This window comes from Hyphomonas pacifica (genome assembly GCF_000682675.1).
Classification (GTDB): Bacteria; Pseudomonadota; Alphaproteobacteria; order Caulobacterales; family Hyphomonadaceae; genus Hyphomonas; species Hyphomonas pacifica.
In genome coordinates this window covers 1-54,941 of the sequence record NZ_AWFA01000056.1, presented here as the reverse complement: position 1 = coordinate 54,941, position 54,941 = coordinate 1, and the positions used below count along the sequence as shown (strand labels likewise).

Here is a 54,941-nt window from a genome sequence, read left to right as displayed (position 1 = left end):
GATCTGCGCGACGAGTCTGACCGGAATGGTATCCGTGTCGTGGTCGAGCTGAAAAAGGATGCCAGCGCCGAAGTCGTGCTGAACCAGCTTTACCGTTTCAGTCAGATGCAGACGAGCTTTGGCGTGAACATGCTGGCCCTGAATGGCGGGCGCCCAGAGCTGATGAACCTCCGCAAGGTGCTGGAATGTTTCATTGCATTCCGCCAGGAAGTCGTTGTTCGCCGGACCAAGCACGAGCTGAACAAGGCGCGCGACCGGGCGCACGTCTTGGTCGGTCTCGCCATGGCCGTGGCGAACATTGACGAAGTGATCCGCATCATCCGCTACTCTCCGGACCCAAATTCCGCCCGTGAAGCCCTGCTTGAAAAGGCCTGGCCGATAATGGATATGGGACCGCTGCTGGACCTGATCGCCGACCGCCGGACCCGCAAGGGCGAAGGCGACACGATCTATCTGTCCGATGAGCAGGCCCGTGCCATCCTAGCACTGCAACTGTCCCGCCTCACCGGCCTTGGCCGTGACGAGATCGGCAATGAGGCCAAGGGCCTGTCTGAAAAGATTGCCGATTATCTGGATATCCTGCGGTCTCGTCCGCGCGTTCTGGACATCATCCGCGCCGAGCTGAATGAGGTGAAAGACAAATTCGCCGTACCGCGCCGCTCTGAATTCGCGTTTGGCGGTGTCGACATGGAAGACGAAGACCTCATCGAGGTCGAAGACATGATCGTGACCGTTACGCATGGCGGCTACGTCAAGCGCACACCGCTCTCGACCTATCGGACTCAGCATCGCGGCGGCAAAGGCCGCTCTGGCATGAGCATGAAGGACGAGGACTTCGTCGTGAACGTGTTCTCTGCCACGACGCACACTGAAGTGCTGTTCTTCTCCTCCGCCGGCATGGTCTACAAGGAGAAGGTCTGGCGTCTGCCGATGGGCGGGCCGAACTCGCGCGGCAAGGCGCTGGTCAACATTTTCCCGCTGGCTGCGGATGAGCGCATTGAGAGCGTCATGCCGCTGCCCGAGGATGACGAGTCCCGCAATGAACTGGACGTCATGTTCGCCACCAAGACGGGCACCGTGCGCCGCAACAAGCTGTCAGACTTCATCCGCGTGAACCGCAACGGCAAGATTGCGATGAAGCTGGATGATGGCGACGGCATCGTTTCGGTGAAGATCTGCACCGAAAATGACGACATCCTGCTCACGACGGCGCTCGGCCAGTGTATTCGTTTTGCGGTGACGGATGTGCGCGTGTTTGCAGGTCGGAACTCGACCGGTGTGCGGGGTATACGTCTCGGGGATGATGATGAAGTCATCTCCATGGGCATTTTGCGCCATATCGAAGTCACCTCCGAAGAGGCGCGTGCCTATCTCAAGCATGCCTCCGCCATGCGCCGAGCCGCAACCGGCGAAGAGGAGGAGGTGTCTGACGATGAGGGCGAAGAGGGCATCGAAGAGGCCGCGCTGAGCGCCGAGCGTATCGCCCAGCTTGGCGCCGCCGAGGAATTCATCCTGACGATTGCCGATGACGGCATGGGTAAACGCTCGTCCGCTTACGATTACCGCGTCACCGGACGGGGCGGTAAAGGCCTTGTGGCCCAAAATATCTGGGGCCGCGACAAGAAGAAGGGGCCGGTCAAGAAAGTGGCTCAATCCTTCACGGTTGGCGATGGCGATCAGGTCATGCTGGTCACGGATGCGGGACAGCTGATCCGCACGCCGGTGGAGCAGATCCGCATTGCTGGTCGCTCGACAGGCGGTGTCTGGGTGCTCCGGACCGCCGAAGGAGAGCGCGTCGTTTCGGTCGCGCGTCTTGTGGAAGACGCTGAAACAGCTATGGATGGTGCAGAAGACGGCGCGGGTGAATAAGCCCGCGCCTCCACACATACCATAAAGGTTGGGAGGACAGGCCATTGCATCGTGTCGGACTTTATCCAGGAACTTTCGATCCTCCGACGAATGGGCATGTCGACATTATCGGTCGGGCCCGTAAACTGGTTGATACGCTTATTATCGGCGTTGCTGTGAATGAGGCCAAGAAACCGCTCTTCTCGCTGGAAGAACGGGTGGAGATGGTTCAGTTCGAATGTGCGAAACTGAACGGGCCGGGGCTGGCTGAGATCAAGGTTATGCCGATGCATGGCCTCCTCATGAAGTTTGCTGAGGCCAGTGGCGCACAGATTATCGTGCGAGGGCTCAGGGCCGTTCAGGACTTCGAATACGAATTCCAGATGACCGCCATGAACGAACAACTGAATCCCGAGATTGAAACTGTGTTTCTGATGGCCGATGTTAGGCATCAGGCGGTTGCCTCACGGCTCGTTAAAGAAATCGCGAGCCTCGGCGGTGACATTACGCCTTTTGTAACGCCTGAAATCAAAAAGGCTCTCTTGGAGAAATACGGAAAATGAAACTGGTTGCCATCGCGCTTGCCGCCTCCGCTCTCGCCCTGACAGCTGCGGCAGAAACTACGGAAGATGCAAGCGCGACGAGCGAGGCGACCCCGCAATATACAGTGGCCGAAGCCAAGGCGGACCCTGCGCATTGGCGCGCGGTGGATCCTGAAAACCTCTTCATTTTCGACACGACCAAGGGGCGCGTCGTTATTGAGGCTTTTCCGGAAATTGCGCCCAAACACTACAAGCAATTTTCGACCATTATCCGTTCCGGCATGTATTCGGGCACGAAATTTCATCGCGTGATCGAAGGTTTCATGGCGCAGGGCGGCGATATTCGTGCGATCAATGGAGAAGGCTCCGGCCTGCCGAATATCGAGGCCGAATTCACCTTCCAGCGCAAGCCTGAAGAGATGCCACTGGAATACGCCATCGGCTATCCGGAAGATGCCGAGGGCGGCTTTATCAAGGGCTTCCCGATTGCCACGCGTCCGCTGTGGATTGCGCAGGATTTTGGCAATGAGACGGTTGAGAGTTGGATACCCCATTGCCAAGGGGTCGTTTCCACGGCCCGCTTGGGTGACAATGTGAATTCCGGTAATTCCCAATTCTTCCTGATGCGCGGCTATGCGGACCATCTGGACAAGGACTATACGGCATGGGGCCGGGTAATCTCTGGTCAGGATGTGGTCATGTCCCTGAAGAAGGGGCCGGATGCGCGCGATGGCCTGGTGACGGATCCGGATATCTTAAACTCCGCAAGCGTGGCGGCTGACATGCCGGCGGCCGAACGTCCGAAGGCCTGGGTGATGCGGACCGACACAGAGGAGTTCGTAGAGACGCTCGACCTCAAGGAAGGTGACCTTCCGCATGTGTGTGACCTGCCGGCAGTTCCGGCTGTCGTCGAGAACTAGGTTCCGGTATCTGCCCCAGGGCAAGGCAAATGGATATTTCAGCTTTCCAGTTTGATCTGCCCGAGGGGTTGATCGCGCTGCGGCCTGTCGAGCCGCAGGATTCCGCACGGCTTCTGGTCGTGCATGGGGATGGGCGTCTTGAAGATGCATGCGTGCGGGATCTGCCACATTACCTCTCCGCCGGGGATGTGCTGGTTTTCAATGACACGCGCGTGCTGCCTGCGGCGCTGAAAGGGGTTCGGCCTGCGAGAGACGAGACGGGGCAGGATGTCAGCTGCGATGTGAACCTGACAGAGCGCATGGATGAGCAAACCTGGCGCGCGCTGGCGCGACCGGGCAGGCGGCTAAAGGAAGGCGATGTCATTCAGTTTGCGGATGGGTTTTCCGCGGCCATCATCAGCCGCATGGAAGGAGGCGAAATCGAATTGCGGTTTTCCCTTTCTGGCGACGCCCTGACAGCTGCGCTCGACACGCATGGCGCGATGCCTTTACCGCCTTATATCGCGCGCCGCCGCGCTGCGGATGCCCGGGACCGGGAAACCTATCAAACGAAGTTTGCCGGCGAGGATGCGGCGTCTGTCGCGGCACCGACAGCTGGACTGCACTTCACGCCGGGTTTGCTGGAAGACATAGATGCCGCCGGGCTGTCGCGTCAGACGGTGCGCCTACATGTCGGTCTGGGTACGTTCAAGCCGCTTGAAGAAAAGCATCTTCAGGAAAACCGTCTGCATGAAGAGTGGCGGCGGCTGACCCCTGAAACGGCAAGCCTTCTGAATCAGTCGCGGCAGGAAGGGCATCGTGTTGTGCCAGTGGGTACGACAGCCATGCGAACGCTGGAGAGCTGTGTCGATGCAGAGGGCATTCTGCATGCGGCTACAGGGCCAACCGATATTTTTCTGAAACCGGGGGATGCCGTGCGGGCCACGGATGCGCTGATGACGAACTTCCATCTGCCGGGCTCCAGCCTGTTCATGCTGGTCTGCGCCCTGATGGGAACAGACATTATGCAGGCCGCCTATGCGTACGCCATAGAGAATGATTATCGCTTCTATTCCTATGGAGACGCCTGCCTGTTGTTGCCATAAGACAAGCTCCATGCGGGGGCTGAGGTCTTCTGTCAGACTTGTATCATGAGCTGCTTTGTCACTTGGCGGAGGCGTCCGGACGGAGCTCTTCCATTGAACGGATGGCCTTTGCTGCCGTGATGCGTGCCAGAAGCCGTCCGTCCTCATCCTTCCAGTCCGCCTCGACAAGGCCTGTCGTGCGTCCCCGGCTGACAAGGCGGCCTTCAATCGTGATCAGGCCATGGCCGACGGGCCTTAGAATGCGGGTTTGCAGTTCCATGGTGGTGAACCATTCCTGATCGTTCAGGGCACTGGCCATCGTGATGGAAACGATGTGATCTGAGAATCCAGCGATCCAGCCGCCAAAGGCGCGGTTGTCGCTGATGTCTCGGTCACCGGTATTGGGCCATTCATAGCGTGTGTAGCCATAGGAGAAATCTTTCAGCCAAAGATCCGGACGGATGCCGAGATTGCGCAGGCCGACGGGCGGCTGCCATGCACCATTCTGCAGATTGGTCAGAAACGCCTCGGCCTGTTTTGAGATTTTTTGCGATGTCATGCGAGGCGGGCTCCGTTTGGGACAGGCTGGTCGGGTGAAAAGAGAACGATGTCTTCGGAGGAGTCCGGAAACCCAAGTGTCAGAACTTCAGACATGAATTTGCCGATCTGGCGTGGCGGGAAGTTGACGACAGCCGCCACCTGTTTGCCGACCAGCGCGTCACACTCATAGTGTACCGTAATCTGCGCCGAGGATTTCTTGATGCCGACGCCCGCTCCAAAATCTATCTTTAGACGGATTGCTGGTTTGCGTGCGCCTTCCAGCGGGGCCGCCTCCAGAATTGTGCCGATACGAATGTCTATCTGCCGGAAGGTGTCAAAATTGATTTCTTCCACAGGGCTGTTTTCAGGTTTATCTGTCAGATGCATGATTTAAACAATCACCGTGCCGCCATCGACGACGATCATTTGACCGGCCATATAGGCACCAGCCTTTGAGGAAAGGAACACCGCCGCCCCCGCAATGTCTTCCGGGTCACCAATCCGTCTCATGGGGGTGCCTTTTTCAATACGGGTGACAAGATCAGGATTCTCCCAAAGAGCCCGGGCGAAATCTGTCTTGATCAGCCCCGGCGCAACACAGTTTACGCGAATATTGTGTGGGCCAAGCTCGAGGGCGTAATTTCGGGCCAGCTGGAAGTCTGCTGCCTTGGAGATGTTGTAAGCGCCAATCGTGTTGGAGCCTTTCAGACCACCCACGGATGAAATGATAACGATCGCGCCATCCTTGCGCTCTTTCATCTCCGGTGCGACGAGCTGGATCAGCCAATGATTGGAGATGATGTTATTGTTCAGGATCTTCTGGAAGGAGTCATCATCAATCTCTTCCAGCGGTCCGTAATAGGGATTCGATGCGGCGTTGCAGACAAGAATGTCGATCTGGCCAAAGGCTTTGCGGGTTTCTTCCACCAGATGAGTCAGGTCTTCCTTGGAGGAGATATTGGCAGGGATGGAAATCGCGGTGCCGTCGCCATGTTTTTCATTCAGGGCGGCGGCGACGTCTTTGCATGGGCCGGGCTTGCGGGAGGAGATGACGACTTTCGCGCCCTGCTCAGCCATCTGCTCTGCTATGGCCTTGCCAATACCGCGGGATGACCCGGTAATAATTGCGGTTTTTCCAGTCAGGTCAAACAGGCTCATGTGAAACTCCCTTTGTCGATTATCGCCCTAAGGCTAAGCGCCCGGCACACATTCGACTAGGGGGCTCCCTAGGGAAACCTTTTTACAGGTAGTGTTGAAGGCCCCATTCCTGCATCAGGATTTCGGCAAGTCTTTCCGTGCGCTTGCGCACGACTTCCGAAGTCCAGGCGTCCTGATCAATCAGATCACGCGTCAAGGCAAAGGCCTCGCCACCACCGCCATTGAAGTAGACTTCCTTCTTGGCGCGATAGTCCAGCCGGTCTGCCCTCTGGTTCACCTTATTGGTCAGCAACACGAAATTGCCCAGCGTGTCACATTGTTCCCGGCGCTTGGCAGGGTCAGGCCAGGTAATCATCCAGTGGCTGTCTTCATGTACATTGCGCGGCAGAACATGCTCTACGGTGGCATCCGATTCCGGCGGTATGGTGAAGCCGCCATCCAACGCAGCGTTGAGGCGCAAGGCCATTGCGCGGCGCTGGCCGAAAGTGGCAAAGCGGCCATGTAGGCGCTCAAATGCGCGGCGGGCTTCATCATTATTGATGATAAAGGGGCTGTTGCGCCCATTGAGGACACGCTTGTTGATGATGTTCTCGCTAACCTTGTTGAACCGTTTATTGCGCTGGTCTCTGTCAGGTAGGATTAGCATGATGACATAGGCCAAGCGTTCCAGTTTGTTGAAAAAGTCCAGCGCATCCGGATCATCCACGCCGCGCTCCACCAAAAACTTCAGGGCAGGGGCACGCCAGCTTGCCTGGTCCAGCGCGCGCATCTGGTTCAGTTTGTCACTGATGTGATCCGCATGCTCACCATTGGGAAGCTTGGCTGTCGTGACCAATTGGTAGGCCTCAACATAGCGTGGCAGGACATCGTCAAGGAATTTGCGCGGGCTTACCTTGGAGATGACATTTTTGAGGAAGGCCGAGATTAATTCGCCTTTGGAAGACTTGTCATAGATTGCCCGGATCTGGCGCAACAGGTCATCAAAAGCGGCGCCGCCGAGGATGGCCTCATGCTCAGACCAGCGTTCGGAGTAGAAGGCGGCATCCTTGACATCAAACTTGGCGCGCTGGAACAGTTCCGTCTTGATGATGTCGTGCGCGTCGGGCTCCTTGCCGCGTGTGTTCAGAACACGGAATACTGTGAAGCCTTGTTCCTTATCGGCGACTACGACTCTTACCAGTGCGCACCCATTCATGACGACCTCGGACAATTCATGCCGCTTGTCTTTCGATAAGGCGCGTAAGCGTTTCAGGAAGACTTTGGCATTCTGTACCATTCGCTGCTGGCTTTCGCTTTCGCCAGGTTCTGATTCAATCGTCAGTGTCGCACCGGGGGTCTGGATTGCATGCCGGAAGAAGGGGCCATCCATATGATTCAGCGTCAGTCGCCAACTGGCGGGTTCGCCAAGTAGCGGACGGGCCTCATTTGCAATTAGGGAGTGAATGTCTGCGCTGCGCGCCTTGTCTTCTTCCAAGTCTCGCAGAACCGCAAGAAGAATGGTCAACGTCGTCAGCCTCTGCTGGCCATCAACGATTTCGAGGATGCCTTCTTCAGCACTCTTGTTCAGCACAACCGCACCAACAAAGTGCGGCGTTTTGCTGTCTGCTGCATCAAGAAGATCATTCAGTAGTTCGCCTGCTTCGCGCTCTCCCCAGGAATAACTGCGCTGGTAGGGCGGCATGCACAGCTGGTCACTGGGGCCAAAAATATTTCTGAGCGAGCTCTCCTGAGCGCGTACGCCGAGATCCATTCTGGCTTCCCTTCTACAAGCTTTCTGACTAGCCCTTGCCAAGTGTCATCACAACGGCCCAAGAACGCTTTGCAATGGGTTTGAGGAAAAAGTGTGACAGGAGGGTAACGGTATGAGACTGGTCCGATATGAAGGGCTTGACGGCCCTAGGTATGGCTTGCTGGAGGGCGATGTCGTCCGTCCGACAACTGCGCGGACATTGCAACGTGCTTTGACTGCTACAGCGTCCGATGAAGCGGCTATTCCGCTGTCAGAGGTTCAGTTGCTGGCCCCGGTTGAGCGGCCGCGAAAGATTCTGGGCATTGGCGTGAATTATGCGGCTCACGCTGCCGAAAGTGTCAGTTTTATAGATACGAAGACGCCTCAGGTACAGAAATGGTTCAACAAGCAGGCCACAGCGGCCAACGCCCCGAACGGGCAGGTGCATCTACCTATGGTTTCGGATCAGCTGGATTATGAAGTCGAGCTGGTCGCCGTCATCGGCAAGCGTGGCCGGCATGTTCCCAGAGAGCGGGCCATGGAGATTGTTGCCGGCTTTTGTGTCGGCTGTGATTATTCGGTTCGCGATTGGCAAAAGGCCAGCCAGACCATGATCATGGGCAAAGGCTTTGATACACATGCGCCTTTCGGGCCAGCTATTGTCACACCGGATGAAATCAGCGACCTGGCCTCGGTAAAGCTTCGCTGCTTCGTGAATGATGAGCTACGCCAGACGGGGCAGGTCCGTGACATGATCCATGATATTCCGGCACAGATTGCGCATTTGACCGCAGCGTTCACGCTTGAGCCGGGCGACCTGATCTTCACCGGAACGCCCTCCGGTGTCGGGGCGGGACACACGCCGCCAAAATGGTTGAAGGCGGGCGACAGGGTGCGGTGCGAGATTGATGGCGTCGGCACAATTGAGAACGAAATCGTAAGGGAACTGGGCGAGACCGTCATCGGATAGCGGGGGGATTTTTTCATGCGGTGGAAAGAGCTTCTGCTGGTCGCAATGGCCAGTGTATGCGTGGCCTGTGGTGAGCCTGCCAGATCTGGTGATGAGCCTGCAGTGCAAGCTGTGACGAAGCCTCAGGTCAAATCCACCGATTTCGCGATTCTTCCCTGCAAGGGGCTTGAAGAGGCTGCGCCGTGTGCTTTGGTTATGGCCGGGGGCAAACGCGTTCTTTTTGGTGCGCCTGGTGGGATCGGTCGTACCCTGAGCCGCGATGATGTGCGTAACATGGATGCCGTCATGCTGTTCTCGCTGCGATCAGAAGGCAGCGAAGGCCTCGACGAAATTCGCAATGCGAGCTGGCGGGCAGGGCATGAAGGCAGCCTGCCTGTCAGCGGCCCTTCCGGCACCGGGGCCTTCATCGGTGCGCTGAATCTAGCTTATGAGGTTTCCGACGCGCTGACCTTTGTAGAAGACAGGCCTGCGGGCGGATTTGATGCGGCGCTGCTGGCCCTATTGCCCGGAGAAGATGACGAGCGCTCAATTGTCTTCAATACGGGCGATTTGCAGGTCACCAAAATCGAATCGCGGTCCAGCCGGGCCGGGTATTGGGTGGATTATGAAGGCCATCGTGTGGTGCTGGAGCCGTGTGGCGCAAATCAGGCGGAAGAGTTTGCTGGAGCTGCCGATCTGATTCTGAATTGCGAATCAGGATGGCCGTTGAAAACGCCAAAATTTGTGATTCAGGGATAAATTCTGCCAGAAAAACGACGAGGTTCTGCGTTTCCACAGAACCCCAGTCTCCCCCGGGATGCCCCCGCTCTGGCCAGTCATATGGCCACAGACCGGTGGTTCCAGGCTTTATCTATCCACTGGTATCGCTCAGCTTGCGGCTTGTCCATGTGCGCAGTGACTGCCATGCTGCGCGTCATATGGCGTGTGACAGGTTGGCAACGGTGATGTGACAGGATTGCCGCAATGGGCAAATTCCTTCATTTCCATGCAATTCGTTAACCAATTGGGCCTATCTGTTAACGTTGATGGATTGTATTGGGTGCTGACCATATGACTTTTGTCCTGTTCCTTCTGTACGCAGCCATTGGGGGCGCCGCGGGTTACGGCATCTTCACGCTGACGGATGTAGGCTTGCCGCTTTCCATTGTGGGCGGGGCAGTTGTCACCGCCTTGCTGGGGCAGGTTCATATTCTGGTGAAATCCTCCAACTCCACGAAGGAGCTGGACGAGCGTATGGATCGCGTCGAGAAGACTGTACGTGATAATTATGAGCGCATGGATGTAGTTGAAGCCCGTACCGAAGCTGTCGAAACCACGATCAAGCATGAGCTGACAGAGCGCCGTGACGCGCTCGTCTCTGAGATGAAACAGCTGGAAAGCCTGATTGACCGCCTATCCCGCAGTTTTGAGAACAAGCTGGCCGAAACCAGCACGAGTGCTGCTGTGGCGCCGGAAGAGGACGCTGTTTTACGCGATGTGCGCGACGCCCTGAAGGATGGCCGGGTAGACCTGCACCTTCAGCCGATTGTGTCATTGCCGCAGCGTCGCGTGTCTTTCTATGAAGGCTTTACGCGCCTGCGTCGCCCGAATGGCTCCCTGTTGCTGCCTGCAGAGTTCCTGGATGCGGCCCGCCGCGCAAAGCTGATGGGCATCATAGATAATTTCACCCTGTTCCGCTGCGTGCAGATTGTGCGCCGTCTGGCAGAGAGGGATCGCCGCGTGGGTGTGTTCTGCAACATTGCGGCATCTTCGCTGGAAGACGCGACCTTCTTCCCGATGTTCCTGGAATTCATGACCGAGAATCGCGATCTCTCGGGGGCTGTGATTTTCGAAATCCGTGCGGATCGCTTCGAAATGCGCTCGCGCACGATGCGGGACAATATGGACAAGCTGACAGCGCTCGGCTTCCGCTTCTCCATAGACCATGCTGATAATCTGGAGCTGGACCTGCCGCGTCTGCAATCGGCTGGTGTCCGTTTCATCAAGATGAATGGTGCCTCGCTGATCGAGCAGCTGCGCGATCCTTCCGGCCCGCGTCCTGTTTCGTCCATCAATCGTCGTCTTGATGGCGATGAGGTCAGTGCTGTTTTCTCACGCTATGGGATCACTATGGTGGCCGAGAAGATGGAAGACGAAGCCAGCGTGGTCGAAATTCTGGAATACGACATTCCTTACGGTCAGGGTCATGTCTTCGGCGCGCCGCGTCCAATCAAGACCTCGCTGATGGAAGAAACTGCACCGCCGCAGGAAATGGTGCAGCGCCTGTCGAATTTCGGCTGATCCGTCCGCTCCCTCAATTTGCCCGATTCCTGATGTCTTCTCCCTTCTGATGTGGAGGTGGACATGATGCGACTTATTCCGATTGCCTTGATCACGGGCCTTTGTGGCTTCGCCACGGCAGAGGCTCCAGGCGTGCAGGGGATTACAGCAGACCTGCCGGGACCGGTGGAGTTTGAGGCACCCGAAGCGCTTCAGAATATGGAAGAAGGCATTGTCCTGCTGGATCTCAGCATCGCTTCGGATATGGACCCTGGCATCAAGCTGGCCGATGGCACATGGCGCACGCTGGAAGGGTGTGAGTTCGGGGCTGTGGAAGCCGAGACCGTGATGGTCAAAACTGGTTCCAACCATATGCTGCTGGAAGTCCGCATAGGGGATCCGGATACGCACGCCGCGAATTTGCTGTCCTGCAATTACAGGCCGAATCTGATCTCTGATGACGGCTTTGGTCACCTCACGCGCCTGAAGGGCTGCTTCTACGCGCACAATATTGCGATCCCGACAGCGGTGCACTGGCGGCTGAACCCGTTGCCAGCGAAGGCCTGCGGCATCGGCGATTGACCCGTGCGGCGGCTGAGCCTACCTCGCTGATATGACTGATTTGAAGTTTCCGGGCGGACTGTCCGAGATCGCGAGCCATTATGACGGCATTCTGTGTGATGTGTGGGGCGTTATCCACAATGGACGCCAGGCCTTTGATGAGGCTTGCGATGCGCTGACCAATTTCCGCAAGGGCGGCGGCAAAGTCTGCCTGATCACCAATGCACCTGTTCCGAAGGCGCAAGTTGTGGACCTGTTCGAGCCCCTGGGGGTACCGGATACCGTCTATGATGATTGCGTGTCTTCCGGCGATGCAACACGTACCGTGCTGGCGCGCCATCGCGACAAGAGAATCTGGCGTATGGGAGCCGATTCCGGCTGGGAGCGTGACAAGTTCCTTTATGAGGGCCTGGACCTGAGTTTTGGCGAACCGGAAGAGGCCGACCTGCTGCTCTGCATCGGTCTGCGGGACCAGCTGCGCGATCACCCGTCTCAATATCGCGACGAGTTGCAACCGGGTGTCGACAGGGGAGTGCCAATGATCTGCGCCAATCCTGACAAGCAGGTGCGTGTGGGCGGCAAGCTGCTTTGGTGCGCAGGCGCGCTGGCGGAGATTTACGAAGATCTTGGCGGAGAGGTCATCTATCCCGGAAAGCCTCACGCGGCGATTTACCGGCTTTGTCTGGAGCGTCTGGGCGAGGCCGCAGCCGACAAGTCTCGCATTTTGTGTATTGGGGACAGCCCGGCAACAGACATGCGCGGCGCGCGTCAGCAGGGCCTCGACCGGCTGTATGTCGGTACCGGCCTGAAGGAGCATGGCGAAGACTTCAAAGCCGAAGTGACAGACCTGCTCGACGACTATGGAGAAACTGCGACTTACGCGATGACTGGCCTCAGATGGTGACGTGCTGCGTTGCAGCGTGTAACGAAATTTCCGGAAAACAATCAGGAGCCCGAGTCGGATGAGCGCATTCACCGGATATAAGTACGAAGATCTTGAGATCGGCATGGCCCATGAGACTGTGCACACTATCACCGAAAACGACATTCAGCGCTTTGCTGAAGTGTCCGGGGATTTCAACCCGCTTCATATGTCCGACGAGTTTGCGGCGAAAACTGTCTTTGGCAAGCGCATCGCCCATGGTGCGCTGACCGCCAGCTACATTTCCGGCATTCTGGGCAATAATCTGCCAGGCCCGGGCGCCATCTTCATCGGGCTGTCCATGCGCTTCAAACGCCCCGTTCACATTGGTGACGAAGTGACAGTGCGCGCCGAGGTGGCCGAAAAGAAAGACCGTGGGAATCGCGTCACCCTGAAAGTGGAATGCACAGTTGACGGCAAGCGGGTAATCACCGGCGAAGCTGAAGTCGTCGCCCCCAGCCGGGACGCATAATGACGATTTACGCAGACTATCGCGGATTGCCTGAAAAAGCGCGCGGAGCGTCCATTGCGCTGGGCAATTTTGATGGTCTGCATGTAGGTCATCGGACGGTCATTGCAGCGGCAGCGAAAGCTGGTGGCGGCAAATTCTCCGTGGCCACTTTTGAGCCGCCCCCTCGGGCGTATTTCCGGCCCGGTGATCCGCCCTTCCGAATTCTCCGGCCTGAGCGCCGCGATACCGCGATTCTTGCGCTGGGCGCGGATTCGGTTTTCGAGCTGCCGTTCAATGGCGAAATGGCAGCCAAGACGGACGAAGAATTCGTCCGCCAGGTTCTGGTCGAAGGGCTGGGCATCAGCCACGTGGCTGTCGGCTTTGATTTTCGCTTCGGTCGGGGCCGCATGGGGCATGCGCAGAGGCTTTCCAGCCTTGGCCGCGCGCTTGGATTTGGCGTTACAATTGTCGAGGAAGTGCAGGAGCATGATGCCAAGGCGTCTTCGACTGCGATCCGCGAAGCCCTGAGAGCGGGGGAGCCTGAAGTCGCGGCGGATATACTCGGTTATAACTGGATCGCTGATGGCCCGGTTGTTTCAGGTGAGCGCAATGGCCGGAAGTTCGGGTTTCCGACGGCAAACATCCAGATGGGCGAACTGGTTCACCCCAAGCATGGTGTGTATGCCGTGCGGGCGAGGGTCAACCGCTCTGGAGACTGGCTTGATGGCGTGGCCAATTTCGGCCGCACGCCCACCACGGGCCTTCGTGATCCACTGTTCGAAACGCACATCTTTGATTTTGATCGGGATATCTATGGGGCTTGGCTGGAGGTAGAGGTCGTGTCTTTCCTGCGGCCTGAGCTGAAATTCGACACGATCGACCTGATGATCGACCAGATGGGCCGGGATGTGATTGAGGCGAAATCCCGCCTTTAGGCCATATTTAGAAAGCCGTATCGTCAAACCACTGCCGCATTCTTTACCTAGATTCTGCTTGGAAATGAGGCAGAGGTTTGGGTGTGCTGAAACAGGTGATGTGTGCAGGGATTGTGCTGGCGATGTGTGTACCAGCGCACGCTGATGTCTCCGCTGAAACGGAGCGGTCTTCCTATTTCCTGGTTCATTCCGTAACATTGGATGATCTGCAGCTGCTGCTGAACGATCTGGGCGCCACCTTCATGGCCGCAGGCGAAAATGCCGAAGGGGAGCCTTTTATCTTCGGCCAGATGCCTAATGGTTTGACCTTTGGGGCCTATACGGTGTGCGCCGGAGCAGACGGCCGTGATTGCCGGGGCGTTGAGTTCATGGCCGTCTACTCAAGCCGCGCCAGTGTGGCGGAGGTCATGGATATTGACCGGGATTATGCAGCGATCTCGTTATACAAGGCGGATGACAATACGGTGCATGTCTCTCGCTATGTGATCCTGGACAATGGGGTCACCTGGGCGAATTTGATCGAGAATGCGAATGTGTTCCACCTCCTGTGCGGCAAGGTATCCGAGCGCTTGCAGGCCTTTCCGCAAGATGCGCCCCAATAGTGACTTCTTATGTCTGTGCTGCTAGGCAAGCAGCATGGCACGGATTTGCTGCATACGAATTAGCCGCCCGGCTGCGCGCTGACCCGTTCGATGGGGCCGCGAAGCCGGGAACTCATGCTCTGCAAACATGAAAAAAGCCGTGGCCATTGCCCGGCATTTCCGTAAAACACGCCAAAACTGCCATAGGCCCGAAATGACCGATTCCCTGACTGCCCGCGATTACCGCGATACGCTGTTCCTGCCTGCCACCGAGTTTCCGATGCGGGGCGGCCTGCCCAAGCGCGAACCCGACTGGATCAAGCGCTGGGATGACCTGAAACTGTACGAAAAGCTGCGCGCCGATGCGAAGGCACGCGGGGCTGAGCAGTGGATACTGCATGATGGCCCGCCCTATGCGAACGGGCACATTCACCTCGGCACGGCGATGAACAAGATCGTCAAGGACATCATCGTCCGCAGCCACCAGATGGCGGGCTATGATGCGGCCTATCTGCCGGGCTGGGACTGCCACGGCCTGCCCATCGAATGGAAAGTGGAAGAAGAGTTCCGCTCCAGGGGCAAGACAAAGGATGACGTGCCGCCGGGAGAGTTCCGCGCTGCCTGCCGTGCCTATGCCGAAAAATGGGTCGACATCCAGAAACAGGAATTCCGCAATCTCGGCATCGAGGGTGAATGGGACAATCCATACCTGACGATGAAGTTCGAGAGCGAAGCCTCCATCGTCGGCGAGTTCCTGCGCATGGCGATGACCGGGTCTCTCGTGCGCGGCGCGAAACCGATCATGTGGAGCCCCGTAGAGCGCACCGCGCTCGCCGAAGCGGAAGTGGAATACCAGGATCGCAAGGTGCCGGTGATCTGGGTAACCTTCGGCGTCCCGTCCCGCGGGGATGGTGCCAAGCTGGTGATCTGGACAACAACCCCCTGGACAATCCCGGCCAACCAGGCTGTCTCCTATAGCACTGACATCTCCTACGGTCTGTTCGAGGTCGAAGAGGTCATGACCGAGGAAGAGCTTGGCTTCCCGCCCTATGCGACAGCGGGCGACCGTTTGATCATGGCCGACAAGCTGGCGCAGGGCGTAATGGACGGCGCGAAGGTGAAATCCTTCAAACGTGTTGAGGATATTGACCCGGCAAGCCTCGGGTCGTTGACGCACCCGTTGGCTAACATGGACCCGTTCTTCCAGCACGATGTGGCTATGCTCGCCGGTGATCACGTTACGGACGATGCCGGTACGGGATTCGTGCACACGGCACCGGCGCATGGTGAGGATGACTTCAATGTCTGGGTGGCGTCTGGCCGCAAAGCATCTGAAATCCGCGACATCGTAAACCCGGATGGCGCCTATCAGCATCCGGAGCTTCCGGACGTGCTGCAGGGGCTCGACATCATCCGCACCAGTGGCAAGAAACGCGGGGAGCCCGGCAAGGCGAACTCTGAAGTGATCCGTCTGCTGGCCGAAAGCGGCAATCTGCTTGCGCGTGGCATCACGACGATCCGCGATGCGCACTCCTGGCGCTCCAAGGCGCCGGTCATCCGCCGCGCGACGCCGCAATGGTTCATCTCGATGGACAAGCCCGGCCCGAACGGCAAGACGCTGCGGGAGAACGCGCTCAAAGCTATCGAAGATACGGAATTCTTCCCTGCCGTGGGCCGTAACCGCCTGCAATCCATGGTCGAAGGACGCCCGGACTGGCTGATCTCCCGCCAGCGCAACTGGGGTGTGCCGATCACCATCTTCGTTAATAAGGAAGGCCAGCCGCACACGGCTGCCTTGCCGCAAGCGCAAGCCGACCAGTTGAACGAAGCGATCAAGTCTGCCATCGCTGCCGGCGGGGTTGAGGCGTGGTTCGATACGCCTGCGGAAGACTTCCTGTCTCCGCTCGGATTGTCTGCGGATGACTGGGACAAGGTAACGGACGTTCTGGACGTCTGGTTCGATAGCGGCACGACGCATGCCTTTGCGCTGCGCGAGCGCGGCCTCATTGATGCCGAGACCGGGCAGGCGAACCTATACATGGAAGGGTCTGACCAGCACCGGGGCTGGTTCCAGTCTTCCTTGCTGGAATGCTGCGCGACCCGCGGCATTGCGCCTTACAAGCAGGTTCTGACGCACGGCTTCATCGTCGACTCCCAGGGCAAGAAAATGTCGAAGTCGATCGGCAATACGATCGAGCCGGAAGAGATCCAGAAGCAGTATGGCATCGAGATCCTCCGTATCTGGACGGCCTCGGGTGATTATACTGAAGACCTTCGCATCTCTGACGAGATCATCAAGGGCTCGGTCGAGACCTATCGCAAGCTGCGCAACACGGTGCGCTATCTGCTCGGCGCGCTGGATGGCTGGACGGAAAACGAGGCCCTGCCGAAGGAAAACATGCCGAGCCTTGAGCGCTGGGTGCTTCATCGCCTGGCTGAGCTCGACCAGCAAATTCGCGCGGCCTACACGGTATATGACTTCAAGCGCATCATGGCGCTGCTGATCAATTTCTGCGGCGTGGACCTATCGGCGGTCTATTTCGACATCCGCAAGGACAGCCTCTATTGCGACCCACGCTTTGAGACCCTGTCAGCCTGGGATGACGAGACGGCCGGGTATGGCAATCGCCGCCGCGCGGCGCGCACCGTCATGGCCGCCGTTCTGGAGCGCCTGCTGACCTGGCTGGCGCCGGTCATGCCGTTCACGATGGAAGAGGCCTTTTTGGAAAGCCATCTGAAATCCCGCGCGGAATCTGTGCACCTGTTGCAATTTCCGGAAACGCCCGAAGGCTGGCTGAATTCAGACCTTGCCGCCCGCTGGGCGAAGATCTTCACCGTCCGCCGCGTCGTGACAGGCGCGCTGGAAATTGAGCGCCGGGAAAAGCGCATCGGCGCATCGCTGGAAGCCGCTCCGAAAGTCTACATCGCTGACGAGGCGCTGATCGACGCGTTCAAGGGCGAAGACCCGGCAGACCTGTTCATCACATCCGGTGCAGAGCTGATTCATTCAGCCAGCGGCGATGGCGGTGGGTTCACGCTGGACGATACAAGCGGCGTGATCGTGTATCCGGAGAAGGCAGACGGCATCAAATGCCGCCGCAGCTGGAAGTATTTTGACCCGGCAACCGCAGACCCGAATTTCCCCGATATCACGCCGCGTGATGCCCTGGCCGTAAAGGCTTGGGACAAGGTGGCAGGATGAGCCGTGGGCGAAGTGCTCAGAATCGCTTGATTGCATCGCCTGAAGCTGCAATCTGCCGGGCATGAAGTTGAAACCCGGCTATATCTGGGCGCTGGCGCTCATTCCGCTTGTCGTTGTTGTGGACCAGTGGTCGAAATGGCTCGTGCTGAATGAGCCACGCCTCAACGCGATTCCCTGTCTGGATGGCCTGACGCGCTGCGGTCATATTCCTGTGGCTGGGCCAATTGATGTGACCATGGTGTGGAACCGGGGCATGAGCTATGGCATGTTTCAGTCCGAAGGGATTGGGCGGTGGATCCTGGCGATCCTGATGCTGGTGATTGCCATTGGCTTTCTGTACTGGCTGGTACGCCATGCGCAGGGCTGGCTGCTCCGCCTCTCGTTGGCACTTGTTGTCGGCGGGGCCTTTGGAAACCTGATTGACCGGGTACGCTTTGGTGCGGTTGTAGACTTTATCAATGCCGGGGCGCTACATTTCCCGTGGGTCTTCAACGTGGCCGATGCTGCAATTAGTGTCGGTGCGGTCTTGCTGTTTGTTGACCAGTTCGTACTGTCAGGCCGTAAACAGGCCGGTAAACAGCCTGAGTAATAGTTAATGTGAAGGCGAGGACGCCCTGATATGAAGAAACAGATTTTCCTTCTTGCTGCAGGCGTAGCGGTTGCCGCGTCAACAGCCTGCACCTCTTCCGGCAGTGGCGCACGCACACCGGACGAGTTCCGCGTCGTCACAATGGCGCCACTGACTGTTCCGCCAAACTACAAGCTGCGTCCGCCATCGGCTGGGGGATCTTTGCCACCGGAACTGGATGGCTCGCGCAATGAGACGGCGACAGCCTTTGGCACAACGATTGGCCAGGATGCCAGTGCATCCGAGCGCGCTCTTGTCGCTGCCGCGAATGCCAATGCGGTTGATCCGATCATTCGCACTGAAGTGGACTATGAAGAGACCAAGACGCTTCGTAAGCCCAAGAGCATTGCGGATCGTATCCTCTTCTGGCGTAGCGATGACGAAGAGACGATTGCCGGACTGGAAAGCGATAGCGCGACCGGCGGCGAAGAAGTCACCATCGAGCGGACCAATGAAAAAGCCCGCATCAAGCTGCCAGGAACCTGAGACGCCTGACCAATATGCATAATCTCGACATCTGAGAGGAAGAAAGCCCATGAAACGGATACTCACCGGGGGGCTTTTTGCGCTCTCGGCTGTCCTGTCTACTGCCAGCGCGGATGATACGGACTGGGCCCCGACCATATTCAGCCTGGACAATGGCATGGAAGTGGTGGTCGTGCCTGATCACCGCGCGCCCGTTGTCACACATATGGTCTGGTACAAGGTCGGCGCTGTTGATGAGGCCCCCGGTAAGTCCGGCCTCGCGCACTTGTTTGAACATATTATGTTCAAGGAGACGGATGATCTCGGCCCCGGCGAGTTTGATGACATTGTCTCCCGCAATGGCGGCGTGAACAACGCGTTCACCAGTTGGGACTATACGGCCTATTTCGAGCGTGTGGCCAAGCAGCATCTCGGCACGATGATGGCGCTGGAAGCTGAGCGCATGACGGATCTGATCATCAATGACGACCCCGAAGGCCCGTTCATTTCTGAACGCGACGTCGTGAAGGAAGAACGCCGCCAGCGCATCGACAACAATCCCGGTGTCATTCTGCAGGAAATGGTGCTCTCCGAATTGTGGAAGGGGCACCCCTATGAGATCACTGTTATCGGCAAGATGGACGAAGTCGCCGCGCTGACACCGGAAGACGGCATGGCCTTCTACAAGGAATATTACAGCCCGGAGAATGCCATTCTGGTGGTTGCCGGGGATGTCACGCCGGAAGAAGTCCGCGTGCTGGCAGAAGAGCATTATGGACGCATCAAGCCGACCGGCACCGCCCATGGCAATCGCAAATGGGAATCCGTGCCGCTGCTGACGGAAACCAAGGAGCTGGAATATTCCGATCCGAAAGTGCGCCAGCCGAGCTGGAGCCGCTATTACAATGGCACATCCGAAAGCCGCGACAGGGAGTTTTCCTACGCTCTCGATGTCGGCCTAGAAGTTCTGGGCGGCGGCATGACCAGCCGTCTCTACCAGTCTTTGGTGGAAGAGCAGAATGTTGCAATCAATGTGAATACGTTCGCTTGGACGACGCTGCATGATGAGGGCCCGGCCGTTATCAGTGCCAGCCCTGCACCGGGCGTGTCGCTTGAGGACCTGGAAATGGCCGTCATGACGGACCTTGAAGCGGTACTGACCGAAGGCTTCACGGATGAGGAAGTCGAACGCGCGCGCAACAAGCTGGCCGCGAGCGCGATCTATGCCCGCGATAGCCAGAGCAATATGGCCAATGTGTTTGGCTCCACACTGGCGCTCGGTGGCACGGTCGATGATGTGCTGGACTATCCTGACAATATCCGCGCCGTCACCACGGAAGAAGCGCTGGCCGCTGTCCGCAAGGTGTTTGGGCCTGACCGCCACTATATCGAGGCGCATCTGCTGCCTGCTGAGGGAGATTCCTGAGATGAAACGCATTGACCTCCTGGCCGGGGCTGCCCTGGCCATCATGCTGGCGGCGTGCACCACGGCAGAGCCTGTTACTACGCCTGAATTGACAGAAGATGTCACCGCCGAGCTGATTGAAGAAGAGGCCGGGCTGGACGTGACGACCCATGAAGGGGATTTCGCACAGATCCAACAATTCACGACGCCGGGCGGCGTTTCTGTCTGGCTGGTCTCTGAGCCGTCCATTCCAATCCTGTCAGTGGAACTGGCCTGGGAAGGCGGCGAGGCGTCTGATCCCGAAGGCATGGAAGGCTTGGCAGATGCCGTGGTCTATCACATGAATGAAGGTGCCGGGGATCTCGACTCGCTTGGCTTCCATATGCGGATGGAAGAGCTAAATATGAGCTTTGGCTGCAGCGCGTCCAATCTCTGGACATCCTGTTCCGCGTCCATGCTGACAGACAATGCGAGCGACGCGATGGACCTGATCGCTGAGGCCTTTGAAGATCCGCGTTTCGATGATGGTCCGTTCCAGCGTTTCGTGCGTGAGCAGCAGGTTTCGCTCAACACACGCGAGACCAATGCGGGCTATCTTGCCTGGCGTGCGCAGGCTCAGGCGCTGTATCCGGATCACCCGTTTGCGCGGGAAACCTCTGCAGACAGCATCGCTACGCTGACGCCGGAACTTGCCAAGGCGCATATGCGCAAGCTGATGGTGAAGGACCGTCTTCTGGTAACCGCGGTTGGGGCCGTGACGCCGGAAGAGCTGGCGCCAATGATCGATGAGATCGCGGCGAACCTGCCTGAGACGAGCGACCTGCCGGACATTCCCGCAATTGACTACACTGCCGCAAACGCTTTCGGGACAGTCGTTGTCGACCTGCCGCAGCCGCAAAGCCTGGTACAGTTTGTTGCGCCCGGTGTTGAGCGCAAGGATCCGGAATTCTTCCCGGCCTATGTGCTGAACTACACGTTTGGCGGCGGTGGCTTCAAGAGTCGCCTGATGGATACGCTGCGTGTCCAAAAGGGGCTGACCTATGGTGTCTACACATCCCTCAGTTCTGGTGAGAAATTCCAGTCCTGGAATGGCGGCGGCCAGACCAAGAATGAAAGCGCTGGAGACTTCATTGACGGCCTCAAAGAAGAGATGAGCAAGATCTCTGAAGGTGGCGTCACCGAAGAAGAACTGGCTGACGCCAAGGCTTACCTGATTGGTTCCTATCCGTTGGCATTTGACTCCAATGCCAAGATTGCCGGACAGATGATGTCTGTCCGGCAAGACGAGTTGGGCGTGGACTATTTTGATCGTCGTAACGCGATGGTTGAAGCTGTCACACTCGACGATGTGAATGTGGTTGCAGCCGAGTATCTCGCGCCCGACCGGTTCAGCTACATTGTGGTGGGTGAGCCAGAAGGCCTGGAATAGGGCCTAGTCCGCAGTCTTGCGCGGGGCTGACAGTCCAGACGTAGCCAGGCCCGCACTCTTGTCCCGGCAGAATCGATAGAGTTCTGCCGGGCGTCCGCCCGTACCTGTTTCCATGGCGCCGGTTCCGGTGACAAAGCCGGTCTTGTCCAGCGCACGGCGGAAATTCTGGGTGTGCAACGGCATACCCAATATAGCTTCCACAGTGCGCTGCAAGGCGCTGAGCGTGAAGCGCTCAGGCATCAGTTCAAACACGACCGGGCGGTATTTCAGCTTGCCGCGAAGGCGGGAAATGGCGGTCGCCAGAATGCGGCGGTGATCTGAGGCCATGACTTCTCCAAGGCGTACATCCGGCTTGGGCAGACCTGCATCGCGCGCACACTCGGCCACAAGCCCCGCTTCATAAAGCAATTCATATCTGTCTAGCACGCGTTCCTCTATCCAGCGCTCGCCTTCCAGCGCAAAGGCGAGGCGCGCGCGTTCCAGACGTTGATCATTGCCAAGCGCCCAGGTCATGAGGCGCGGGGCAATCTGCTCGTCAATCAGGGATGGGCGGCCATTGCGGTGATCTTCCCACGGAAAATATCTGTACCAGGACTGCCATTTTGCCTCGAAAGAGGCACCGGCAGGCCGGGCGTCCGGCGTTAGCGCCAGATATCCGACGGAGATCACGCGGGCATTGGGCGGCGCGCCAGCCAGTGTCGCTTCCGGTGTTTCCCGGTCCTTGTCGCCGAATGTGTAGAGTTGCTCGACATAGCCGAGCTCAAAGCCGGTTTGTTCTCTAACCCATCCGCGCAGGGACAGGTCAAATGTGCGGTGGCGTTCAGGATTGAACACGCCAAAGGGCAGGGCGTCTTCGCCTGTCTCTCGTTGGGTGACCAGAACCAGCGGCATGTCTTCCTCCGTCGCCACCATGACGGCGGACAGGCCAATCAGCAGTGGGATGGATGAGATCATGTAGCGGGCCCAATCTTCTTGTTGATCTGTTCGTAACGCTTCAGGAAAGCTTCCTGTGCCTCCGGAATCGCGCTGGGTTTCAGCTTCAGCCGAGTTTCTTGCGGCGGCTTGCCGAACAGCCGGTTGGATTCCGTCTCTGAGAAGCCTGCCAGTTGCACGGCCTCATGCCAGGCGCAGATCAAGTCAGCCTTCTTGATCAGGCGTTTCAATTTGAGCGGCGTCACAGGAGCGAGGCCAAAGCGGATGTGGATGGCTTCCTGCAGGCGGCCTTCAATGGATTTGTAGCTGTCTCCCAAAAGCGCCTTGAAGGGAGAGATCATGTCACCGATCACATATTCCGGTGCATCGTGCAGCAGGGCGGTAAGGCTGTGCTTCGCCGAGAGCTTTGGTTCCAGCTTTCGGCAGATTTGTTCCACCAGAACCGAATGTTCGGCCACGGAAAATGCATGCTCCCCCGTTGTCTGGCCGTTCCAGCGGGCCACACGGGCCAGGCCATGGGCGATATCCTCAATCTCGACATCCATTGGAGAGGGGTGGACAAGATCCAGCCGTCGGCCGGATAGCATACGCTGCCAAACCCTGGGTGTTTTTGTGGATTGCTTCACGTGCGCGGTCATCTCGTCTCCTCTTTAAGGCATTCGAGGCAGAGTGGCAAAAGGGTAAATCCTTTGGTTTCAGTGTTGTGTGCTATCTGTCGCCGCTATGTGCTTAGCTGGCTGAAAGCGGGAATACCCGGGGCAATCCGTGCGGCAAGGGATTCGTAGATAAGCTTTCATAGGGGGCGTTGGTTAGGAAGCATGAACCATATTTAAGAAAAGGGCATGTGGACGGATGAAATTCACAGCTTTCTGTGTTCATGAAAAATATGTTTCAAATCCTCGTGTTATGTCGCGTGCGTTAATTGTTCCGCATACGATGAACATAAGGGTAAACAAAAAACGGCTTTTCGGTTACGAAGTCATCGCTTTTCCGCCCCAATTAAAAAAGCAGCTGTTAAGGCGTTCAGGGCAGAAAGGTCACATCATATTCAGGACGACGCCCATCAGGTGTTTTCCGGCACAAAATGAGGTGACCATGCTTGAATCATTGACGACTGCTTTCTCGACCCAGGCAATTGCATTTGGTGTATTGCTGATGGGCTGTGGCATCGTCGTGGTTGAGGCTGTCCGTTCCAGCCGGGAAGTGCTTTGGGGCGACATGTTCATGGACGATCTGGACGATTGATCCGGATCGCCTGCCGCCCTTAAGGGCAAACTTTGTCAGGCAGATTTTTCGACAAACACCGTACCGGCGGAATAGCCCGCTCCAAAGGAACAGATAAGACCTTTGTCACCGGCGTTGAAATCGCCCGAATGCTTGTGGAATGCGATGATCGACCCGGCCGACGAGGTGTTGGCATAAGTATCCAGAACCGTTGGGCTTTCATCATCTGAAGCTTCACGGCCCAGAACCCTTGAAGAGATCAGACGGTTCATGTTGGCATTGGCCTGGTGCAGCCACATGCGGCGCAGGCCTTCCTTTTCCAATCCCAACTCATTCAAGTGCGCGTTGATCATCTCCGCCACCATGGGAACGACTTCCTTGAACACTTTGCGGCCTTCCTGCTTGAACAGTTTGTCCGGGGCATCAATGCCTTCCGGTGCGGCGCGGTTGAGGAAGCCGAAATTGTTGCGGATATTGTTGGAGAAGGATGTTTTGAGTTTCGTCCCGAGAATCTTCCAATGCTCGGCCGGGGCAAAATCCTTGTCTTCGACGAGAACCGCTGTTGCCACATCTCCGAAGATGAAGTGACTGTCGCGGTCAGTGAAGTTCAGATGCCCGGAGCAAATTTCCGGGTTCACCATTAACACAGATCGCGCGCTACCGGAGCGGACAAAGTCTGCCGCCGTCTGGATGCCAAACGTTGCGGAAGAACAGGCGACATTCATGTCAAAGGCAAAGCCGCCGCAGCCGAGAGCTTCCTGAACTTCAATGGCCATGGCGGGATAGGCGCGTTGCATGTTGGAAGCCGCGCAGATAACCGCATCCACGTCTTCAGGCTTGCGGCCGGCACGGGCCAGCGCCTCATGCGCAGCTTCTACAGCGATTTCTGCGAGGACAGAGATCTTTTCGTTCGGACGCTCAGGAATGCGGGGGGCCATGATGTCCGGGTCCAACACGCCGCTCTTGTTGATAACATAGCGGGATTTGATGCCGGAAGCCTTCTCGATGAACTCGACCGAGGAATGCGTCTTCGGCTCGATTGCGCCGGAGGCAATGTCTGCTTCGCGCTCAAGGTTCCAGTTATCGGCCCACTGGTTGTAGCTGTCGACCAGTTCTGAGTTCGAGATGGAGTGCGGCGGTGTCCATAGGCCTGTCGCCGAAATTACAGGGGTTTTCATCCTAGGCCCTCATGTTGCCACCCGCTGTTTCCGGGCGTTCTTGAATTGATTCTTAGGGAGTAGCGCGGGTTTGAGGATAGGTCGAGGCTGCTGCACAGAGAGAGGTACTGCGTAGGGGACAGGCTCAGTCGGGGATCTTCAGCCCGGATTCAACTGTCTGGCGAGCTTCATCAGAGGGGACCCCATGGGCTTCCAGTTTGGCTTGCTGTTCCTCAGCCCGTCGCTCTGCTGCCTCTCTGGACTCCATTTCCTGACGTTCACGCGCTTCAATCAGGGCCATCTCGGTTTGTATGCAGCGCTCGCGTATGTCCGGGTTAGGTGCCTTGCTGCATCGGCTCCAGGCTTCGGTTCGGCGCGTCTGATCGGCAGAGGCGCAAGCCTGAACCAGCAGAGGAGCGGAAATCAGGGCGGCGAGAAAGAGCGTGCGCTTCATTTGGACATGTCCTGAACAGCTTTGTGTCTGGGGCATGATACATCATGATCGTTGACCATACCAACAGCTTGCGCCCACGCATAGACAATCGTCGGGCCGACGAATTTGAAGCCACGCTTCTTCAGATCCTTTGACATGGTGGCGGACCAGTCGGTTTGCGTCGGCGCGTCCCTGAAATGCTTCCAGCGGTTTACGATTGGACTGCCTTCAACAAAGCTCCAGCAATAGTCTGAGAAGCTCTCGCCAGCTTCTTCCATGGCCAGATATAGCTGTGCGTTGCCTATGACCGCTTCAATCTTCTTAGGGCTGCGGATGATGCCGGGATTCTTCAGGGCCTTTTCTGCGCGTTTGGGCGTCCAGCGCGCCAGCTTTTCCGGGTCGAAATAGTCGAATTCCTCGCGGATCGTCTCGCGCTTGCGCAGGATGGTGATCCAGGAGAGTCCGGCCTGCATGCCGTCCAGCTGCAGCTTTTCCCAAAGGGCCCGGCCATCATATTCCGGCACGCCCCATTCGGTATCGTGATAGTCGCGATACACTTTGTTCGTCAGGGGGGCCCAGGCGCAGGGGAATGTTTCAGTCATTGGAAGCCTCTGTCGCATGTGCGTCGATCTCGGCGCGCTGACGTTCTGTCAGGTCAAACGTCACGGGCGCATCATTGCAGGTGAAGGCTTTGCCATCCTGCTCGGCTTTTGCCAGGCGGTCCGTACGGATCAGGGCGAGGCCGATATTGCCGGAGACACTCGTGATGGTGCCGATCGGCGCATCTGCCATTATGTCTGCGCCAGCTTCGAGATTGCTGCCCGACACTTTCACCGTGCGCTTGCGGATTTTGCCCTTGCGCTTCATGCGGCTGGCGACTTCCTGGCCTACAAAGCAGCCTTTCTTGTAGTCGATACCGTTCATCATATCCATGTTGATGTCGGTAGGGAAAACTTCTGCACCGCGATAGTCTGCGCCCCATTCCGGAATGCCAGCGGCGATACGAGCGGCGTGCCAGTCGTCTTCGGTCATTGGCTCACCGGCCATACCTGTGGGCGTGATCGCGCGGTGAGGCAGAGCCGTGGAGCGGACATCCACCCAGCTGCCTTCGGTCACGACATCTTCTTCCAGCCGGTCGATGGCAACATCATTGCGCATTCTGAACATCTTGAGGCGCTTTTCGAGGTCGTCCGCCGCGTCTGCATGGACATCGATATAAATGTTTTCCAGCGACAGCATGGCAAGATAATCGGCGATCACCTTGCCCTGCGGCGTCAACAGGGCACCATAGCGCATTTCACCAGTGTTCCAATTGTCGACAGAATGCGTCACCGTGCGACCAAGCAGGTGCAGCATGTCCGGTCCGGTCAGGCGAATGATGGCGCGATTGGGAAGAATACGTTTCATCTGCTTGTTGTAGGTAGGGTTGCAGACTGTCTCAAGAGCGCCTCTCCAGCATGACGGCACAGAAAACGGCCTTGACTAAACACCCTGACAGTTTCACCCCATCCTCATGACCTATGACTTGATCCTGAAGGGCGGCACGGTTGTGACGCCGGGCGGCACAGCCGAGACAGATATCGGCGTGCGTGGTGAGCGAATTGCCTTTATCGGAAACCTTTCCGGGGCAGAGGCCGCAGAGATTTATGACACGACCGGCCTGCACATCCTGCCGGGCGTGATCGACAGCCAGGTACACTTCCGCGAGCCGGGGATGGAGTACAAGGCAGACCTTGAAACCGAGGCACGCTCTGCCGCACTGGGCGGTGTGGTGGCCGTGTTCGAAATGCCGAACACCAATCCCACAACGACCACGCCGGATATGTTGCAGGACAAGCTGAACCGCGCGAAGGGCCGCATGGATGTGGACCACGCTTTCTATGCCGGGGCGACGCACGAGAATATCCACCTTCTGCCAGAAATGGAGAAGATGCTCGGCTGTTGCGGCGTGAAAGTGTTCATGGGCGCGTCCACCGGCGATCTGCTGATCAAGGATGATGAAGGTGTGGAGGCCGTGCTTCGCGCCATCAAGCGCCGCGCGGCATTCCACTCCGAAGACGAATACCGCCTGGAAGAGCGTCGCAAACTGGCCGTCACAGGCGACTGGCAGAGCCATATTGTTGTGCGTGATGTGGAGGCCGCCGTCAGTTCAACGCGGCGTCTGCTGCGCCTCGCCCGCAAGACTGGCAAGCGCATCCATGTGTTGCACATTTCGACCGCTGAAGAGATGGAATTGCTGCGCGATGCAAAGGATGTGGCCAGTGTTGAAGTGCTGCCGAACCACCTGACCCTTGCAGCGCCGGATTGCTATGAGCGCCTGAAGGGCTTTGCCCAGCAGAACCCACCCGTGCGCGAGCAGCGCCATCAGGATGCCCTCTGGCGCGCGGTGAATGCGGGCATTGTCGATGTGTTGGCAACAGATCACGCGCCGCACACACGTGAAGAGAAAGAGCGGCCCTATCCGGCCAGCCCGTCTGGTATGCCGGGGGTGCAGACACTGGTGCCGGTGATGCTGACCCATGTGAACAATGGAAAGCTGAGTCTGCAGCGCTTTGTCGAGCTGACCAGCGCCGGGCCGCAACGTGTTTTCGGCCTGGCCGACAAGGGCCGTGTTGCCGAGGGTTATCATGCCGACTTCACGGTCGTGGACCTGAAGCGGCAGGAGACGATCACGGAAGACTGGTCCAAATCCAAATGCGGCTGGACGCAATATGATGGTTTTGAAGCCACCGGCTGGCCCGTGGCGACCATCATCCGTGGCGGCTTCGTCATGCGTGACGGAGAGATTGTGAAAAAAGGCGGCGGTCAACCTGTACGCTTCAACGAGACTCTGGAGACCGCGGAATGAAAGCGAGACGACCTGACCAAGCAGTCACGGGCTTTACTTGACGCATTCAGCCCATGCAAACTGGGACAAAGCGGGCCGCGCCAATCTTGAGCGCGCACTCAGGCCGCTGGAGTTGGGGTAATGAAGCACGAACGCAAGGGGCTGAACCGGCAGCTGTTCTGGCTGTATGAAGGCCACGGGAAATGGCCTTTCATTTTCCGGTGGGCGATGCTGATTTTTGATGTTCTCAGCATCGGCTATTTTCTCTGGGCCCCCTTCGAGCATCGTGACCGAACCCATGTCGCATTTGACTATGTGATCGGGTCAATCATTGCCCTGGACTGGTTGGCCAGGTTTTACATTGCCCGCCATCGCTGGAACTATGTTGTCCGTCCGATCAATATTGCGGACATGATCGTCGTGTTCACGATGTTCGCGCCACTGCTGGTCTCCAATTTTGCCTTCCTGCGCATCTTGCGAGCGGTACGGGCCATCCGGGCGTTTACCTTCGTGCGTCGCATCAAGGTGCTGACGCCTTTCTTCCAGCGACATGAGCGCGTGATCGACAAGGTGACGAATCTTGTAGTCTTCGTCTTTATCATGGCTGCGGTGGTCTATTCCACGCAGGTCGGCGTGAATGATGGCATTCATACCTATATTGACGCGCTCTATTTCACCGTCACCAGCCTGACGACGACCGGCTATGGCGATGTGCTGATGGTGGGAACGCTGGGGCGTGTGCTGTCCATCCTGATTATGGGGCTGGGCCTGACACTGTTCCTGCAATTGCTCCGCGCGATTGTGGACCCCCGCGACAAGGTGGAACATGAGTGCGAGGAATGCGGCCTTACCTTGCATGAACGCGACGCAATCCATTGCAAGCATTGCGGAGAAGTGATCCATATTCCCACACGCGGCTTTGATTGACGCGACAAGATAAAATCGGGGATGAAACGCTGACACCATGGCTGACACGTCAGACATACCTTTTCGGGAAGTACCTTATCTGCCCCTGAAGCTGGAGGTCGACCGCCAACCAGATGGAACAATTTATCTGAACAATGGCCAGCCGCTAAAGGCGTGCCCCCCGCACATGCTGGCACCGCTGGTGAGATGGGCCGCCGAGCGGCCGGATACGGTGTGGCTGGCAGAGCGTGACCCGGAAAACTTCGCCGCCGAAGGCTGGAATACCGTCACCTATGAAGCGGGCCTCGCGTCCGTGCGCAGACTGGCGCAGGGCTTCCTGGATGCTGGGGGTGGGCAGTATGCGCCGCTGATGATCCTGTCGAAGAATTCCATCTCCAATGCGTTGATCATGTACGCCGCCATGTGGGCAGGCAGCCCGGCTGTGCCGGTGACACCAGCCTATGCGCTGCTCAGCGAAGATCTGGGGCGCCTGAAATATATCAATGGCCTGACACAGCCGAAATTCATCTATGTCGAGGACGGCGTTGACTATCAGCGCGCGCTGGACGGGATGGACCTGACAGAGCGTCTCGTCATCTATAGCGGCCGTGCGCCTGAGCGATGCGAGGCGGTGCGTCTTGAACAATTCATGCGCGCGCCGACCGAGGCCGTTGACGCGGCCTATGACAGGCTGACGCCGGATACGGTCGCCAAATACATGATGACGTCCGGCTCCACGGGTGAGCCAAAGGCGGTGATCAATCTGCAGGGCATGGTGGCTTCAAATGCACGGATGATACGCTCTGTCTGGGATGAAGACCGCCTCGATGAGCTTACAGGCGGCCCGCAGGTTATGTGCAATTTCCTGCCATGGAGCCACACCTATGGGGCGCACTCCATTTTGCACAATATGCTCGATTGGGGCGGAACGCTTTATATCGACCAAGGCGCGCCAACGCCTGGGCGCCTGCCGGAAATGCTTCGGAACCTGAAAGACGTTGCCACAACACAGCACACCACCGTGCCGGCGGCCTGGGCCGCCCTGGCGACGGAACTGGAGCGCGATGATGAACTGGCCGAGACGTTTTTCTCGCGCCTGATCTGTATGGCCTATGGCGGGGCGTCCATGGGGCAGGACATTTACGAGCGCATTCAGTCCGTGGCCGTGCGCATCACGGGCGAGCGCATTTCGCTCTCGGCAGGCTATGGTGCCACAGAGACGGCGCCGACCGCCTCCAATGTTCATTGGCCGAATGATCGGATGGGCCTGATCGGCCTGCCGCTGCCGGGCAACACGTTCAAGATGGTGCCCAATACCGAGAAGATGGAACTGCGCGTCAAGGGCGTAAATGTGACCCCCGGCTATTTCCGCAATGCCCAAAAGACGGCAGAGGCCTTTGACGAAGAAGGCTTTTACAAGCTGGGCGATGCCGTGAAGTTCGTGGACCCGAACAAGCCGGAGCGCGGGCTGGCCTTTGATGGCCGCACGGCAGAAGAGTTCAAGTTGGCAAATGGCACATGGGTGTCGGCGGGCACCGTGCGCGTACAGGCCGTTGCCGCGACAGGCGGTGCCCTGGCGGATGCTGTCGTCTGTGGGCTAAACAAGAATGATGTGCGTCTTTTGGGCTTTCTGAACGAAGCTTGGTGCAAGCGGTTGGTCGGCAAAGAAATGCCGCTAAGCGATTTGATTCGGCATCCAGACGTGATTGCGAAGATTCGCGGCGGGCTGGAGGCGCACAACAGGCATCACCCGAACGCGTCGGCGCGGATTGCACGTATTCTGTTGCAGGCCGAACAACCCCGCGCGGATGACGGAGAGATTACCGAAAAGGGCTATATCAACCAGTCCCGCACGCAGGTCCTGCGGCAGGATCAGGTTGAATTGCTCTATGCAGAAGACAGCGCAGCGCAGGACACGCTCCTGATCCTGTAAGCGACAGAACACAGCATCAAGAACCAGATACTTCAGAGGGAACACCAATGACCGATCAACCCATTCAGAAGATGACCGGAGCCGAGGCGCTCGTCTCCACACTGGCAGATCATGGCGTGAAAGCCTGTTTCGCCAATCCCGGTACATCCGAGATGCACCTTGTCACAGCGTTGGACCATGAGCCGCGTATCAAGTCCGTACTCTGCCTGTTCGAGGGTGTGGCAACTGGTGCCGCAGATGGTCATGCGCGTGTCACTGGCGACCCGGCCATGACGTTGCTGCATCTTGGCGCAGGGTATCTGAATGGCGGGGCAAACATCCATAATGCGCGCCGAGCCTGGACGCCAATGATCAATGTGATCGGCGATCATGCTGTGCCTCACCAGCGCTATGATGCACCGCTGACCTCTGACATTACCGGTATGGCTGGGCCGAACTCCAACTGGATCAAATCGGCAGACAAGGTTAGCGCGGTCGGCGAAATGGCCGCTGAGGCATGGGAGGCAAGCTTTGGCCCGGTGGCGGGGCCTGTGTCTCTTGTGCTTCCTGCAGACACGGCCTGGCTTGAAGGCGGCAAACCCGGCAAGGCGCGCGTGCGTCCTACGCTACGTAAGCCTGATGGCGCCCGCATAGAAGCAGCTGCAGCCGCTGTGAAGTCCGCCAGCAAGCCTGTCATCATCATCAGTGGCACAGCCCTGACGGAGGCTGGTATCGCGCAGGCTGCTCGTGTGAAGGCGGCAGGTGTACGTGTGCTGACGGATACCTTTTTCCCACGCCAGGCCCGCGGCGCAGGGCGCTTTATCCCGGACCGGATGCAATATTTTGCCGAAGGGGCGATGACGGATCTTGAAGGCTCAGACCTGATGCTGATTGCCGGTACGCAGGTGCCCGTCGCCTTCTTCTCCTATCCGGGCAAGCCCAGCGTACTCGTACCGGAAGGCTGTACACCCATGATACTTGGCGGTCCCGAATCCGATAGCGCCGCTATTCTGGAGGCCCTGGCCGATGCCCTCGGTGCGAAGGAAGCGGCCGATGTCGCGGTTCTGGAAATGCCGGGTCTGCCGTCTGGAGACTTGAATGCGATGACCGTTGCAGCCTCCATCGTAAGGCACATGCCGGAGGGCACCTTCGTCTCTGATGATGGCGTGTCAAATGGCCTGCCATGCTTCCTGATGACCCAACGCGCTCGGCCGCATGAATGGATGATGCTGACAGGTGGTGCGATCGGGCAGGGCATGCCGCTAGCCCTCGGCGCGTCTCTGGCTGCACCTGATCGCAAGACGCTGTGCATCTCTGGCGATGGTGCAGGCATGTATACCAATCAGGCGCTGTGGAGCATGGCGCGAGAGGGCGCGAATGTCGTGAATGTCGTCTTTGTGAATCACTCCTACCGTATCCTGAATATTGAGCTTGCCCGTACCGGGGCTGGCAATCCAGGACCGGTGGCACAGGATCTGCTTGGTCTTGGCCACCCGGAAATTGATTGGGTGAAACTGTCGGAAGCGCAAGGCGTTCCGGCCGTTAATGCGACCGATGCGGAAGAGTTTGACGCCGCACTGGAGCGCGCCTTTGCGGCGGACGGGCCACAATTGATTGCTGCGCACGTTCCTGCACGATAAGTCTGGCGGGGCGGGTTATTCCCGCCCGCGCTTCAGGTCTTCTTCAATCTGGATTTCAACCGGCTCACCCAGCAGGCGCTGACGGTAAACCTGTGTGTTTTCCAGCACACGCTGCACATAGTTGCGTGTCTCAGAGAATGGAATGAACTCCACCCAGTCGATCGGATCGACCTGCCCTGTGCGCGGATCACCATAATCCTCCGCCCATTGGCGCGGACGTGACGGCCCGGCATTATAGGCCGCCGCTGTCATGATGTAGCTACCATTGAAGCGCGACAGCAAAGTGTCGAGGTGCTGGCCGCCAAGTGTCATGTTATAGCCTGGGTCGTCTGTCAGCCAGGATTTGCGGTAAGGCAGGCCGCTCATCTTTGCCTCGCGTGAGGCAGTGGCCGGCATGAACTGCATCAGGCCGCGTGCGCCGACATGGCTGATCGCGTTCGGGTTCATCTCGCTTTCCTGACGTGACAGGGCCAGCATCAGCGGGCGTTCCACTTGCGGCTCCTTCAGTAGCGGATAGGCAACCACGGGATAGGCCGCATCTGTCGCAACGATACCCTTGGCAAGGCCTGCTTTTGCCCCGCGCACGCCGACATCCGGCACCTGATATTCTGTCGCCATACGGGCAAGCAACAGATAGTCGGCTTCGCTCGTCAGCAAGTCGTCCAAATGATAGGCGAACTGACGGAACAGTCTGTCTTCCCCCGCCTCTCCCAGAAGGCGCAGCGCTCGCACCATAGGGCGGCTTTCAAAGGCCTCGATCTGTTCCGGCGTCGGGTCGACAGATTTTACGAAGTCTAGTTTCTTGTCGCCAAGGCGCTCGGCCGCCAGCTGTCCATAATAGGTGAATTTGTGCTCGGCTGCTGCGCTATAGCTTGTGCGGGCGTTCGCCGGGTCGCCCAGCGCATCCTTGGCGCGGCCGGCCCAATACTTGCCCCGGGCCAGGCTGATCGGTGTCGAGACGCCATCTGACATGGTTTCAAAATGCTGCAGACTGCGGTGTGCATCATTGGTCAGGCGCAGCGCGATCCAGCCGGAGACCCATTCAGCCTCGGCAAAGTCTGCGCCGGACTCCATGCCGTGCGGCGCGGCCAGTTGATAGGCCCGCGTCCAGTTACCGTCCTTCAGGTCGGTTCGGATGGCAATGTTACGCTCGTCCCAGAGCCGCGAGCGCCCGGCTTCGGGCACATCATTGCCATCAATTTCGGTCAGCAGTGGCGTTGCGAGATCCTGATTGCGCAGCTTCTGGCGGCGCCATTTGGCGCGCTCGTAAAGAAGTCCGGGGTTGTCCTGCAGATGTGCGGGCACGGCATTTACCAGTGCGTCCACATCGCGGGAGCGGGCGGCCAGACCGATGCGAGCGTCTACCAGTTTCTGATAGTCGGCAGTCAGCAGGTATTTCAGTTTCGAGGCTGATGTGCGCTGGTTAGTCCAGAGCAAAAATTCAACGCGGGCTCGATGGTCCTCCTGGGTCAACTGATTACCATAATCAGCCAGAACCTTGCGTTCCGTATCACGATCCATCGAATTGTTGTGCCAGGCATCGCGGATTGTTTCGAAGGCTTTGCCGGGTTCTCCAATGGCTTTCCAGCTTTCGGCCAGCGCGACCTTGCCGGCGCCGGTTATCGGGCCTGATTTGGTTAGCCAGTCGATACGTTCCTTGTGGCTATAATTGGACTCGCCGATAATCTCTTCCGCGCGGCGCTGCATGGCAGAGGTTCGCGGCCAGTCATTCAGCTTTTCCAGCGCAAACGAGATTTCCGAGAAATTCATGCCCGGAACGCCCTGGCTGGCGCGGACCCACATGATGAGGTTGCGCACATCCGGATCAGAGGTCTGGGACTGCAAACGGGCCACTGTGGGCCAGTCATAACTACCTGCAGCTTTCAGCGCCTTGTGCAGGATTTCCGCATTTTTGGCGTCTGTGACCTGGGATTGATAGGTGCGCGCAGGTTTCAGGCTCGGCGTTTCAGGTACGCCCGCAGCAGCAGCGCCCTGCGCCAGCACGGCAATTGAGGCAAGAATGGCAAGGGGTCGCATCATGTTACAGCTCAGCGGAGTTTATTTCTTGGCCAAAGCGTGAGAAGGCTTTGGCGGTTTATATTCGAACAAAACAAACAACACCTGAATCGCGGCAAATTTACGATGTTTCATGGCTCAATCCCAGCTCTCGTCACTCCTTTCAGAAATGGTGCCGTTGACCGGGACGCGTTCGCAGCGCTGGTAGAACGCCAGATTGCGGGCGGTTCCAGTGCGCTCGTCCCCGTCGGAACCACAGGCGAGACGTCCACACTGTCCACCCAAGAACATAAAGATGTCGTAACGCTTTGTGTTGAAATTACCAAAGGCCGCGTGCCCGTTATCGCCGGGGCCGGGGCCAACGCAACAGATGAGGCGATCGAGTTGGTCGAGCACGCCAAGGCGGTCGGCGCTGATGCAGCGCTTGTTGTTTGCCCTTATTACAACAATCCCAATCAGGACGGGCTGATCGCCCATTTCAAGGCGATCAATGACGCAGTTGCCCTGCCCATTCTGCTCTATAATGTGCCCGGTCGTACCGTTGTAGACCTTCAGCCTGCCGCTGTGGCCCAATTGGCGCAATTACCGAACATTGTCGGCATCAAGGATGCGGCAGGCGATCTCGCCCGGGTCAGCCAGCATGCTGCCGCCATTCCGGAAGGCACACAGTTCGTGCAATTGTCGGGCGATGACCCGAGCGCGCTCGGCTTTCTCGCCATGGGCGGCATGGGCTGCATCTCGGTTACGGCCAATGTTATGCCGGATGCCTGCGCCGCAATGCACACTGCTTTCCATGCCGGAAATCTGGATGAGGCTCGTGCGATTGAGCGCAAGCTGATCCGCCTTCACAAGGCGATGTTCTGCTCGCCATCGCCCGGCCCGGCGAAATATGCTCTCTCCAAGCTTGGCCTGTGCACCGATGAGGTGCGCCTGCCGATTACGCCGCCCAGTGCAGAAAAACGAGCGGAAATTGATCAGGCCATGGCAAGTGCGGGCCTGAGCGCCTAAATCAGGTCCATGTCAAAGAAGAACCAGGCAAAAGGCCGCTCGGATGGGTTGGTCGCGGAAAACCGCCGCTCCCGCCGCGATTACGCGGTTGAGGATACGCTGGAGGCTGGCATCATGCTGGTCGGCTCTGAGGTAAAGTCCCTTCGTGAGGGCAAGGCCAATATTGCCGAAGCCTATGTCAGCCCGGAAGATGGCGGCCTCTATCTGATCAATGCTGATATCCCGATCTATAATGCGGCAAACCGCTTCAACCATGAGCCCAAGCGCAAACGGAAGCTGCTCGTCTCCAAACGGGAACTGGCGAAGCTGACCCAGGGCGTTGATCGCGCGGGCCGTACAATTGTGCCTCTGAAGCTCTATTTCAATGAACGCGGCCTTGCGAAACTTCTTATCGGCCTCGCCACAGGTCGCAAGAGCCATGATAAGCGCGACGTAGAAGCCAAGCGTGACTGGCAGCGCCAGAAGGCACGTATCCTGAAGGAAAGTTAGCCGCGCCTAGAACAGCTGCCGCATGGGCTGGCACTGTGCGTCAAGGCGGTGGGTCCAGATCTGGCTGGCATTATACAGGCGCACCAGGCTTATCGTGCCATCCAGCCTGTTTACGGACCCGCTCAGGAATTCTTCGTCTTCCGGCAGCTGGCCTGTAAGTGCGAACGCGTACTCGCTGGGTGAGGCGTCATAGATTTCGTACAGGCCATCGAATACTGACGCGCCGCTGATCTCTACAGTTCCGTCTGACAGGATTACGGCAAAGCGGGGGACGTATATCTCTTCGTCTCCTGTCTCTTCCGACATGAATACGCCGTCGCACATCATGTCCGTAGACGGGACTTCCTGAGCTTGCGTGCCGGGGCATGCAAGGGCGCTAAAAATGGCTGCGATGACAAGAGGGCTGCCGGAAACCTTCACGCGCTTACCCCGTTACCTTTTTCGCCATTGCAAAGACGTCTTCGAACATCTCTGCCGTCAGGCGGCCGGTGTTCGTATTGTAGCGGCTGCAGTGGTAGGATGAGATCAGCGCCACCTTGCGGCCGTCAATCTCCACATTGTAATGTGTTCCGTGTCCGAACGGATAATCCTTGAGTTTCAGGCCCAGCGTTCGCACGGTCGAATCGTGGGAAATCTTGCCAAGGCAGACCATCGCTTTCAGTTTGGGCAGGGCATCAATGCGGGCGGTCAGGAACTGGCGGCACTGATTGATCTCGGCGCCGACCGGCTTGTTCTGCGGCGGGACACAGCGCACGGCATTGGTAATCATTGCACGTTTCAGCTTCAGCCCGTCATCCGGGCGCGCATCGAACTTGCCCGTCGAATATCCGAACTTGTCGATTGTCGCATAGAGCAGGTCACCGGCCCAGTCGCCCGTGAAAGGCCGGCCTGTGCGGTTCGCTCCGGTCACACCCGGCGCAAGGCCGATGATCAGAAGCTCTGCCGTCTCCGGCCCGAAGCTCGGCACGGCGCCATTGAACCAGTCCGGATGTTTCTCTGCCACTTCTTCCCGATACGCGACAAGACGCGGGCAAAGAGGGCAGTCGGCAGGGGCTTCGGGAGGGATCGTGTTCGTCATACGCCCTCCCTAACCGGCGTTGCTTTCACTGCCTAGTACCCATCCGCGCTGCCATCCTTGCGCATTTCGGTGGCGGCGATCCAGGCGCCGGACTCAAAGTCGCGCATGATGGCCTGATATCCGCCGGCATTGGCCTTGCAACAGTCGACTGTATGGCCGCGCGCCTCCAGTTCGGCGCGGGTTTTCGGCGGGATGCCGCTTTCCAGATGCACGATGCCCATATCGGTTTCGCAGGTATCGCCGGTGAGGTCGTTCGTCGGCTCGCACCCGCCGGTATGTTCCCAGCGCGCCGTATCGCCTGCTTCCTGCAGGCCCATATCGTAATCGACGAGGTTCAGGATGACCTGCACATGACCCTGGGGCTGCATCCCGCCGCCCATCAGGCCAAAGCTCAGCCAGGGTTCGAACGGGCAGGCCTGCTCAATCGGCTCGGCGCGGACCTGGCAGCCCGGCATGTCTTTCTTGAAGGCAAAGGCCGGGATGATCGTGTGGAAAGGGCGCTTGCCCGGTTCCCAGACATTCGGATGGTCCGGGTCCAGGCTGAACAGCTGGCCGCGATCCTGGAACATGAAGCCCATGCCGTCCGCGACGAGGCCGGAGCCCATGCCGCGATAGTTCGACTGAATCAGCGAGACCATCATGCCGTTCTTGTCCGTCACGGTGAGATAGGTTGTGTCGCCATCCTTGAGCTTGGCGTCAGCCTCGGCAAAGCCGGGTGCCGGGGGAGCCATGGCTTTTGCCAGATCAATCTGGCCTGCTCTCTCTGCGTTATAGCCGGGGCGAATGAAAACTTCCGGTTCAATTCCGGAATATTCCGGATCGGCATAGCCTGCAGCCCGGTCCGCAAAAGCCAGCCGCTTGGCCTCCACCTGCGCCATGATGCTGTCGGCTGAGCCGAAGCCCATGGACCGCAAATCAAACCGTTCCAGCATTTGCAACATCTGCAGCGCGGCGATGCCCTGCGTGTTTGGCGGCAGTTCGCACACTTTGTAGTTCGCGCGATAGGTGACGCAGACGGGCTCTACCCATTCGCCGGTATGACTGGCGAAATCGTCATAGGTCAGGAAGCCATCAATGCGCTCGAAATAGTCATTCATTCGGTGCGCGAGGCTGCCCTTGTAGAATGCGTCGCGTCCGCCTTCGGCAATCTGGCTCAGCGTGTCGGCCAGATCCGGATTGCGGAACAGGCTGCCTTCTATGGGCGCAGGGGAGAAATAGGTTTTCCTGGCATTCTCATACTCTTCAAGCATGCCGCTCTCATAGGCAGGCTCAAAGCGTTTGGGGCCAAAGCTCCAATAATAGGAAATGACTTCGGGGATCGGCGCGCCTTCGCGGGCATAGGTGATGGCGGGCTTCAGATTGTCCGCCATCGGCTTCTTGCCGAACCGTTCATGCAGCGTGAACCAGCCCTCGACGGTCCCGGGCACGGTGACAGGCGCGGCGCCGAAGGGCGGGATTTCCTCGCCGTCCATGAACTCATCCGCCTTGGCCTGCATCTCGGCAAGCGTCGCGCCCTTCGCGCTGCGGCCTGAGCCATTGTAGCCGTAAAGCTGCTGCGTTTCCGGGTCCCAGACAATTGCGAACAGGTCTCCGCCAATACCGTTTCCCGTCGGCTCGACCAAGCCAAGCATCGCATTCGCGGCAATTGCGGCGTCGACCGCCGAGCCGCCGGATTTCAGCACATCGAGTGCTGTTTGCGTCGCCAGCGGATGGGCGGTCGCCGCCGCGCCATTCGGGGCGACGACCGCTGAGCGCACGCCCAGATCACGCCCGGTTGGCATCCGGTCTCCCGGGCCGGGCGGTGTGGCCTTGGTGTCTTGCTCTGCAATCTCAATGGAGACCATGCTGGTCTGGGTGACCTTAGCATTGGCCTCCATTTCGGTTTCCGGGGCCGGCTCAGTGCTGGCGCAGGCGCTAAGCCCCGCCGCCAGAGCGACCATAGCGATCATGCGGACTGGTTTCATCTGCCTCACCTCTCCTGTTTGAGGGAGAGCTTAGCGTGTTACGTCCGATAATCGAGTCTCCATTGGGAAGAAGATAGGCATCCCGCAGGCCCCATCCGCGACCAAAGCTGCTCCAGACAGGCATGCATCCTTCCTTCAGCTGTAGCTGACAACCTCCCATTCGATGTCATCCTCGTCATGGAAATAGAAGCGGCTGCCGGGATCATAGGTCTGGTGGTTGTGGGTCTTGTAGCCTGCCTCCAAAATCACTTTCTCCGATGCGTCCAGATCATTCACGACAATGCCGAAATGATTGATGGAGCCGATCCGATAATAGCTTTCTGAGTCGGCCTGGGCGCTCTCGGGCAAGGTGTAGAGAGCAATGTAGGCATCATCCGTGCCCACATGGACCGTATAGCCATCATATTTCGCAGGGCCTTCCCAGCGGATCTTCCAGCCAAACAGCTTCACCAGCATGGCGGCGGTTTTCTTCGGGTCTGCAACGGTGACATTCACGTGTTCGAATATCGGGGTGCTCATGATTTCAACTCCATTCTGGCTTGGTCAATTGTCTGATTTGACTGTCGTAATTCCTCAACTTAAGTTGAGGTCAAGCGTGTCTGAGGAGATTTTTCATGGCGGCACAGAAGAGGCTTTCCATCGGCGATGTGGCCGCGCGGACAGGACTGTCTGTCTCGGCAATTCGCTTTTATGAGGGGCGTGGATTGGTGCATCCCGAGCGCAGCTCAGCCGGTCAGCGTGTTTTCCTGCGCTCTGACATAAGGCGGCTGTCCTTCATCATGATTGCTCAGCAGATCGGCCTGACAATTGAGGAAATCTCGGATTTGCTCGCCTCCCTGCCGGAGCGCCGCACGCCCACCAAGGCAGACTGGTCACGCATCAGCACTGCATTCCGGCACATGCTGGATGAACGTATCGCCCTGATGGAACGGACACGGGACAAGCTGGATGGCTGTATCGGATGTGGTTGTCTGTCCCTCAAAAAGTGCCAGCTCTACAATCCGGAAGATCGGGCCCGCAACCTGGGCACAGGGCCGCGTTTCGTTCTGGATAATGTCAGCCAGGTCAGGGCCGATTAGAGGCCGGGGGCAGGTCTGACTCTTTCGGGAAATAATGCGTGGCCATGCGAGTGGCGATTTCCTGCCCGCGCACGGCGAAGTCAGATTCGGCCTGAATTGCTGTGTTGTCACAGCTCGGGTAGAGGCGGCTTGCATTCTTGAAAGCAGAGTTGAAGGCATCTACCAGGCTGGAGCGTAGACTGCCGCGATTGGGCGCCTCGTAGCTCAGCATGTCAGACATGTAACGCCGCCAATACTGGTCTTCCCGGCCATTGCAGCGCACGCGAATGGCATGGGCCGCGCCCAGCGTGCTGGCCAGATCCGCCGCATCGCGGAAATAATCCGGTCCCCGCATCGGGATATCGGACTGCGCAGTGCTTGCGCCACAGAATAGGAGCGCGCTAAGCACAAGAGCATGAAAACCTGTTTGCTTCATGCGAAGACTTTCGCCCGCATTTCGGAACGGCTCAAGAGCCTAGAGCACAAGCTTGATGTGATTGTCATGGATGAGGATGGCCTGTTCTACCATGCGGGCAATCGCGTTGTGGTGCATGATCCCAAGCCCGACATCGTTTTTGGCAATACAGATGTGTGGTTTGGCGCGCATGCGCGGGACTTCATGGTGACCGTGCTGAAAACCGGAAAGATTGACTGGTTCCAGTCGTCTGCGGCAGGTCTGGACAATGCAGCCCTGATCTCGGTGGGAAAGATTTCCCGCCTCTACACCACCAATCACCGCCAGGCTGAAGCCATGGCTGAGTGGGCGCTCTGGCAGGGGCTGGACTTTCTTAAATGCGGCCCCGCCTATCGGGCGCAACAGGAAGAGCGCCTATGGCAGCGCCAGGTGAAACGCGAGATCATGGGCTCCAACTGGCTGATCATCGGCTTTGGCTCGATAGGGGAGGCTGTCGGCCGCCGCGTTCAGGTGCTGGGCGGTCATGTCACGGGCGTACGCCGTTCGCCTGGCCCGGCGGAGGGGGCAGATCATATCCTGCCGCCAGCCCTGATCCATGAGGAACTCGGCAAGGCGGACATTGTGCTTCTGAGTCTTCCTCTGACAGAGGATACGGAAGGTATGGCAGACGCCGATTTCTTTGCGGCCATGAAGCAAGATGCGCTGTTCATGAATATGGGCCGGGGCGGGTTGGTGAAGGAAGACGAATTGATTGCGGCACTGGATGCGGGGCGGCCCGCCTTTGCAGCCCTGGATGTGACGGTGGAAGAGCCATTGCCTCAGAAAAGTACGCTATGGAATCACTCGAAAATCGCGATTACCCCGCATGACAGCTCTATGACTCCGGGTACGGATGACCGCGCAGATGAAACTTTCCTCGACAATCTTGAGCGTTATCTGAATGGCAAACCTATGAAGCACCTTGTCGATCCAAAAGTGTTTGAGACCGCTTAGGGCGGAACTTCCGCCCATCCCAACCATTCTTTCGGTAGCCAATCAAACTATCGGAGGAACACTTATGTCTTCATTCAGGGTACGTGCGCTGCTTGTCGGCGGATCTGCCATTGCCATCGCCGCCTGTGCATCCGCGCAAAATCAGACAGTACTGGCGGATGCCGAGCCGATGTCTGTCAAAGGCACACAAGGTACAGTTCTGACCGCTGAGCCGCTTGAGACATTTGACGGGGCATGGGCCATGGCCTTCCTGCCGGATGGCCGCGCGCTTGTGACGGAGCAGGATGGTGATCTATGGCTGTTGGACAAGACCGGTGCAAAGGCTGGCAAGATTTCCAATGTCCCAACTGTCACGCCAAGAGGTCAGGGTGGCCTAGGCGATATCATCGTGCATCCGGACTTTGCCAGCAATGGTATTGTCTTCATCTCGTATGTCGAGCGTGATGCAGAGAATGATGAACTCAGCGGCGCTGCTGTAGAGCGCGCGAAGCTGATGCTTACCGAAGATGGTGGCAGCTTGTTGGAGCGCGACATCATCTGGCGCCAGTCCCCCAAAGTGAAAGGTAATGGCCATTATGGTCACCGCCTCGTCATTGGGGTGGACGGCCATTTGTTTATCACATCGGGCGAGCGCCAGAAATTCACCCCCGCCCAGAACATGGCAATGAATCTCGGCAAGGTTATTCGGATCAATCAAGATGGCAGCGTGCCGGAGGATAACCCCTTTTACGGAAATGGAGCGGCGGCGGATCAGGTCTGGTCCCTGGGGCATCGCAACCCACTGGGCATCGCATTTGATGGTGATGGTCAGCTCTGGGCTGTTGAGATGGGCCCGAAAGGCGGCGATGAGCTGAACCTGATAGTCCGTTCAGAGAATTATGGCTATCCGCATGTTTCGGAAGGAGATCATTATAGCGGCAAGTCCATTGCCAGCCATAAGAGCAACCCGATCTATGAAAACCCAGCCATAGCCTGGAATCCGGTTATCAGCCCGGCAGGCCTGATATTCTATAATGGCGAGATGTTCGCGGACTGGCAGGGCAATGCCTTTATCGGCGGACTGTCTTCGAAGGCGTTGATCCGCGTCAGCTTTGAGACCGAGAAAACCGACAATCTTGGGCAGCCGCCGAAGCCCTCTCAGACAGAGCCGGTTGCATCTGAAGCTGAACGCTATGAATGGGGCAAGCGCATCCGCGAGGTAGAGCAGGGGCCGGATGGCGCGCTCTATGTGCTGGAAGATGAAGACGGTGGACGCCTCGTCCGCCTTACACCCGGGGCGTAAGGCGACGGCGCCTATCCCGGTCAGGCGTTGACGGAGACTTTCAAGCTGGAAACGCGGTCAATCGCGGCCTCGGCATCGCGCATGATGTCAGCCACGATGTCCGCGACCGGTTTTACCTCTTTCACGCCGCCGGCAGACTGGCCCATGGCAAAGCAGGATTTGTCTTCGTCCAGTTTGGTCTCGTCCGTGATCCCGCCAATGCCGCCAATAACGCCGGTCTGGGTGGAGTGGATGGCCTGTTGCGGGAAGGGTTGTATGTCCTCAGGGCGGTTTTCCCAATCCTTGATATACTCGTTCGTTCGGCAGCGCATCGGCTTGCCGGAATAACACCGTGTACGGGTTGTGTCGGTATCGCCTGCGCCAACTACAGTATCCTTGTACATTTGCGCTGCGTGAGCTTCAGTGGAGGCGATAAAGCGCGTTCCCATCCAGACGCCGCAGGCGCCGAGTGAAAGAGCCGCGGCCAGCCCGCGTCCATCATAGATGCCACCCGCGGCGATGACTGGAATGTTTACCGCTTCCACAGCCTGCGCCACCAGCGGCATCGTGCCGACGAGGCCTGTATGGCCGCCGCCTTCGCCGCCTTGCAGGATCACGGCATCGCAGCCTGCCTGTTCGGCTTTGATGGCATGCTTCACCGCGCCGCCGACAACCATGACCTTCACATTGGCTTTCTTCAGGCGCTCCATGATCGGCATCGGCACGCCCAGGCCTGCCACAAAGCTGTCCGCACCATTATTGATGATGACGTCTACGCTCTCTTCCAGGCTTTCCGGGCTGGCCGCCAGCAGGTCCACCCCGAACGGGCGATCCGTCAGCTCACGGACGCGTTTCATCTGCCCTTCGATAAAGTCTGGCGTCGTGCCCGCCATGCCCAGTACGCCATAGCCGCCTGCATTGCACATCGCGGCGCACACTTCCGCATAGGATACGCCGCCCATGCCGGCCAGCATGATCGGGTGGTCAATATTCAGCATTTTGGTCAGAGCTGTTTGCAGGGCCATGTCACGTGTCTCCTCACTATAATTATTTTGTTGATATACACGATACGCAGCCGCCCCAGCGTCAACGCAATAGGCCTTTGAGAGAGCAGCATGATACGTATCATGCCGCATTCCAGCCTTCATGCGGAGGTATAGAATTATATCCTGTCGAATGTGGCCGACAGGGAAGAATAAAAGGGAGGTCCACATGAAGAAAACGCTCGCCATTGCGGCTGTCTTGTCTGTTCTGGTTTCGCCTGCCATGGCCCGTGAACAGGGCGAAGAGGTGCACTCGGTCTCCACTCATGATGCTCTGTCGCAGGACGTCCATGACTGCTTGGCAGAAATGGTGGTGGCAGGGGGCAATTCTGGCGCGCTTGATGAGGCGGCTGTGCTGACAGAAGACGGAATGGGCGAAGAATTCGAGATTATTGATTCTGACCAACAGGAAACGGAAGTCGAGGAAACCGGCTATTTCGAATCGGAAGTTGACGAGACATCCATGCCGGATGATGCCGAATAATTATCCCGGTGGCTTTAAAACTGCCTATGCAGAGCGCGAAATCGCTTTTTGCCTTAAGGATTTAGGCGAAATCTGGTGCGGATTGCGTCAAATTTAAATTATCTTTTCGTCATGGTCGGCAGATGGTAATGATTTGCCCGGTCATTTTTGACCTCAAGTAGGGGAACTACATTATGAAACAATTCCTGATCATGGGTGCTGCTGCTCTCGTGCTTGCTGCTTGCAGCGCTGAAGAGACGAAGCCTGCTGAAGACACCACGGTGAGCGAAAGCATCGAAGATGCTGCAGATGATGCTGCTGATGCCATGGACGAAGCTGGTGACAACATGGAAGAAGCTGCTGACGACGCTGCAGACGCCATGGATGACGCGGCTGAAGAAGCTGAAGAAGCTTACGAAGACGCCACCGACGGTGAGCCGGAATAAGTCTGGCACCAGTGCCAGATACTGAAAGGGCTGCCCCTTGGGGCAGCCCTTTTTGCTTGCCTGAAGTCTGGTTCTGAAGAATCAGAACTTGGAATACGCACCATCGATTAGCAGCGTGTCGCCGGAATGGAACTTCGATGCGTCCGAGGCGAGGTAAACCGCGATGCCGCCGAAATCCTCCGGCTCACCCCAGCGGCGGATCGGAACGCGGGAGATGACCTTGCTGTTGAAAACGTCGCTACCCTGGCCACCTTCGGTCATGTCGGTCGCGATCCAGCCCGGCAGGACAGAGTTAGCGCGGATCTTGTAGCGACCATACTCGACTGCGATGGCGTTCATCATCGCGATCAGGCCGCCCTTGGTATGGCCGTAGGCCTGATTACGCGCCGCGCCTGACAGGGCCGCCAGAGAGGCCGTGCCGACCAGGCTGCCACCCGGATCACCTGCCTTGGCGCGATTGACCATGGATTTGGCCGCCTCGCGCAGAGTGAGGAAGGCACCTTCGGAGTTGATACGCTGATTGAACCGCCACGTGTCGAGCGACATTTCTTCAAAGGAAGACGCGCCCCGGCCAACGCCCGCATTAGCGATACAGGTATCAATGCGGCCGAATTCTTCTTCACTCTCTGCCATCGCCTTGATGACAGCGTCTTCGTCGGCGACATCCACCTGCCAGGCTTTTGCCCGGCCGGTACCCAAGCCTTCCAGTTTTTTGACGGCGGCGTCATTGTCTTCTGCCTTGCGGCCCCAGATGACGACATCGGCATTGGAAGCTGCGAGCGCTTCGGCCATGCCCAAGCCAATGCCCTTGTTGCCGCCGGTCACGACGCAGACTTTGCCAGTCAGGTTGAAGGGGGCGTAAGTCATATGGGTCTCCTCAGATAGTCATTCTTGGTTTTGACGCACTTCAGAGGCATGACGTAAGGGCGGTCAAGCCCCAGCCGGATCCTGAACGATTTTCCGCGCCGCTTCTATGATGCGCCGTGTCTCGTCCCATAGCGGCAGGCTGGCGAGCTTCTCCGGGCTGATCCATTCGGCATGGGCGGCGTCGTCGCCCGCGCATGGCTCTCCTGCAGTCCAGATGGCGGCAAAGTCAAACAAGACATAATGCCGGGTCACATTGCCTGAGGTGCGGGAATGGAATATGCCGTCCACCACATCGACCAGCCCGGCAATTCTGGCCTCGACGCAGGTTTCCTCGTGCAGTTCCCGCAGCGCGGCGTCTGCGGCCTGCTCGCCAGGTTCGATTCGTCCCCCTGGCAGCGACCAGTCTCCCTTCAGCGGTTTGGTCCCTCTCTGGATCAGCAGGACATCTTCGCCCTTGAAGCAGACAGTGCCGACCGCGGGTACAGGTTCTCTGGCTTCGCGTCCAAAGCTCATCAGGCTTCACACTGATGGCGCAGCTTTTGCAGCTCGTTTGTCAGGTCTTCATCTCTCCGTGCGAACGGATTGCCCATCATTTTCTGTACCTTGCCGAGCAGGGGCAGGCGCAAAAGCGGTAGAATAGATGGATCCTGCCGGACCAGCACGAGCGCTCTGATGATGTCCCTGTCCTTAAGGGCGTCAATAACGCCATCAAACACAATCGCGCGGCGAATGGATTTCAGGCGTGCGGCATGGGCGGCGGTCACTTCCGCATGCGGAGTAGGCTGGCACATCGCGGCTTCGGCAGCGGCGCGCAGGGCATCCAGAGATTGTGCATCCAGCCTGTGGGAAATCGAGCGATTGTGCTTGCGATAGAAATACATGGCTTCGGGCAGAGACATCATCCGCGCCCCGGCAGACAGAAGCCGAACGATCAGGTCGTAATCCTCTCCGATGCGCATGTCTTCATTGTAGCGGATATTGTTCGTGTCGAGACAGCTGCGCAGGATCAGCGGCTTGGCATAGCCGAGTTGGCTGCCGCGCCCATACAGCATGTTGGCCTTGATATACTCGCACTCCATGATGCGTCCGGGACGATCTTTCAGATCTCCCTCCAGCATCGTGGTGATGTCAGGCTCGCCGTCATTTTGGAAGATGGCCAAATCATCAATCATGATGTCGGCTTTCGTATTAATCGCCGCTTCCAGCATGTGTTGCAGCCGCTGCGGCGCGATCAAATCGTCGCTGTCGACAATGGCAATCCATTCGCCGCGCGCCTGGTCCAGCGCATGGTTGCGAACCGGCGCGGGGCCACCAAAGCGGGTACCGCTGAAAACGCGCAGCCGTGGGTCCTGACGTGCCAGCTCTTCCGCCAGCGCCACACTGCCGTCGCTGGAGCCATCATCCACCAGGATCAGTTCGATATCGGCTAGCGTCTGGTTCAGGACAGACCGGATGGCACCCTTCAGATACGCTTCGCAATTATAGTTCGCCATGATGACCGAGACGGCTGGCGAGTGGGATGGAGCCTTAGACACGGTGTTTGCCCTGTTCATTCTGCATGATCACGCGGCTGTTACCGCAAGCCCTGTGCCAATTTCGTTCAAAATCAGGGCAACAGAGCCATATCTGCCCTTCGCGGTGCAAGCCTGTTGATGCGTGTGTCATATGCGCGTGGTGAGGTCTCATTAAGACGGCGCTTGCAAGATTGGTTTGGCCGGAAAGTAACAGGGATTTCACCATGGCAAAGCAGAAGTGCAAGCAGATCAGTCTCGCTTTGCAGGGGGGCGGTGCTCACGGAGCGTATACCTGGGGCGTCCTGGACCGGCTTCTGGATGATGAAGACATTGAAATATCAGCTATTTCTGCCACGTCTGCGGGGGCGATCAACGCCGTGGCCTTCGCGGATGGCTTTGCGCGTGATGGTGCTCGGGGAGCAAAAGACAGGCTGGCGGCCGTATGGGAGGATGTCTCCCGCACTAGCGGCAATCTGATGCCTTTCGGTGCGCTCAGCCCCGTTGTCTTTGCCTATGCCAGCGCCATGCAAAGCCTTGCGAGCCCCTATGACCTGAACCCGTTCAATCTGAACCCGTTGCGTGAGGTTGTCGCGCGCAATGTCGATTTCTCGAATGTGGACGCCTCGGGTATCCAGCTGTTTCTATCTGCGACGAATGTGGAGAAGGGGCGCGTAAAAGTGTTCAGCGATGGAGATATCTCTCTTGATGCCGTGCTCGCCTCCGCCTGCCTGCCGCAGACCTTTCAGGCGGTGGAGATTGATGGGGAGGCCTTCTGGGATGGCGGCTACATGGGCAACCCCAGCCTGTTCCCCCTGATCTATTCCGGTGCGCCGCGGGATGTGCTGCTTGTCATGCTGAACCCCATTGCGCGCGAAGGCGTGCCCAAACATGCCGGTGAGATCCAGGACCGTATCAACGAGATCAGCTTTAACGCCTCCCTCATCGGAGAGCTACGCGCGATTGCCTTCGTCCAGCATCTTATTGATGATGGCATGCTGAAGGAATCCATAATGAAGAAGTACCGCCGTCTGAACATCCATGTGATACGCGGCGGTCAGGATCTTCTAGATTTCAGCCTACGCACCAAATATGATACTAGTTGGACCTTCCTGACACAGCTGCGCGATCTGGGGCGGGCGGCGGCAGACCAGTGGATACGTGAAGGTTCCCACCATGTCGGACAGAAAACCTCCAATGTTGATCTGCGTGAGGAGTTCCTGGACGGTTAGGCCCGTTTCATGAACCAGATGCGGGCCGCGCCATAGTCGCGCGTCTCTATGATTGTCCAGCCATCGGGGGCAATCATCTCGTCAGAGCCGGTCTCGACAATGGCCAGCGCGTCCTCGATCAACCAGTTGCCGGAGACGAGGCAGGCCAGCGCAGGCTCTGCCAGATCCTTGTGATAGGGCGGATCCAGGAAAGCCAGCGTGAACGGGTTGCCAACGCCAGCTGGTTTCTCACCCAGATCTGTCGCACTGCGCCGGTGCAGGCGGGTGTTTCCGTAAAGTCCTAGCGTCTCGATGTTGTCACGGATCGCGCCGCGCGCGCCATGATCTGTTTCCACAAACAGGCAGAAGGCTGCGCCCCGGCTCATTGCCTCCAGGCCCAGCGCGCCAGAGCCCGCGAACAGGTCGATCACCCGTGCACCTTCAATCTGCGGCGCCCAGTCGGCATGGGCCAGCATGTTGAAGATGGATTCCCGCGCGCGGTCGCCCGTCGGCCGTGTTCCCTGACCCTTCGGCGCGGCAATGGCGCGGCCCTTGTGCTCTCCGGCAATAATGCGCATGTGGCAAACCAATCTCTTTACTTTCCGCCCGTGTAAGGCGATCCACGCCTCATGACAATTCTCGCTGATCCGATGGAGCGCGCGCTCGATCTTGCCCGGCAGGCCGCCGAGGCGGGCGAGGTGCCTGTCGGGGCTGTGATTGTCGATCCGGAGACCGGCGCGATTGTGGCGGAAGGCTTCAACCAGCCGATTGCCGGGCATGACCCGACCGCCCACGCAGAGATTGTCGCCCTGCGCCGCGCGGCGGAACAGTTCGGCAATTACCGTCTTACAGGACTGCACCTTTATGTGACGCTTGAGCCCTGTGCCATGTGCGCAGGCGCGATCAGCCTTGCGCGCATCGGCAAGCTCGTCTTTGCTGCGTGTGATCCGAAAGGCGGGGCGGTGATTCATGGCGCGCGCTTCTTCGAGCAGCCGACCTGCCATTGGCGACCGGAGGTTGAGCAGGACGAAGCGGCGGGGGAAACTGCCAGCAGGCTGCTCAAGGATTTCTTCAAGGCGCGCCGCGCCTGAGCATTACCACTCGTTCTGCCTTGCGCAGTGCGGCTATCAGAGAACAAGATGAAGGGGGCACATGGCGGAGCCAGGACACGACATACTGATCAAGGATACGCTTGTCTTTCTTTTTGCGGCGGGCGTTGTCGTTCCGGTTTTCCGGTATTTGAAACTGCCTGCGGTGGTCGGCTTCATGTTGGCCGGTATCGCGCTGGGACCCTACGCACTTGGCTCCCTGACGGGCGAGTATCATTGGCTGGAATATGTCTCGATCTCGGAACCTGCCGCCGCAGCCCCTTTTGCGGAACTCGGCGTACTGTTCCTTCTCTTCCTGCTAGGCTTGGAGTTTTCGTTTGAGAAACTCTGGGGGTTGAAGCGCGCTGTGTTCGGGGCGGGCGGACTGCAGGCAGGTGTGAGTGCGCTCGCGATTGGCGGTGCAGCCTGGCTGATCGGTCTGCCGCCAGCCGCGGCCATAATTTGCGGCCTGGCGCTCGCTCTGTCCTCCACCGCCATCGTGATGCAGCTGCTGATCGAGCAGAAGCAGGCGACCCAGCCTGTCGGCCGCGCAGCGCTCAGTGTCTTGCTGTTTCAGGACATTCTCGTCGCTCCGATCCTGATCTTTGTTGGCTTTGTGAACCTTGAGGCTGGCGCCAATATTACGGCGGTCCTACTGGAAGCTCTGTTCAATGGCGTTGTGGCCATTCTCGTCATTCTGGTGATCGGGCGCTTCGGTCTGCGCCGCATGTTTCGCCTCGCAGCTTCGGCGGGTGGGCGAGACTTCCTGATGGCGCTGACGCTGCTGACTGTGGTTGGCGCAGCGGCCATCACCGCGAGCGCCGGGCTGTCGCTCGCTTTGGGTGCTTTCCTGGCCGGTCTTCTTCTTGGGGAAACCGAGTTCAAGCATCAGACCGAAGTGGACCTCGAACCCTTCAAGGGCATCCTGCTCGGCCTGTTCTTCATGACTGTGGGGATGAGCCTGGATTTGCCCTCCATCCTGTCACAGCCCTTGGTCATTCTCGGCGGACTGGCGGCACTGTTGGTGACGAAACTGCTGATTGGCTTTGTAGCGCTGCGCTTCTTTGCCGGGCCTACGCCTATGTCTATTGAGGCGGCTTTCCTGCTCGCGCCAGCCGGGGAATTTGCCTTCGTCGTCATCACTGCGGCCACCGCTATCGGCGCGCTGCCGGCTGAGCCCGCTGGCCTGATGGCGGCGATTGCAGGTCTCTCCATGCTGCTGATCCCGGTACTGGGCAAGGCGGGCACGCTGATAGCTCACCGCCTGCGCGGTGCGGAACCTGCGCATGTGCTGGAAGAGGATTTCTCGGAGCTTGAGGGACATGTCATCATTGCCGGCTTTGGCCGGGTCGGGCAGGCGGTCGCGCGGATCATTGGCGCGGAAGAGGCGGAAATCGTCGCGCTGGAGCGCAGCGCCTACAATGTTGCGCGGGCCCGGGATGCAGGCTGGCGGGCTTTCCTGGGGGATGCTGCTCGCCCGGAAATCCTACACAGCGCCGGGGCTGATGGGGCCAGCCTGTTCGTTGTCACGGTGGATGACGTCAATGATGCCGAGGCGATGGTGAGAGCCTTCCACCAGCTGCGCCCGGAAGTGCCGATTATTGCCCGCGCACGAGACCGGGAACACGCCGCCCGTCTGCAGGAGGCTGGCGCGCGCGACGTGATCCCGGATGCCATCGAGTCCGGCCTGCAAATGGCTGGCCGTACGCTGCATCAGTTTGGCTATGATGAGGAAACTGTACGCGACCGCCTGGCGGCCGAGCGCGACGAGGAATATCGCCGCGCCTCGACCTGAGACTTACCCAATCCAGCCCGCCGTCTGCGCCAGCAGCCACAGGCCGATGATCAGGAACAGCAGCGCCGCAATCATGCGCACAACATTTAGCGGCACACGCTTGATCAGCTCATGCCCGAGGAACACGGCCGGCACATTGGCCAGCATCATGCCGAGCGTCGTGCCCATCGTGACGTAGAAAATATTCTCGAACTGCGCACCCAGCGCCACGGTCGCGATCTGTGTCTTGTCGCCCATCTCGACCAGGAAGAACGCAATTGTCGTTGTCAGGAATGCCCCGAACCGAGCCGGTTTGCTCTCCATGTCATCGTCCAGCTTGTCAGGGATCAGCGTCCAGGCCGCCATGGCGATGAATGAGATGGCCACGATGTAGCGGAACCATTGCCCATCGAGGATGGATGCAACCTGAGACCCGACCAAAGCCGCAAGAAAGTGATTGGCCACAGTCGCGACAAAGATGCCGAGAATGATGGGAACCGGCCTGCGGAATTGCGTCGCCAAGACGATGGCTAGCAATTGCGTCTTGTCGCCAATTTCGGCGAGCGTGACCACGGCGGTGGAGGTGAAAAAGGCTTCCATCTGAACAAGTCTCCTGGCCGGGCAATTCTTGACGCAATGACACCTCCATCCCGTGCCCGGCCATGAGCAGGAATGCGGTGTCATTGGTCTCGCCCGAGCGGTTGCCCGCTCCCTTCGCGCCACGGTCTGCTGACCGAGTATGTTGACGCGGAGGCCCGGTCTGTCGACCGACTGGCTACTCCCCAAGTGACGGCTCCTCCTAGTGGGATCGCTTCAGCTTTGCAAGCCGGGATCGATTTCTGTGACGATTTTCCGGATCAGACCGCGCAGCCAGGTCAGGGCCGGGTCTTCGGAATTCTCCCGCCGCCAGTAAAGCTCGCTGTCGAGAGCCGGAAACACATCCGGCAGATCGAGCCGGATTAGGCCATGCGTTGGCACAAGTGAGGCCGGAACGGTCAGGGCCAGATCGGTCTGGCGCACGATTTCCAGCGCCGGCATATGATGCGGCAGGCGCATGATGGGCGTGATGCGATGCCCCTGACTGCGGGCAACTTCCTCCACATAGGAGCGGCCTTCGCGGCGGCTGGAGACCACGATATGGCGCAGGGCGACAAAGTCTTCCATCGACAGTTCGCGTCTGGCCAACGGGTGGGTGTCGGCGACAACGCAGACATAGGGCGTCGTCATCAGCGGTTCGCGTTCCAGATCGGTGCCGCGAATCCCTGGCACGTCCACGGCCAGATCCAGGCGGCCTGAGGCCAGTTCACCTGAAATGGCTCCCCGGTTCAGCTGGCTCCACGCGATCCGCACGCCCGGCGCTTCATGCTGCAGATGGCGCGCAAGACGCGGGGCGATCATGTAGGCACCAGCATCGCGGGCAGAGATGTTGAATACGCGGGTAGACCGTGACGCCTCGAAAGCAGAGCGCGGTTCCAGTCCTGCACGCAGCCGGTCCAGCGCGTCGCGCACCGTCGGCATCAGGGCTTCCGCCATGGCGGTGGGCTTCACGCCGCGCCCCTCACGCACGAATAGCGGGTCCTCGAAATGGGCGCGCAGCCGCGCCAGCGCATTGCTGACGGCTGGCTGGGTGATGTGCAGCGTTTCGCTGGCCCGCGTCAGGCTGCGCTCGGCATAGACTGCTTCCAATACGGGCAACAGGTTCAGGTCCAGCGATCTCAGATTCATCGGCGCGCTCCAAACATCACTATCAGTGATGTTTGTGCTTCATGCAATAAAGTTCACGAATAGTCCAGTGTGCGCTAGGAAGGCTGTAGATAAGTGGAGTTGGAATGCACACCGCAGTGAGGCCTGACACGGACAGCGTCCTGACAGCGGCTGGCCTAAAGCCAGCCGACAGCCTTTATGAACATCACGATGCCGACCGCCGTCACCAGATACTTCATTCCGCGCTTGAAGTTCACATCGCTCATCCGGTCCAGCACCTTGCCGCCCAGCGTCGTGCCCAGCATGGACAGCGGCGCCGCCAGCAGGATCAGCCAGGCCGGCGGCAGTGCCTCCACACCTGCGGTCATCAGCACTGGCACGCTCCAGAAGATGATCTTCACGAAGTGCGCGAGTACCTGCGTTATGGCCTTTGTAGCGACAATCTCGTGGCGCGTCAGATCTGTACGCACGAAGAACTGGTCCAGCAGCGGACCCGCCACACCGGCCACCGTGTTCAGCGCCTGTACAACAAAGCCCGCGCCTTCGGCCTGGAACGGCTTCTGGATGTCCAGGTCGGCCACGCGTTTGGGCAGCCAGACCAGCAGCGTAACAAGGCCCAGCATCAGGTAGACCATCTGCTTGTCCGGCCGCCAGCTGAGCGCGAAGAGCAGCAAGACGGCCCCCACAGAGCCAAGTGCATAGCGGCGGAAGACCGTCCAGTTGATGTGCCGCCGCCACAGAAAAGCGCGATAGCCATTCGAGACCATCTGTACGGCGCCGTGGATCATCATGGCCATGGCAACCGACACCAGGGAGGTCAGCACGCCCATGAAGATGATGCCGCCCGCCATTCCGAATATGCCCGATATGAAGCTCGTGATGAGCACCGTGACAAGAATGATGACAGCAGCGACTGGACCCATGGCCGCTGCTTAGCGCCATTTACCCGGCTGCGCCACATGCCTGGGAGGACACAAAAGATTGCAGAGAAACAATTTGCGGTGACTGCGCCGCAAGGCTTACCAATGGATTCAAACAAGAAAGTCTAAGAGGAGACCCGAAAGATGGCGGATACTGAAACGTCAATCGACGCCCAGAACGAACTCAATGATTTGCGCATGTCAGACGCAGCCCGTCCGCTGTATGAGCACGTCAAAGCCTTCATCCGCGATGTCGTGGAGCCGATGAGCGAGGAATTCCATCGCCTGGGCGAAAACAAGACCGACATCTGGTCTTACGCGCCCGGCCAGTTGGAAGCTCTGGAAGCAGCCAAGGACGAAGCCAAGAAGCAAGGCCTGTGGAACTTCTTCCTGCCGGATGCCGAAACCGGCGAAGGTCTGAAGAATCTCGACTATGCCTACATCGCGGCAGAACTGGGCAAGAACTCGCTCGCCTCTGAAACCATGAATTGTTCTGCGCCGGACACCGGCAATATGGAAGTTCTGGAGCGCGTGGGCACGCCGGAGCAAAAAGAGAAATGGCTGAAGCCGCTGCTGAACGGTGAAATCCGCTCTGCCTTCGCGATGACCGAGCCAGCCCTGCCATCATCCGATGCCAAGAACGTCTCCATGAGCGCTGTGCTCGAAGGGGACGAATGGGTCATAAATGGCGAGAAATACTACATCTCCGGTGCTGGCGATCCGCGCTGCCGTATCATGATCACCATGGTGAAAACCAGCCCTGACGCCGAACCGAACAAACAGCAGAGCCAGATCCTGGTGCCGCTGCCGCATCCGGGCGTCACGATCCTCGGTCCCATGCACGTCTTCGGCGATCCGGACGCGCCGCATGGTCACATGCATATCAAGTTCGAGAACGTCCGTGTTCCGAAGGAAAACATGCTGCTGGGCGAGGGGCGCGGGTTTGAGATTTCCCAGCTCCGTCTCGGGCCTGGCCGCATCCACCACTGCA

General features: G+C 58.4%; 58 protein-coding genes and 1 riboswitch (1 of these 59 running past the window's edge). Of the genes, 33 read left to right on the top strand and 25 right to left on the bottom strand.

Annotated elements, in window-relative coordinates; translation table 11 throughout:
• The 4 genes in view from gyrA to queA are tightly spaced (at most 44 nt apart) and all read left to right on the top strand, a layout consistent with a single transcriptional unit that may run on beyond the window.
• Positions 1–1,869, top strand: partial view of a DNA gyrase subunit A gene (gene gyrA / locus HY2_RS14040; RefSeq protein ID WP_051595062.1) — the 3' portion only. Its footprint begins 927 nt before the window's first position; the window shows 1,869 of its 2,796 coding nt (coding positions 928–2,796); its start codon lies off the left edge, out of view; its stop codon occupies positions 1,867–1,869.
• A 44-nt stretch (positions 1,870–1,913) separates the two neighbouring features.
• Entirely contained in the window at positions 1,914–2,411 is a 498-nt protein-coding gene (gene coaD / locus HY2_RS14035) for a pantetheine-phosphate adenylyltransferase (protein ID WP_034828725.1), read from the top strand.
• Positions 2,408–3,310: a peptidylprolyl isomerase gene (locus tag HY2_RS14030; protein ID WP_051595061.1), complete on the top strand. Its 903-nt coding sequence runs from the start codon at positions 2,408–2,410 to the stop codon at positions 3,308–3,310. Before coaD ends, HY2_RS14030 begins: the two co-directional genes overlap by 4 nt.
• A 29-nt stretch (positions 3,311–3,339) precedes the next feature.
• The gene (gene queA / locus HY2_RS14025) at positions 3,340–4,395 is read left to right on the top strand and encodes a tRNA preQ1(34) S-adenosylmethionine ribosyltransferase-isomerase QueA (RefSeq protein ID WP_034828724.1); all 1,056 of its coding nucleotides are present in this window, start codon (positions 3,340–3,342) and stop codon (positions 4,393–4,395) included.
• Between the two features lie 58 nt (positions 4,396–4,453).
• On the opposite strand, the gene HY2_RS14020 is transcribed toward queA, so the two are convergent.
• From HY2_RS14020 to HY2_RS14005, 4 genes are all read right to left on the bottom strand, one after another.
• Complete coding sequence (locus HY2_RS14020; protein ID WP_034828722.1) at positions 4,454–4,933, bottom strand: PaaI family thioesterase; 480 nt, start codon at positions 4,931–4,933, stop codon at positions 4,454–4,456.
• Positions 4,930–5,301, bottom strand: coding sequence for a tRNA-binding protein (locus HY2_RS14015; RefSeq protein ID WP_034828720.1), 372 nt, complete (start codon positions 5,299–5,301; stop codon positions 4,930–4,932). Before HY2_RS14015 ends, HY2_RS14020 begins: the two co-directional genes overlap by 4 nt.
• Positions 5,302–5,304: 3 nt before the next feature.
• Entirely contained in the window at positions 5,305–6,072 is a 768-nt protein-coding gene (locus HY2_RS14010; RefSeq protein ID WP_034828718.1) for an SDR family NAD(P)-dependent oxidoreductase, read from the bottom strand.
• Between the two features lie 82 nt (positions 6,073–6,154).
• Positions 6,155–7,822, bottom strand: coding sequence for a DUF262 domain-containing protein (locus HY2_RS14005; protein WP_034828716.1), 1,668 nt, complete (start codon positions 7,820–7,822; stop codon positions 6,155–6,157).
• Positions 7,823–7,934: 112 nt separating this feature from the next.
• On the opposite strand from HY2_RS14005, the gene HY2_RS14000 reads away from it, so the two are divergent.
• The 13 genes from HY2_RS14000 (at position 7,935) to HY2_RS13940 (ending at position 21,609) form a co-directional block, all read left to right on the top strand.
• Complete coding sequence (locus tag HY2_RS14000; RefSeq protein WP_034828711.1) at positions 7,935–8,771, top strand: fumarylacetoacetate hydrolase family protein; 837 nt, start codon at positions 7,935–7,937, stop codon at positions 8,769–8,771.
• 15 nt (positions 8,772–8,786) lie between these two features.
• Positions 8,787–9,509, top strand: coding sequence for an MBL fold metallo-hydrolase (locus HY2_RS13995; RefSeq protein ID WP_034828710.1), 723 nt, complete (start codon positions 8,787–8,789; stop codon positions 9,507–9,509).
• 312 nt (positions 9,510–9,821) lie between these two features.
• Positions 9,822–11,051 carry an EAL domain-containing protein gene (locus HY2_RS13990; protein WP_034828709.1) on the top strand — a complete coding sequence of 410 codons (1,230 nt, stop codon included), beginning with the start codon at positions 9,822–9,824 and terminating at the stop codon, positions 11,049–11,051.
• Positions 11,052–11,114: 63 nt separating this feature from the next.
• On the top strand, positions 11,115–11,612 hold the full coding sequence (locus tag HY2_RS13985; protein ID WP_034828702.1) for a hypothetical protein: 498 nt from the start codon (positions 11,115–11,117) through the stop codon (positions 11,610–11,612).
• 31 nt (positions 11,613–11,643) lie between these two features.
• On the top strand, positions 11,644–12,495 hold the full coding sequence (locus tag HY2_RS13980) for a TIGR01459 family HAD-type hydrolase (protein WP_034828700.1): 852 nt from the start codon (positions 11,644–11,646) through the stop codon (positions 12,493–12,495).
• Positions 12,496–12,553: 58 nt separating this feature from the next.
• Positions 12,554–12,985 (top strand): MaoC family dehydratase, encoded by a 432-nt coding sequence (locus HY2_RS13975; protein WP_034828698.1) that lies wholly within the window; start codon positions 12,554–12,556, stop codon positions 12,983–12,985.
• The gene (gene ribF / locus HY2_RS13970) at positions 12,985–13,899 is read left to right on the top strand and encodes a riboflavin biosynthesis protein RibF (protein WP_034828696.1); all 915 of its coding nucleotides are present in this window, start codon (positions 12,985–12,987) and stop codon (positions 13,897–13,899) included. Before HY2_RS13975 ends, ribF begins: the two co-directional genes overlap by 1 nt.
• A gap of 77 nt (positions 13,900–13,976) precedes the next feature.
• Entirely contained in the window at positions 13,977–14,501 is a 525-nt protein-coding gene (locus HY2_RS13965; RefSeq protein ID WP_034828694.1) for a type III secretion system chaperone family protein, read from the top strand.
• Between the two features lie 193 nt (positions 14,502–14,694).
• Positions 14,695–17,682, top strand: coding sequence for an isoleucine--tRNA ligase (ileS, locus tag HY2_RS13960; protein WP_034828844.1), 2,988 nt, complete (start codon positions 14,695–14,697; stop codon positions 17,680–17,682).
• A 61-nt stretch (positions 17,683–17,743) separates the two neighbouring features.
• The gene (gene lspA / locus HY2_RS13955) at positions 17,744–18,271 is read left to right on the top strand and encodes a signal peptidase II (RefSeq protein ID WP_034828692.1); all 528 of its coding nucleotides are present in this window, start codon (positions 17,744–17,746) and stop codon (positions 18,269–18,271) included.
• A gap of 30 nt (positions 18,272–18,301) precedes the next feature.
• Positions 18,302–18,796 (top strand): DUF3035 domain-containing protein, encoded by a 495-nt coding sequence (locus HY2_RS13950; RefSeq protein WP_034828690.1) that lies wholly within the window; start codon positions 18,302–18,304, stop codon positions 18,794–18,796.
• Positions 18,797–18,845: 49 nt separating this feature from the next.
• Positions 18,846–20,201, top strand: a complete 1,356-nt coding sequence (locus HY2_RS13945) for a M16 family metallopeptidase (RefSeq protein WP_034828688.1) — start codon at positions 18,846–18,848, stop codon at positions 20,199–20,201.
• Position 20,202: 1 nt separating this feature from the next.
• Positions 20,203–21,609: a M16 family metallopeptidase gene (locus tag HY2_RS13940; protein ID WP_034828686.1), complete on the top strand. Its 1,407-nt coding sequence runs from the start codon at positions 20,203–20,205 to the stop codon at positions 21,607–21,609.
• Positions 21,610–21,612: 3 nt separating this feature from the next.
• On the opposite strand, the gene HY2_RS13935 is transcribed toward HY2_RS13940, so the two are convergent.
• On the bottom strand, positions 21,613–22,563 hold the full coding sequence (locus tag HY2_RS13935) for an NUDIX hydrolase (RefSeq protein WP_034828685.1): 951 nt from the start codon (positions 22,561–22,563) through the stop codon (positions 21,613–21,615).
• Positions 22,560–23,180 carry an HD family hydrolase gene (locus tag HY2_RS13930; RefSeq protein WP_233346074.1) on the bottom strand — a complete coding sequence of 207 codons (621 nt, stop codon included), beginning with the start codon at positions 23,178–23,180 and terminating at the stop codon, positions 22,560–22,562. The genes HY2_RS13935 and HY2_RS13930 overlap by 4 nt, the downstream gene beginning before the upstream one ends.
• Before the next feature lie 457 nt (positions 23,181–23,637).
• Between HY2_RS13930 and HY2_RS17375 the strand changes: the two genes are divergently transcribed.
• Positions 23,638–23,787, top strand: a complete 150-nt coding sequence (locus HY2_RS17375; protein ID WP_155836564.1) for a hypothetical protein — start codon at positions 23,638–23,640, stop codon at positions 23,785–23,787.
• Between the two features lie 35 nt (positions 23,788–23,822).
• On the opposite strand, the gene HY2_RS13920 is transcribed toward HY2_RS17375, so the two are convergent.
• The 4 genes from HY2_RS13920 to ygfZ form a co-directional block, all read right to left on the bottom strand.
• Positions 23,823–24,944 carry a beta-ketoacyl-ACP synthase III gene (locus HY2_RS13920; protein ID WP_034828677.1) on the bottom strand — a complete coding sequence of 374 codons (1,122 nt, stop codon included), beginning with the start codon at positions 24,942–24,944 and terminating at the stop codon, positions 23,823–23,825.
• A gap of 124 nt (positions 24,945–25,068) precedes the next feature.
• Positions 25,069–25,377 (bottom strand): hypothetical protein, encoded by a 309-nt coding sequence (locus tag HY2_RS13915; RefSeq protein WP_034828675.1) that lies wholly within the window; start codon positions 25,375–25,377, stop codon positions 25,069–25,071.
• The gene (locus HY2_RS13910) at positions 25,374–25,958 is read right to left on the bottom strand and encodes a DNA-3-methyladenine glycosylase I (protein ID WP_034828673.1); all 585 of its coding nucleotides are present in this window, start codon (positions 25,956–25,958) and stop codon (positions 25,374–25,376) included. The genes HY2_RS13915 and HY2_RS13910 overlap by 4 nt, the downstream gene beginning before the upstream one ends.
• Positions 25,951–26,763 (bottom strand): CAF17-like 4Fe-4S cluster assembly/insertion protein YgfZ, encoded by an 813-nt coding sequence (ygfZ, locus tag HY2_RS13905; RefSeq protein ID WP_051595060.1) that lies wholly within the window; start codon positions 26,761–26,763, stop codon positions 25,951–25,953. The genes HY2_RS13910 and ygfZ overlap by 8 nt, the downstream gene beginning before the upstream one ends.
• Positions 26,764–26,863: 100 nt before the next feature.
• Here ygfZ and HY2_RS13900 point away from each other — a divergent pair, with 100 nt between their 5' ends.
• From HY2_RS13900 to HY2_RS13885, 4 genes are all read left to right on the top strand, one after another.
• Positions 26,864–28,204, top strand: a complete 1,341-nt coding sequence (locus tag HY2_RS13900; protein ID WP_112061199.1) for a dihydroorotase — start codon at positions 26,864–26,866, stop codon at positions 28,202–28,204.
• 120 nt (positions 28,205–28,324) lie between these two features.
• A complete protein-coding gene (locus HY2_RS13895) occupies positions 28,325–29,110 on the top strand; it encodes an ion transporter (RefSeq protein ID WP_034828664.1) in 786 nt (261 codons plus the stop codon).
• A gap of 37 nt (positions 29,111–29,147) precedes the next feature.
• Positions 29,148–31,022, top strand: coding sequence for a feruloyl-CoA synthase (locus HY2_RS13890; protein ID WP_034828662.1), 1,875 nt, complete (start codon positions 29,148–29,150; stop codon positions 31,020–31,022).
• A gap of 71 nt (positions 31,023–31,093) precedes the next feature.
• Positions 31,094–32,641, top strand: a complete 1,548-nt coding sequence (locus HY2_RS13885) for an acetolactate synthase large subunit (protein ID WP_034828838.1) — start codon at positions 31,094–31,096, stop codon at positions 32,639–32,641.
• Between the two features lie 15 nt (positions 32,642–32,656).
• On the opposite strand, the gene HY2_RS13880 is transcribed toward HY2_RS13885, so the two are convergent.
• Positions 32,657–34,681 (bottom strand): lytic transglycosylase domain-containing protein, encoded by a 2,025-nt coding sequence (locus HY2_RS13880; RefSeq protein ID WP_051595059.1) that lies wholly within the window; start codon positions 34,679–34,681, stop codon positions 32,657–32,659.
• A gap of 102 nt (positions 34,682–34,783) precedes the next feature.
• Here HY2_RS13880 and dapA point away from each other — a divergent pair, with 102 nt between their 5' ends.
• Both dapA and smpB read left to right on the top strand, forming a co-directional pair.
• A complete protein-coding gene (gene dapA / locus HY2_RS13875; RefSeq protein WP_034828660.1) occupies positions 34,784–35,665 on the top strand; it encodes a 4-hydroxy-tetrahydrodipicolinate synthase in 882 nt (293 codons plus the stop codon).
• Positions 35,666–35,674: 9 nt separating this feature from the next.
• Positions 35,675–36,154 (top strand): SsrA-binding protein SmpB, encoded by a 480-nt coding sequence (gene smpB / locus HY2_RS13870; protein ID WP_034794938.1) that lies wholly within the window; start codon positions 35,675–35,677, stop codon positions 36,152–36,154.
• A gap of 6 nt (positions 36,155–36,160) precedes the next feature.
• Here the strand turns inward: smpB and HY2_RS13865 are convergent, their stop codons facing one another.
• From HY2_RS13865 to HY2_RS13850, 5 genes are all read right to left on the bottom strand, one after another.
• Positions 36,161–36,574 (bottom strand): hypothetical protein, encoded by a 414-nt coding sequence (locus HY2_RS13865; RefSeq protein WP_146617209.1) that lies wholly within the window; start codon positions 36,572–36,574, stop codon positions 36,161–36,163.
• Between the two features lie 4 nt (positions 36,575–36,578).
• Positions 36,579–37,232, bottom strand: a complete 654-nt coding sequence (locus HY2_RS13860; RefSeq protein WP_034828657.1) for a uracil-DNA glycosylase — start codon at positions 37,230–37,232, stop codon at positions 36,579–36,581.
• A 32-nt stretch (positions 37,233–37,264) separates the two neighbouring features.
• Entirely contained in the window at positions 37,265–39,076 is a 1,812-nt protein-coding gene (locus HY2_RS13855; protein WP_034828834.1) for a gamma-glutamyltransferase family protein, read from the bottom strand.
• A gap of 70 nt (positions 39,077–39,146) precedes the next feature.
• Positions 39,147–39,320: a hypothetical protein gene (locus HY2_RS17370; RefSeq protein ID WP_155836563.1), complete on the bottom strand. Its 174-nt coding sequence runs from the start codon at positions 39,318–39,320 to the stop codon at positions 39,147–39,149.
• A gap of 11 nt (positions 39,321–39,331) precedes the next feature.
• Complete coding sequence (locus HY2_RS13850; RefSeq protein ID WP_034828655.1) at positions 39,332–39,715, bottom strand: VOC family protein; 384 nt, start codon at positions 39,713–39,715, stop codon at positions 39,332–39,334.
• Between the two features lie 95 nt (positions 39,716–39,810).
• Between HY2_RS13850 and soxR the strand changes: the two genes are divergently transcribed.
• On the top strand, positions 39,811–40,275 hold the full coding sequence (soxR, locus tag HY2_RS13845) for a redox-sensitive transcriptional activator SoxR (protein ID WP_034828653.1): 465 nt from the start codon (positions 39,811–39,813) through the stop codon (positions 40,273–40,275).
• Here soxR and HY2_RS13840 read toward each other — a convergent pair.
• Entirely contained in the window at positions 40,262–40,690 is a 429-nt protein-coding gene (locus tag HY2_RS13840) for a TIGR02301 family protein (RefSeq protein WP_081815073.1), read from the bottom strand. The genes soxR and HY2_RS13840 overlap by 14 nt on opposite strands.
• On the opposite strand from HY2_RS13840, the gene HY2_RS16890 reads away from it, so the two are divergent.
• Both HY2_RS16890 and HY2_RS13830 read left to right on the top strand, forming a co-directional pair.
• On the top strand, positions 40,670–41,662 hold the full coding sequence (locus tag HY2_RS16890; RefSeq protein ID WP_051595057.1) for a D-2-hydroxyacid dehydrogenase: 993 nt from the start codon (positions 40,670–40,672) through the stop codon (positions 41,660–41,662). The genes HY2_RS13840 and HY2_RS16890 overlap by 21 nt on opposite strands.
• Positions 41,663–41,726: 64 nt before the next feature.
• Entirely contained in the window at positions 41,727–42,944 is a 1,218-nt protein-coding gene (locus tag HY2_RS13830; RefSeq protein ID WP_034828650.1) for a PQQ-dependent sugar dehydrogenase, read from the top strand.
• 20 nt (positions 42,945–42,964) lie between these two features.
• On the opposite strand, the gene HY2_RS13825 is transcribed toward HY2_RS13830, so the two are convergent.
• Positions 42,965–43,948, bottom strand: coding sequence for an NAD(P)H-dependent flavin oxidoreductase (locus tag HY2_RS13825; RefSeq protein WP_034828647.1), 984 nt, complete (start codon positions 43,946–43,948; stop codon positions 42,965–42,967).
• A gap of 187 nt (positions 43,949–44,135) precedes the next feature.
• On the opposite strand from HY2_RS13825, the gene HY2_RS13820 reads away from it, so the two are divergent.
• Positions 44,136–44,450 carry a hypothetical protein gene (locus HY2_RS13820; RefSeq protein ID WP_034828645.1) on the top strand — a complete coding sequence of 105 codons (315 nt, stop codon included), beginning with the start codon at positions 44,136–44,138 and terminating at the stop codon, positions 44,448–44,450.
• Positions 44,451–44,623: 173 nt separating this feature from the next.
• Positions 44,624–44,875: a hypothetical protein gene (locus HY2_RS13815; RefSeq protein WP_034828643.1), complete on the top strand. Its 252-nt coding sequence runs from the start codon at positions 44,624–44,626 to the stop codon at positions 44,873–44,875.
• Positions 44,876–44,956: 81 nt separating this feature from the next.
• On the opposite strand, the gene HY2_RS13810 is transcribed toward HY2_RS13815, so the two are convergent.
• The 3 genes from HY2_RS13810 to HY2_RS13800 all read right to left on the bottom strand — a co-directional run bounded on the left by HY2_RS13810 (position 44,957) and on the right by HY2_RS13800 (position 47,295).
• Positions 44,957–45,742 (bottom strand): SDR family NAD(P)-dependent oxidoreductase, encoded by a 786-nt coding sequence (locus HY2_RS13810; RefSeq protein WP_034828640.1) that lies wholly within the window; start codon positions 45,740–45,742, stop codon positions 44,957–44,959.
• A 63-nt stretch (positions 45,743–45,805) separates the two neighbouring features.
• Positions 45,806–46,255: an NUDIX hydrolase gene (locus HY2_RS13805; protein WP_034828639.1), complete on the bottom strand. Its 450-nt coding sequence runs from the start codon at positions 46,253–46,255 to the stop codon at positions 45,806–45,808.
• Positions 46,255–47,295, bottom strand: a complete 1,041-nt coding sequence (locus HY2_RS13800; protein WP_081815072.1) for a glycosyltransferase family 2 protein — start codon at positions 47,293–47,295, stop codon at positions 46,255–46,257. Before HY2_RS13800 ends, HY2_RS13805 begins: the two co-directional genes overlap by 1 nt.
• Before the next feature lie 185 nt (positions 47,296–47,480).
• Between HY2_RS13800 and HY2_RS13795 the strand changes: the two genes are divergently transcribed.
• Positions 47,481–48,485 (top strand): patatin-like phospholipase family protein, encoded by a 1,005-nt coding sequence (locus HY2_RS13795; protein ID WP_034828638.1) that lies wholly within the window; start codon positions 47,481–47,483, stop codon positions 48,483–48,485.
• Here the strand turns inward: HY2_RS13795 and rsmD are convergent.
• Entirely contained in the window at positions 48,482–49,054 is a 573-nt protein-coding gene (gene rsmD, locus HY2_RS13790) for a 16S rRNA (guanine(966)-N(2))-methyltransferase RsmD (protein ID WP_267895828.1), read from the bottom strand. The two genes, HY2_RS13795 and rsmD, sit on opposite strands and share 4 nt — an antisense overlap.
• A gap of 39 nt (positions 49,055–49,093) precedes the next feature.
• Between rsmD and HY2_RS13785 the strand changes: the two genes are divergently transcribed.
• Together HY2_RS13785 and HY2_RS13780 are read left to right on the top strand one after the other, a co-directional pair.
• Positions 49,094–49,555, top strand: a complete 462-nt coding sequence (locus HY2_RS13785; RefSeq protein ID WP_034828633.1) for a nucleoside deaminase — start codon at positions 49,094–49,096, stop codon at positions 49,553–49,555.
• A 61-nt stretch (positions 49,556–49,616) separates the two neighbouring features.
• Positions 49,617–51,347: a cation:proton antiporter domain-containing protein gene (locus HY2_RS13780; RefSeq protein ID WP_034828631.1), complete on the top strand. Its 1,731-nt coding sequence runs from the start codon at positions 49,617–49,619 to the stop codon at positions 51,345–51,347.
• A 3-nt stretch (positions 51,348–51,350) separates the two neighbouring features.
• Here HY2_RS13780 and HY2_RS13775 read toward each other — a convergent pair whose 3' ends face one another.
• From HY2_RS13775 to HY2_RS13765, 3 genes are all read right to left on the bottom strand, one after another.
• The gene (locus HY2_RS13775) at positions 51,351–51,926 is read right to left on the bottom strand and encodes a TMEM165/GDT1 family protein (protein WP_034828629.1); all 576 of its coding nucleotides are present in this window, start codon (positions 51,924–51,926) and stop codon (positions 51,351–51,353) included.
• 15 nt (positions 51,927–51,941) lie between these two features.
• A riboswitch (yybP-ykoY riboswitch) is annotated at positions 51,942–52,132 on the bottom strand.
• A gap of 7 nt (positions 52,133–52,139) precedes the next feature.
• Positions 52,140–53,051: a LysR family transcriptional regulator gene (locus HY2_RS13770; protein ID WP_034828626.1), complete on the bottom strand. Its 912-nt coding sequence runs from the start codon at positions 53,049–53,051 to the stop codon at positions 52,140–52,142.
• Between the two features lie 155 nt (positions 53,052–53,206).
• Entirely contained in the window at positions 53,207–53,953 is a 747-nt protein-coding gene (locus HY2_RS13765; protein ID WP_034828624.1) for a sulfite exporter TauE/SafE family protein, read from the bottom strand.
• 141 nt (positions 53,954–54,094) lie between these two features.
• On the opposite strand from HY2_RS13765, the gene HY2_RS13760 reads away from it, so the two are divergent.
• A partial coding sequence (locus tag HY2_RS13760) for an acyl-CoA dehydrogenase family protein (protein WP_034828623.1) occupies positions 54,095–54,941 on the top strand: 847 nt, incomplete at its 3' end.

What these genes read in the sequence shown, in the direction of transcription:
- HY2_RS13775 (WP_034828629.1), bottom strand. Translation starts at nt 51,926, where the DNA reads ATGGAAGCCTTTTTCACCTCCACCGCCGTGGTCACGCTCGCCGAAATT.
- HY2_RS13915 (WP_034828675.1), bottom strand. Translation starts at nt 25,377, where the DNA reads ATGAAGCGCACGCTCTTTCTCGCCGCCCTGATTTCCGCTCCTCTGCTG.
- HY2_RS13980 (WP_034828700.1), top strand. Translation starts at nt 11,644, where the DNA reads ATGACTGATTTGAAGTTTCCGGGCGGACTGTCCGAGATCGCGAGCCAT.
- HY2_RS13830 (WP_034828650.1), top strand. Translation starts at nt 41,727, where the DNA reads ATGTCTTCATTCAGGGTACGTGCGCTGCTTGTCGGCGGATCTGCCATT.
- HY2_RS13850 (WP_034828655.1), bottom strand. Translation starts at nt 39,715, where the DNA reads ATGAGCACCCCGATATTCGAACACGTGAATGTCACCGTTGCAGACCCG.
- HY2_RS13935 (WP_034828685.1), bottom strand. Translation starts at nt 22,563, where the DNA reads ATGATCTCATCCATCCCACTGCTGATTGGCCTGTCCGCCGTCATGGTG.
- HY2_RS13860 (WP_034828657.1), bottom strand. Translation starts at nt 37,232, where the DNA reads ATGACGAACACGATCCCTCCCGAAGCCCCTGCCGACTGCCCTCTTTGC.
- queA (WP_034828724.1), top strand. Translation starts at nt 3,340, where the DNA reads ATGGATATTTCAGCTTTCCAGTTTGATCTGCCCGAGGGGTTGATCGCG.
- HY2_RS13910 (WP_034828673.1), bottom strand. Translation starts at nt 25,958, where the DNA reads ATGACTGAAACATTCCCCTGCGCCTGGGCCCCCCTGACGAACAAAGTG.
- HY2_RS13815 (WP_034828643.1), top strand. Translation starts at nt 44,624, where the DNA reads ATGAAACAATTCCTGATCATGGGTGCTGCTGCTCTCGTGCTTGCTGCT.
- HY2_RS13785 (WP_034828633.1), top strand. Translation starts at nt 49,094, where the DNA reads ATGACAATTCTCGCTGATCCGATGGAGCGCGCGCTCGATCTTGCCCGG.
- ribF (WP_034828696.1), top strand. Translation starts at nt 12,985, where the DNA reads ATGACGATTTACGCAGACTATCGCGGATTGCCTGAAAAAGCGCGCGGA.
- HY2_RS13810 (WP_034828640.1), bottom strand. Translation starts at nt 45,742, where the DNA reads ATGACTTACGCCCCCTTCAACCTGACTGGCAAAGTCTGCGTCGTGACC.
- HY2_RS14020 (WP_034828722.1), bottom strand. Translation starts at nt 4,933, where the DNA reads ATGACATCGCAAAAAATCTCAAAACAGGCCGAGGCGTTTCTGACCAAT.
- HY2_RS14030 (WP_051595061.1), top strand. Translation starts at nt 2,408, where the DNA reads ATGAAACTGGTTGCCATCGCGCTTGCCGCCTCCGCTCTCGCCCTGACA.
- HY2_RS13780 (WP_034828631.1), top strand. Translation starts at nt 49,617, where the DNA reads ATGGCGGAGCCAGGACACGACATACTGATCAAGGATACGCTTGTCTTT.
- dapA (WP_034828660.1), top strand. Translation starts at nt 34,784, where the DNA reads ATGTTTCATGGCTCAATCCCAGCTCTCGTCACTCCTTTCAGAAATGGT.
- HY2_RS13990 (WP_034828709.1), top strand. Translation starts at nt 9,822, where the DNA reads ATGACTTTTGTCCTGTTCCTTCTGTACGCAGCCATTGGGGGCGCCGCG.
- HY2_RS13880 (WP_051595059.1), bottom strand. Translation starts at nt 34,681, where the DNA reads ATGATGCGACCCCTTGCCATTCTTGCCTCAATTGCCGTGCTGGCGCAG.
- HY2_RS13805 (WP_034828639.1), bottom strand. Translation starts at nt 46,255, where the DNA reads ATGAGCTTTGGACGCGAAGCCAGAGAACCTGTACCCGCGGTCGGCACT.
- HY2_RS13895 (WP_034828664.1), top strand. Translation starts at nt 28,325, where the DNA reads ATGAAGCACGAACGCAAGGGGCTGAACCGGCAGCTGTTCTGGCTGTAT.
- HY2_RS13985 (WP_034828702.1), top strand. Translation starts at nt 11,115, where the DNA reads ATGATGCGACTTATTCCGATTGCCTTGATCACGGGCCTTTGTGGCTTC.
- HY2_RS17375 (WP_155836564.1), top strand. Translation starts at nt 23,638, where the DNA reads ATGCTTGAATCATTGACGACTGCTTTCTCGACCCAGGCAATTGCATTT.
- HY2_RS14010 (WP_034828718.1), bottom strand. Translation starts at nt 6,072, where the DNA reads ATGAGCCTGTTTGACCTGACTGGAAAAACCGCAATTATTACCGGGTCA.
- HY2_RS13930 (WP_233346074.1), bottom strand. Translation starts at nt 23,180, where the DNA reads ATGACCGCGCACGTGAAGCAATCCACAAAAACACCCAGGGTTTGGCAG.
- HY2_RS13795 (WP_034828638.1), top strand. Translation starts at nt 47,481, where the DNA reads ATGGCAAAGCAGAAGTGCAAGCAGATCAGTCTCGCTTTGCAGGGGGGC.
- HY2_RS16890 (WP_051595057.1), top strand. Translation starts at nt 40,670, where the DNA reads ATGAAAACCTGTTTGCTTCATGCGAAGACTTTCGCCCGCATTTCGGAA.
- HY2_RS13945 (WP_034828688.1), top strand. Translation starts at nt 18,846, where the DNA reads ATGAAACGGATACTCACCGGGGGGCTTTTTGCGCTCTCGGCTGTCCTG.
- HY2_RS14000 (WP_034828711.1), top strand. Translation starts at nt 7,935, where the DNA reads ATGAGACTGGTCCGATATGAAGGGCTTGACGGCCCTAGGTATGGCTTG.
- HY2_RS13765 (WP_034828624.1), bottom strand. Translation starts at nt 53,953, where the DNA reads ATGGGTCCAGTCGCTGCTGTCATCATTCTTGTCACGGTGCTCATCACG.
- ileS (WP_034828844.1), top strand. Translation starts at nt 14,695, where the DNA reads ATGACCGATTCCCTGACTGCCCGCGATTACCGCGATACGCTGTTCCTG.
- HY2_RS13770 (WP_034828626.1), bottom strand. Translation starts at nt 53,051, where the DNA reads ATGAATCTGAGATCGCTGGACCTGAACCTGTTGCCCGTATTGGAAGCA.
- HY2_RS13855 (WP_034828834.1), bottom strand. Translation starts at nt 39,076, where the DNA reads ATGGTCTCCATTGAGATTGCAGAGCAAGACACCAAGGCCACACCGCCC.
- HY2_RS13890 (WP_034828662.1), top strand. Translation starts at nt 29,148, where the DNA reads ATGGCTGACACGTCAGACATACCTTTTCGGGAAGTACCTTATCTGCCC.
- soxR (WP_034828653.1), top strand. Translation starts at nt 39,811, where the DNA reads ATGGCGGCACAGAAGAGGCTTTCCATCGGCGATGTGGCCGCGCGGACA.
- HY2_RS14015 (WP_034828720.1), bottom strand. Translation starts at nt 5,301, where the DNA reads ATGCATCTGACAGATAAACCTGAAAACAGCCCTGTGGAAGAAATCAAT.
- HY2_RS13800 (WP_081815072.1), bottom strand. Translation starts at nt 47,295, where the DNA reads ATGAACAGGGCAAACACCGTGTCTAAGGCTCCATCCCACTCGCCAGCC.
- HY2_RS13825 (WP_034828647.1), bottom strand. Translation starts at nt 43,948, where the DNA reads ATGGCCCTGCAAACAGCTCTGACCAAAATGCTGAATATTGACCACCCG.
- smpB (WP_034794938.1), top strand. Translation starts at nt 35,675, where the DNA reads ATGTCAAAGAAGAACCAGGCAAAAGGCCGCTCGGATGGGTTGGTCGCG.
- HY2_RS13920 (WP_034828677.1), bottom strand. Translation starts at nt 24,944, where the DNA reads ATGAAAACCCCTGTAATTTCGGCGACAGGCCTATGGACACCGCCGCAC.
- HY2_RS13840 (WP_081815073.1), bottom strand. Translation starts at nt 40,690, where the DNA reads ATGAAGCAAACAGGTTTTCATGCTCTTGTGCTTAGCGCGCTCCTATTC.
- HY2_RS13885 (WP_034828838.1), top strand. Translation starts at nt 31,094, where the DNA reads ATGACCGGAGCCGAGGCGCTCGTCTCCACACTGGCAGATCATGGCGTG.
- HY2_RS13950 (WP_034828690.1), top strand. Translation starts at nt 18,302, where the DNA reads ATGAAGAAACAGATTTTCCTTCTTGCTGCAGGCGTAGCGGTTGCCGCG.
- HY2_RS13940 (WP_034828686.1), top strand. Translation starts at nt 20,203, where the DNA reads ATGAAACGCATTGACCTCCTGGCCGGGGCTGCCCTGGCCATCATGCTG.
- HY2_RS13820 (WP_034828645.1), top strand. Translation starts at nt 44,136, where the DNA reads ATGAAGAAAACGCTCGCCATTGCGGCTGTCTTGTCTGTTCTGGTTTCG.
- HY2_RS13995 (WP_034828710.1), top strand. Translation starts at nt 8,787, where the DNA reads ATGCGGTGGAAAGAGCTTCTGCTGGTCGCAATGGCCAGTGTATGCGTG.
- ygfZ (WP_051595060.1), bottom strand. Translation starts at nt 26,763, where the DNA reads ATGAAACGTATTCTTCCCAATCGCGCCATCATTCGCCTGACCGGACCG.
- lspA (WP_034828692.1), top strand. Translation starts at nt 17,744, where the DNA reads ATGAAGTTGAAACCCGGCTATATCTGGGCGCTGGCGCTCATTCCGCTT.
- HY2_RS17370 (WP_155836563.1), bottom strand. Translation starts at nt 39,320, where the DNA reads ATGCCTGTCTGGAGCAGCTTTGGTCGCGGATGGGGCCTGCGGGATGCC.
- HY2_RS13975 (WP_034828698.1), top strand. Translation starts at nt 12,554, where the DNA reads ATGAGCGCATTCACCGGATATAAGTACGAAGATCTTGAGATCGGCATG.
- HY2_RS14005 (WP_034828716.1), bottom strand. Translation starts at nt 7,822, where the DNA reads ATGGATCTCGGCGTACGCGCTCAGGAGAGCTCGCTCAGAAATATTTTT.